Raw genomic sequence first — 56,306 nt, 5'->3', positions numbered from 1 at the left:
GTACGAGGAACTGCTCCCGCTGCTGCCCGCGCGCGGCGTGCCCACCGGCCGCCCGCTCGACCCCACCCGCCCCTTCCTGCGCCCGCACGCCCCCTGGCCCGACCGCGCCGTCACCCCGGCCCCGCAGCCCCCGGGAACCGACCTCCAGGGCGACCGCCCCGACGTGGCACGCGCCGTCGACGAAGTGAAGGTGCTGCTCGGCGAGGGCCGCATCACGCAGGCCGTCGACATCCTCGGCGCGATCCTGCCCGCCGCGGCCGTCCAGCACGGCGAGCACTCACCCGTCGTCCGCACCCTGCGGAAGCAGTACGCGGCCACCCTCATGGACGACGGCCAGTACCGGCGCGCCCTGCCCGAACTGCGCCGACTCGCCGACGAACGCGCCGCGGAGGCGGGCCACGCCGACCCGCAGTCCCTCCAGTTCCGCTACGAGGCGGCCCAGTGCCTGGAAGCCCTCGGTGAACCCGCCGCGGCGCTCGCCGAGTACCGCTCCCTGCTCCCGTACTACGAGAACCAGTACGCGACCACGGACCTCAGGCTCGCCCTCGAAGTGCGGCGCCGCATCGGCCAGTTGCTGCTCTCCGTGGGCGACCGGCGTGCGGCCCACGAGACGCTGACCCGGCTGCTGCACGACGCCGAACGGCTGCACGGCCCCGGCCACCCGTTCCCCGCGGAGGTGCGGCGCACGCTGCAATGGCTGGGACAAGTGCGCGGCTGAGCAGCGGCCTTTACGGTCAAGCCCCGGCCAAGATCCCCCCAAAGCGCCGTTCCAGGGGCGGTGACGGCGAATTGATCGTGCACAATCAGTCAGCTCCCTGTGTGCATCCCCCGGCGCGCCCGGGTCCCGCCCCACCGGACCCCGCGCATCCCGCCCTCGGCGGCGCCCACACGGCGTTCCCCCCACGCATGTCCCCATTTCGTAGTCACCAAGGAACCTCATGCGTACCGCTGTCCGCGCTGCCGCCGTGCTCGCCCTGGCCGCCCTCCCGCTCACCCTGACCGCCTGCTCGTCCGGCGGCTCCCACGACTCCGACGACGCCGGCAAGACCGCCTCCAAGACCTCCCGGGACCCCGACGCCGGGCTCGCGAAGGGGGCCCGACTGAAGTCGGCGCTCGCGCCCGCGTCGTTCTTCGGCGCCGGCTACCGGATCGACCAGGACGCCGCCCGCGACACCGGCGACACCTACCAGGAGCCGAGCAGCGACCCGGCCGCCCTGAGCAAGCCGGACTGCACCAAGCTCGGCGGCACCAGCTGGCTCGCCCTCACCGGCGACGAGGGCGTCTCCTTCGCACAGAACGACTACGCGAACGAGAAGACCACCGCCGACATCGCACAGCAGGCAGACGTCTTCCGCGGCAAGACCGCGGCCACCGTCATGCGGCACCTCCAGAAGGCCGTCGCCTCCTGCCCCACCTACAAGGACGCCGACACCAAGAGCGACGTAAAGGTGGCGGGCACAGCGACGTCCGGGCTCGGCGACGAGGCGTACACCATCACCCTCACCGACCCGGCGTGGGAGAACGGTACGACCCTGATCGCCGTACGCACTGGAAGCGCTGTCGTGACTGTCATGTCGACGGACGGCCACGACAACGGCGCGGCCACGGCGAAGAAGCTGGCCGCGAAGGACACCACCGCCGTCGCCGCCCTCAACTGACGCCGTCCCCCACCCGCCCGCGTACGACGAAGGAAGACGCATGCCCACATCGGTCCGGCACCGGCGCTCCCGCACCCGCCGCCGCCTCGCCATCGGCGCGGTCGGCGCCGCCGTCCTCGCGGGCGGGATCACGGTCCAGCAGTCCCTCGCCTCCACGACCTCCTGGCCCGCGGCGAAGTACTACACCGGCCGCGCCTTCGACGCCTGCACGGCGCCCTCCACCTCAGCCATGAAGGCCTGGCACACCGGCTTCTACGGCGCGGCGGCCGTCTACGTGGGCGGCAAGAACCGCGGCTGCACCCAGGCCAACCTCACCGCTTCCTGGGTCAAGACCGTCAACTCCCAGGGCTGGAAGCTGATTCCGCTCTATGTGGGCGCGCAACCGTCCTGCGCGAGCGGCACCAACCCGGAGAGGATGACCTCCACGACCGCCGCCTCCCTCGGTGCCACCGACGGCGCCGACGCCGTCGCCAAGGCGTCCGCGCTCGGCATGAAGGCGGGCAGTGCGCTCTACCTCGACATGGAGGCGTACGACACCACGAACTCCTCCTGCAACACGGCCGTTCTCACGTACATCCGTAACTGGCAGAAGGCGGTCCACGGGAAGTACTACCGGACCGGCATGTACGGGTTCTCCAGCTCCAGCGCCAAGGCCGTCGCCACGACGACCGACCGCACGAACCTGCCGGGCAACCTCTGGTACGCAAAGTGGGACAAGGTGAACACGACCACCACGGACTGGCCGTTCGCCTCCACCCTGTGGACCGGCCGCCACCGGGGCCACCAGTACATGGTCAACAGCAAGGAGTCGCGCGGCGGTTACGCGATCACCGTCGACCGCGACGCGTGGGACGCGCCGGTGGCCGTGGTCGGCTGAGCGCCGGTCGATACCTCGACCCTCGGCGAATCGTTGTCGAATAGGTGGCCTAGCAAGCGGCCACTGCCTAACATCGATCAACGCCGGACTTTGTGCGCCCGCCCGTCACCCGACCACCACCCCTGGTGGACGCGCTTCGCGCGGCGGGATGCCCACAAACTCTTCGCAGGGAGGCCCACCTTGCACCGCCGCAACAGCCGCCGGACCGCGCTCGTCCTGTCCGCCGCCGCCATCGCCGCAGTACCCGCCCTGACCGCCTGTGGCAGCGAAGCGCACCCCGGTGCCGCGGCCGTCGTCGGCGGCCAGCGGATCACCGTCTCGCAGCTGGAGAGCCGGGTGAACGAGGTGCGGGACGCGCAGCAGACCGCCACCAAGGACTCCGCGCAGTACGAACAGGCCATCGCCAAGACCGGCGGCCTCACCCGCAACACGCTGCACACGATGGTCCTCGACCGCGTCCTGCACCGCGCCGCCACCGACGCGGGCATCTCCGTCACCCGCAAGGAGATGCAGAGCATGCGGTCGGGCCTGGAGCAACAGGCGGGCGGCGCGAAGGCGTTGGAGGTCGCCTGGCTCCAGCAGTACAACATCCCGCCGAACCGGCTCACCGAGAGCCTGCGCACCGAGATCGAGGCGCAGAAGCTGTCGACCGCGCTCGGCGCGGACATGCAGACCCCCCAGGGCAAGGCCGTCTTCTGGAAGGCGCTCTCCAGCGCCTCCAAGGAGCTGAACGTCGACCTCAACCCCCGCTACGGCACATGGGACGTCACCAAGAACAGCCGGGTCGACGCGAAGACGCCGTGGCTGAAGCAGATCACCAAGGAAGCCCCGGCCCAGCAGCAGACGACGTAGGGCCGGGGGAGGCGGGGTTGTCAGTGGCCTGCGTTACGTTCGAGGGGTGAACGAACCCGAGGCGCACGACCACGACACCCCCGCCGACGCAGGCGACATCGCCGGCCGCGTCGTCCTGCTCACCACGAGCCACCGGGTCGCCCCCGGGCTCCTCTCCTGGCAGGCGTGGCAGGCGCTGCGCACCGCCGACGAGGTGCTGTGCGCCGACTCCGCGCACCCGCAGCTGCCGTACGTGAAGGACGCGGGCGTCCAGGTGACGATCGCCTCGCCCACCGCCCGCGAGCTCGTCGACCGCTGCGCCGACGGCGGGCGGGCGCTCGTCGTCCTCGCCACCGCCGAGGGCGACCGGCAGCTCACGGACGGCCTGGCGCGCCTCGCGGGCTCGGGCCGCGAACAGATGCCGAACCTCGAACTGCTCCCCGGCTCCTACGACCTGCCGGGCGCCCGCCTCCTCGACCTCGTGCAGGTCATGGACCGCATCCGCCGCGAATGCCCCTGGTCGAAGCAGCGCACCCACGAGGACCTCGCCAAGTACGCGATCGAGGAGGCGTACGAGCTGGTCGAGGCCATCGAGACGGACGACCGGGAGGAACTGCGCGAGGAGCTCGGCGACGTACTCCTCCAGGTCGTCTTCCACGCGCGCATCGCCGAGGAGGACGCCGACGAGCCGTTCTCGGTGGACGACGTGGCGGGCGGCATCGTCGACAAGCTCATCCACCGCCATCCGCACGTCTTCGGTGACGACACCGCCACGACCCCCGAAGAGGTCAAGGAGCACTGGCTGCGCACCAAGGCGGAGGAGAAGCGCCGCGCCTCGGTCACGGACGGCGTCCCGGTGGGCCAGCCGGGCCTCGCCCTCGCCGCCAAGCTCGGCTCGCGGGTGCGCACGGCGGGCCTGGACGTCCCGGTCCCCACAGGCGAGGGCGTCGGCTACGAACTCCTGGCCCTCGCCCTGCACGCCGAGGCGGAGGGCGTGGACCCGGAGGCGGCGCTCAGAGCCGCCGCCCGCGCCTACCGTGACGCGGTGCGGACCACCGAGGGGCTCACCGACCAGTAGGGGCGGCTACGGTCGGGTGGTGACCGAGAGCCCCACCCCCTCCAGCGCCCCCGAACTCTTCAGCTGGGAGTTCGCCAGCAACCCGTACCCCGCCTACGCCTGGCTGCGCGAGCACGCCCCCGTGCACCGCACCACGCTGCCGAGCGGCGTCGAGGCCTGGCTGGTCACCCGGTACGCGGACGCCCGCCAGGCGCTCGCCGACCAACGGCTCAGCAAGAACGCGGACCACCACGACGAGCGGAGCCCCGCCAAGGGCAAGACGGGCATCCCCGGCGAACGCCAGGCCGAGCTGACGACCCATCTCCTCAACATCGACCCGCCGGACCACACCCGCCTGCGCCGCCTCGTCTCGAAGGCGTTCACCCCACGCCGCGTCGCCGAATTCGCGCCGCGCGTCCAGCAGTTGACGGACGACCTCATCGACGCCTTCGCGGCCAAGGGCGAAGCCGACCTCATCCACGACTTCGCCTTCCCCCTCCCCATCTACGCCATCTGCGACCTGCTCGGCGTCCCCCGCGAGGACCAGGACGACTTCCGCGAGTGGGCAGGCATGATGATCCGCCACGGCGGGGGACCGCGCGGCGGGGTGGGACGCGCGGTGAAGCGGATCCGCGCGTACCTGGTGGAGCTGATCCACCGCAAGCGCGGTGACCTCACCGACGACCTGATCTCCGAGCTGATCCGCGCCTCCGACCACGGCGAACACCTCACGGAGAACGAGGTGGCGGCCATGTGTTTCGTGCTGCTCTTCGCCGGTTTTGAAACTACGGTCAACCTGATCGGCAATGGCACGTACGCCCTGCTCACACACCCCGACCAGCGTGAGCGCCTGCAGAGGTCGATCGCGGCGGGGGAGACGGGGCTGTTGGCGACCGGGATCGAGGAACTGCTGCGCTTCGACGGCCCGGTGGAGATGGCCACGTGGCGCTTTGCCAGGGAGCCGCTGACCATCGGCGGCCAGGAGATCGGCGTGGGCGACCCGGTCCTCGTCGTGCTCGCCGCCGCCGACCGCGACCCGGCGCGCTTCACAGAACCCGACACCCTCGACCTCTCCCGCCGCGACAACCAGCACCTCGGCTACGGACACGGCATCCACTACTGCCTCGGCGCCCCGCTCGCCCGCCTGGAGGGACAGACCGCCCTCGCCACCCTCCTGACCCGCCTCCCGGACCTGCGACTTGCGGTGGAACCTACCGATTTGCTGTGGCGCGGCGGCCTCATCATGCGCGGACTGCGCACGCTCCCGGTGGAGTTCACCCCGCGTCAGATCCCCACCGGAACCGACGGGTCAACTGACGGACCGTCAACACTGTGACTTTCACGTGATCTACGCTGCATCGACTTGTGACAGGCGTTCGAGTGCCGCTACGTTCACGGATCATCGCGACACATGCACAACTCGCACCACTTGCACTACCCGTCGCGCGTAGCAGCATCAGTCTCGCGAAAGGCAAACGCATGCTCTCCGGGAACGGTCGTCACCGTCGCCCCCGTCAGGCCCCTGCTCTCGTCGTCGCCGCCGGGGTCGCCGGCAGCGCCATCGCGATCCCGCTGTTCGCCGCGAGCGGCGCGAGCGCCGCGACCACGCAGGCGTGGGACAAGCTCGCCGAGTGCGAGAGCGGTGGGCAGTGGAGCCTGGACGCCGGTAACGGCTACTACGGCGGACTCCAGTTCACGCAGGAGAGATGGGAGGAGTACGGGGGGCTCGACTACGCCCCGCGTGCCGACCAGGCCAGCCGCTCGCAGCAGATATCCGTCGCCGAGAAGGTTCTTGACGACAAGGGCGTGAGCGCCTGGCCGATGTGCTCGCTCACCGCCGACCTCACCAAGGACGACGACTCGGCGGACGTCGACCCGGGCGTGTCCGCGTCGCCGCAGCCGTCCGAGTCCTCCGCTTCGTCCGACACCGATGCCGACAGTAAGTCGGACGAGGGTGGCGACAAGAGCGCCGACGAGGACGCCGACAAGGCGGGCTCCACGGACGCGACGGATTCGAGTGAATCGAGCGATCCGGGCGACTCGACCGAATCGGCGGATTCGGGAGACAAGGGTCACGACGAGGCGGAGGGCTCCGACGCGTCGGACAAGGCCTCGGCGGACGAGTCGGGCGATACCTCCGGTAACAAGGCCGAGGAGTCCTCGACCTCTTCAAGTGACAAGTCCCACGCGCCTTCTGACGACGCCGCCTCCGAGACGGCCACGCCGTCCGCCTCGCCCTCCGGCGAGACGCAGGGCGACGCCACGTCGGGCCGCCACCGCGGCGATCGCGCCGACGAGGGCGGCTCCGACTCCCGTACGGGAGAGGGGCGTCACGCCTCGCGCGACGACAAGCGCGACGGCGACACGTACAAGGTGCACGCCGGCGACAACCTCTGGGACATCGCGAAGGCCCAGGACGTGCACGGCGGATGGGATGCGCTCTACGAGCGGAACAAGGAGACGGTCGGTACCGACCCAGACCTCATCCTTCCTGGTCAGAGCCTGGATCTTGGGGACGGATCGGACAAAAAGTAGCGGGAGTTCGGTGCGGTTGAAGGGGCTTTGTCCGATATTGATCAAGTGAGACATGGGTCTCAAAGCCCCTGATCGACTTTGAAATCGGACGGATCGACCGCTTACGTTCGTGACCGCTCGCTTCAGCGGGCCCCGATGGACGTCACGCCGAATCCTGCCAACGTCCGTACGGGAACAGTCGACGCGTATGCGCCGTAGGCAGGAGCGGGGGACCCAGGTAAGTGCCCTTCCGGGAGACCGGACGGGCTTGGGGTTAAGCAGCGCACAAGGATGCGTCTGCCGGGCACTCACTGGCCCGAACCCGACAGCTCACCTCGCAGGCGTCGGTGAGGAGAAATCTCCATGCTGTTTTCCGGCAAGAACAAGCACCGCCGCCCGTCCAAGGCCGTCCGCGTCGCCACGCTCGGCGGTGTCGCCGCTGCCGCCGTCGCCGTGCCGCTGATGGGTGCGACGTCCGCCTCCGCCGCGACCACGTCCGAGTGGGACCAGGTCGCGCAGTGCGAGTCCGGTGGCAACTGGTCCACGAACACCGGCAACGGTTTCTACGGCGGCCTCCAGTTCTCGTCCTCCACCTGGTCCGCCTACGGCGGCGACCAGTACGCCTCCTCCGCCGACCAGGCCTCCAAGGCCCAGCAGATAGCCGTCGGCGAGAAGGTCCTCGCCTCCCAGGGCAACGGTGCCTGGCCGAACTGCGGCTCCGGCCTGTCCTCCACCCCGAACGAGGGTGGCGCCGACGACTCGTCCTCGCAGCAGCAGGACACCCAGAAGCAGGACACCCAGAGCACGCAGCAGCAGGACACGCAGCAGCGTGCCGACCGCTCCGAGCAGCGCGAGCAGCCGAAGCAGGAGGCCCCGAAGCAGGAGGCCCCCAAGCAGCAGGCGGCTCCGAAGCAGGACACCGTCACCACCCCGACCGGCAACAAGGTCGAGAAGGGTGACGGCGAGTACAAGGTCAAGTCCGGTGACACCCTCAGCAAGATCGCCGAGGCGCACGACACGACCTGGCAGCAGCTGTTCCAGAAGAACAAGGACATCGTCAAGGACGCCAACCTGATCTACCCGGGTCAGCAGCTGCACCTCAGCTAAGACGTCCGGTCCGCACAGGACCACCGGTCCGCACAGGACCACCGGTCCGCACAGGACCACCCCAGGCCCTCCCAGGCCGTCAGGTACGGGCTCGGCATCGGCGGACGCCGAGCCCCGCCGCACCCCGTCCCCACGGGTCGCTCACTTCGGCGACCTCCGTCCCGGCACAGCCGGGACGGAGGTCGCTGTTTTTGTTCAGTTAAGGAACATTTCGCTATCGGCGTTGTCCACGAGGCGGGCGTTCGGATGGCCGATGCCCGCGAGCCGGTTACGCTCAGGGGTGCGGGACCACGTACCAAGCAGCCGCCCGCATAGCCTGCGTCACATCCAAGAAGGAGATGCTCGTGCCGTCCATCGACGTCGTCGTAGCCCGGGAAATCCTGGACTCCCGAGGCAACCCCACGGTCGAGGTCGAGGTCGGCCTCGACGACGGGAGCACCGGCCGTGCCGCCGTCCCGTCGGGTGCCTCCACCGGTGCCTTCGAGGCCATCGAACTCCGTGACGGTGACCCCAACCGTTACCTCGGCAAGGGTGTCGAGAAGGCCGTCCTGGCCGTCATCGAGCAGATCGGCCCGGAGCTGGTCGGCTACGACGCCACCGAGCAGCGCCTGATCGACCAGGCGATGTTCGACCTGGACGCGACCGACAACAAGGGCTCGCTCGGCGCCAACGCCATCCTCGGCGTCTCCCTCGCCGTCGCGCACGCCGCTTCCGAGGCCTCCGACCTGCCGCTGTTCCGCTACCTCGGTGGTCCGAACGCGCACCTGCTGCCCGTCCCGATGATGAACATCCTGAACGGTGGGTCGCACGCCGACTCCAACGTCGACATCCAGGAGTTCATGATCGCCCCGATCGGCGCGGAGTCCTTCTCCGAGGCCCTTCGCTGGGGTGCCGAGGTCTACCACACGCTGAAGAAGGTCCTGAAGAGCAAGGGCCTGGCCACCGGCCTCGGCGACGAGGGCGGCTTCGCGCCGAACCTCGACTCCAACCGTGCCGCCCTGGACCTCATCCTTGAGGCGATCAAGGAGGCCGGTTATGTTCCCGGCCAGCAGATCGCGCTCGCGCTGGACGTCGCCGCCTCCGAGTTCTACAAGGACGGCAAGTACCAGTTCGAGGGCAAGGAGCGCTCCGCCGCCGAGATGACGGAGTACTACGAGGAGCTCGTCTCCGCGTACCCGCTCGTCTCCATCGAGGACCCGCTGTACGAGGACGACTGGGCCGGCTGGAACGTCATCACCGAGAAGCTGGGCGACAAGGTCCAGCTCGTCGGCGACGACCTCTTCGTCACCAACCCGGAGCGCCTGGCCCGCGGCATCGAGGAGAACTCGGCGAACGCCCTGCTCGTGAAGGTGAACCAGATCGGTTCGCTGACCGAGACCCTGGACGCCGTCGAGCTCGCGCAGCGCAACGGCTTCAAGTGCATGATGTCGCACCGCTCCGGCGAGACCGAGGACGTCACCATCGCCGACCTCGCCGTCGCCACCAACTGCGGCCAGATCAAGACCGGCGCCCCGGCCCGCTCCGAGCGCGTCGCCAAGTACAACCAGCTCCTGCGCATCGAGGAGATCCTGGACGACGCGGCGGTCTACGCCGGCCGTTCGGCCTTCCCGCGCTTCAAGGGCTGAGCCTCACTGAGGTAGCAGTTACGTACGTCCCCGCACTCGGTCCCGTACCGTGTGCGGGGACGTACGTACGTGAGCGGGGAGGCGGGAGCAGGCGATGCCCGGAAAGGTACGGGACAGGGACTCCAGAGATCGCTTCTCGACGGCCACCCGCCTGCGCGTCCTGGGTGAGCAGACCGCCGAGCGCGTCTACCGCTCGCAGAGCAAGCGGCAGGCCCGCCGCTCCCGGCTCACCGGCCGCGCGGCCCTGCTCGCCCTCGTCCTGTGCACCCTCGTGGTCGCGCTCGCGTACCCGATAAGGCAGTACGTGTCGCAGCGCGGCGAGATCGAGGACCTGCAGCGCCAGCAGCAGGAGGCCAAGGAGCGGGTCGACAAGCTGCGCGACCAGAAGGCCCGCTGGCAGGACGACGCGTTCGCCGAGCAGCGCATCCGCGAGCGCCTGCACATGGTGATGCCGGGCGAGACCGGCTACGTGGTGCCGAACGAGCGCACCGCCGCCGCCGAGCGCGCCGAGCAGGGCGCGGAGGACCGCCCCTGGTACTCCAACGTCTGGGACGGCGTCGACAAGGCCGACCAGGCGGACAATTGACGTTCACCGCCGACAACTGACAATCACTGAAGGAACACCCGAGCGATGGAAACGCCCCCGCCGCAGACCGAGCCCACCGCGCCCACGGACGCCGACATCCAGGCGTTCAAGGAGCAGCTGGGGCGCCCGCCGCGCGGCCTGCGCGCCATCGCGCACCGCTGCCCCTGTGGCAACCCGGATGTGGTCGAGACGGCCCCGCGTCTGGAGGACGGGACCCCGTTCCCGACGACGTACTACCTCACGTGTCCGCGTGCGGCGTCGGCGATCGGGACGCTCGAGGCCAACGGGGTGATGAAGGAGATGACGGAGCGGCTCAAGACGGACCCTGAGCTGGCTCGTCAGTACCGTGCGGCGCACGAGGACTACATCGCCCGGCGTGACGCCATCGAGGTCCTGGAGAACTTCCCGAGTGCCGGTGGGATGCCGGACCGTGTGAAGTGTCTGCACGTCCTGGTCGGTCACTCGCTGGCCGCGGGGCCCGGTGTGAACCCGCTCGGCGACGAGGCGATCGCCATGCTCCCGGAGTGGTGGCGCAAGGGCGCCTGCGTCACGTCCGAGTCCACGGACTGACCCCCTTTTCCCCACCCCACCCCTTCCCGAAAGTCTTGCCGGACGGGCCTCCTCAATCGCCGGAGGGGCTGGAAAATCCAGCCCCGCCGGCGTTTGAGGCGCGGGGGTCTGGGGGCGGAGCCCCCAGCGGCTCACCGCAACCACACGACGACCTAAGGAGCCCACCCGCCATGACCAGGGTCGCCGCCATCGACTGCGGCACGAACTCGATCCGACTCCTCGTCGCGGACGCCAACCCGGAAACCGGTGAACTCGTCGACCTGGACCGTCGGATGACGATCGTCCGGCTCGGCCAGGGCGTCGACAAGACGGGCCGCCTCGCCCCGGAGGCCCTGGAGCGCACCTTCGCCGCATGCCGCGAGTACGCCGAGGTCATCAAGGAACACGGCGCCGAGAAGCTCCGCTTCGTGGCCACCTCCGCCTCCCGCGACGCCGAGAACCGCGCGGACTTCGTGAGCGGTGTCCTCGACATCCTGGGCGTCGAGCCCGAGGTCATCACCGGTGACCAGGAGGCGACGTTCTCCTTCACGGGTGCGACGAAGGAACTCACGGGCCGGGCGGACCTGGACAAGCCCTACCTGGTCGTGGACATCGGCGGCGGCTCCACCGAGTTCGTCGTCGGCGACGACACCGTGCGCGCCGCCCGTTCCGTGGACATCGGCTGCGTACGGATGACGGAGCGCCACCTCGTGGCCGAGGACGGCACGGTCTCCGACCCGCCGACCCCGGCGCAGATCGAGGCGATCCGCCAGGACATCGGCGAGGCCCTGGACCTGGTCAACCAGACGGTGCCGCTGACCGCGGCCCGCACTCTGGTCGGCCTGGCCGGCTCGGTCACCACGGTGGCCGCGCTCGCCCTCGGCCTGACCGAGTACGACTCGACGGCGATCCACCACTCCCGGATCTCCTTCGACAAGGTCGCCGAGCTCACCGACTGGCTGCTGACGTCCTCGCACGACCAGCGCGCGCTGAAGCCGGTCATCCACCCCGGCCGGGTCGACGTCATCGCCTCGGGCGCGCTCGTACTGCGCCTGATCATGGAGTGGATCGGGGCACGCGAGGTGGTCGTCAGCGAGCACGACATCCTCGACGGGATCGCCTGGTCCATCGCCTGACACGGGCTCCGGAATCAGGCCTGGGACAGCCCCGGGCCGGCCCCCGAACCGCCCCGAAATCGTCTCTCCTGAGCGCCCCGCACAGCGTCTGAGCGCCCTGCGGGGCGCTTCCGACACCCCGCCGCGACACGCTGTCGGGAAAGTTCGTGAACTTCTTCACAAGGAAATCGGCCCACTTGGTGGCTGTTACGCGGCCGAGGGCCCGTTCGAGGGCGTGAGGCGACCTCGTCGAGGGTCGCGCGTGAGGTTGCCGCAGTGTTGCGAGTCGATTGCGGACCGAAGTGGTCCAGTACCGCCAAATGCTCACTATGGCTGCTCAAGAGGGGTGAGCAACGTCTGGGGCGGTGCGGTGGTTCCCCCTGGATGTCATGACATGGGTCACGTGGGCGGCGCAGTGTAGCAGAGCCCCCCTACAAGCTTGTGAAGGGGCGCACGAGCGACCCCCGCCAGTCGGGTGGATACTCGATGGCATGAGCACCACGGAGCGTCCCAGGATCCTCATTGTCGGGGGTGGGTACGTAGGCCTGTACGCGGCGCGGCGCATTCTCAAGAAGATGCGCTACGGCGAAGCGACCGTCACGGTCGTGGACCCGCGCTCGTACATGACGTACCAGCCCTTCCTCCCCGAGACCGCCGCCGGCAGCATCTCGCCGCGCAACGTCGTCGTCCCCATGCGACGCGCTGTGCCGGGCGCCGAGATTCTCACCGGCCGCGTCACCTCCATCGACCAGGACCGCAAGGTCGCCTCCGTCGCGCCGATCGTCGGCGAGGCGTACGAGGTTCCCTTCGACTACCTGGTGATCGCGCTCGGCGCGGTCTCCCGCACCTTCCCGACGCCGGGCCTCGCCGAGGCCGGTATCGGTATGAAGGGTGTCGAGGAGGCCGTCGGCCTGCGCAACCACGTACTCGAGCAGCTCGACAAGGCCGAGTCGACGACGGACGAGGAGATCCGCCGCAAGGCGCTCACCTTCGTCTTCGTCGGCGGTGGCTTCGCGGGCGCCGAGACCATCGGTGAGGTCGAGGACCTGGCGCGCGACGCGGCCAAGTTCTACAAGAACGTGAAGCGCGAGGACATGCGCTTCGTGCTCGTCGACGCCGCCGACAAGGTGCTGCCCGAGGTGGGCCCGGAGCTCGGCGTCTACGGCCGCAAGCACCTGGAGTCCCGCGGGATCGAGGTCTACCTCTCCACCACGATGCCTTCCTGCGTCGACGGCCACGTCGTCCTCAGCAACGGCCTCGAGGTCGACTCCAACACGATCGTGTGGACCGCCGGCGTCAAGCCGAACCCGGCCCTCTCCCGCTTCGGTCTCCCGCTCGGCCCGCGTGGTCACGTGGACACGCAGGCCACCCTCCAGGTCGCCGGCAGCGACTACATCTGGGCCGCGGGCGACAACGCCCAGGTTCCGGACCTGGTCGGTCGCGCGAACGGCAACCCGAACGCCTGGTGCCCGCCGAACGCCCAGCACGCGATGCGCCAGGCCAAGGTCCTCGGCGACAACGTGGTGTCGGGCATGCGGGGCTTCCCGCAGGGCGACTACAAGCACGCCAACAAGGGTGCGGTGGCCGGTCTCGGCCTCCACAAGGGCGTCGCGATGATCGTCATGGGCAAGATGAAGATCAAGCTCAAGGGTCGTCTCGCCTGGTACATGCACCGTGGCTACCACGGGCTCGCCATGCCGACGTACAACCGCAAGATCCGTGTGATCGCCGAGTGGACGATCAACATGTTCCAGAAGCGCGACATCACCGCGCTCGGCGCCCTGGAGACTCCGCGCGAGGAGTTCTACGAGGCCGCCAAGCCGGCTCCGAAGCCCGCGGCCGAGGCGCCGAAGGCCGAGGAGAAGAAGGACGACAAGGTCGAAGAGAAGGCCAAGGCCTCCTGACCTGCAGATAGTTCATCCCGAAGGGGTCGCTCGCCATCCGTGGTGCGGGCGGCCCCTTCGGCGTTCCCCTCCCGATGTACGTGGTGGGTACAGGTATTTTGCCGTTCCGTGACTCGATATCGGGACTGCGCAGGTGGCCTGTCGGTGTTTACGTGGTGTTGAACCGTTCCGGGATTTCCGAGAATTCGTCTCGTCACGGAGGTGTCCGCCATGCAGAACGCCGCACAGCGGCTGAAGAATGTCGCCGAGCAGTTGTTCGGCGTCGAACTCCCGGTGCGCCTGCGCGCCTGGGACGGCTCGGAGGCAGGTCCTCCGGACGCCCCCGTGCTCATCGTCCGGAACCGTCGCGCGCTGCGCCGACTGCTCTGGAAACCGGGAGAGCTGGGTCTTGCCAGGGCCTGGGTGGCCGGTGAACTGGACGTGGAGGGCGACCTCTACGCGGTCCTCGACCGGATGTCAGGCCTCATCTGGGAGCGGGACCCCGACGAGGGCGACGGGGAGTCCAAGAGCCTCGCACAGGCCCTCAAGGACCCCAAGGTGCGCGCCGCGGCCAAGGAGCTGGTGAAGCTCGCGGGCGCCCCGCTGCCGCCCGCCCCGCCGCCCGAGGAGATGCGCAGGGGTGGCCGTCTCCACCTGCACACCAAGGGCAGCGACAAGCAGGCCATCAGCCACCACTACGACGTGGGCAACGACTTCTACGAGCTGGTCCTCGGCCCGTCGATGGTCTACTCGTGCGCCTACTGGGAGTCGCCCGAGGCCGGTCTCGAATCGGCCCAGCGCGACAAGCTGGAGCTGATCTCCCGCAAGCTCGCGCTGAAGCCCGGCATGCGGCTGCTCGACGTGGGCTGCGGCTGGGGTTCCATGGCGATCCACGCCGCGCGTGAGCACGGTGTGAGCGTCGTCGGTGTGACGCTCTCCCAGGAGCAGGCCGCGTACGCCAGGAAGCGGGTCGCCGACGAGGGTCTGACCGACCGCGTCGAGATCCGCGTCCAGGACTACCGCGACGTGCGTGACGGCCCGTACGACGCGATCTCGTCCATCGGTATGGCCGAGCACGTGGGCTCCGAGCGGTACCTGGAGTACGCGTCCGATCTGTACGCCCTCCTCAAGTCCGGCGGGCGGCTGCTCAACCACCAGATCGCGCGGCGGCCGCAGCGGGACGAGTCGGAGTACGAGGTCGACGAGTTCATCGACGCGTACGTCTTCCCGGACGGCGAGCTCGCGCCGGTGGGCTCCACCACCGGGCAGCTCGAGCGGGCCGGATTCGAGGTGCGGGACGTCGAGGCGATCCGCGAGCACTACGCGCTCACGCTGCGCCAGTGGGTCAGGAACCTGGAGGCGCGCTGGTCCGAGGCCCTGAAGCTGGTCAGCCCCGGCAGGGCCCGGGTCTGGCGGCTCTACATGGCCGCGTCCGCGCTCAGTTTCGAGCGCAACCACATCGGGGTCAACCAGATCCTCGCGGTGAAGACGCCGGAGAGCGGGGCGTCGGGGACGCCGCTGCGGGCCCGCACCTGGAACATCGTCAGCTAGCCGGTCCCGTAAGCGAATTGGGGCGCATCCGCAGTCGCGGATGCGCCCCAGTTTCGTCACTCCTGTACAGCTACTCGGACTTGATGGCGTCGAGCATGTTCAGACGGGCCGCGCGGCGGGCCGGCCACAGGGCCGCCAGGATGCCGACGACCGCGGCGAGCGCGAGGAAGATCCCCATCCGGCCCCAGGGCAGGATCAGTTCGTACGTCGACATGGAGTTGCCGATGAGCTGCCCGGCCGCCCAGCCGAAGAACACACCGAGCCCGATGCCGAGCACGCCGCCGAACAGGGAGATCACCAGGGACTCCAGGCGGACCATCCGCTTGATGCCCTTGCGGTCGATGCCGATCGCGCGGAGCATCCCGATCTCCTGCTGGCGCTCGAAGACCGACATCGCCAGGGTGTTGATGACGCCGAGCACGGCGACGATGACCGCCATGGCGAGCAGGCCGTAGAGCATGTTCAGCATCAGCGTGAAGACCTGGGCGATCTCGTTGGAGACGTCCTGCTTGTCCTGGATCTTGATCGCCGGGTTCTCGCCGAGCGCCTTCGTGAGCTTGTCCTGCGTGGCGTCGGAGGCGCCGCCGGACGTCTTCACCATGACCTGCATGTCACCGGCGTCCTTGGCGAGGTGCGGGGCGAGGGTCGGAGTGTCGACCATGATGCCGCGCATCATCTCGTTGGCCTCGTAGACGCCCGCGACGGTCAGCTTCTGCCGCTTGCCGTCCTCGTAGTGCGTGGTGAAGGTCGATCCGGTGGTCCAGTCGTGGTCCTTCGCGGTCTTGTTGTCGACGACGACCTGGCTGCCGCCGACCGTGAACTTTCCGCTGTCCAGCGGGAGTTCGGCGAGCTGTGTGATCGTCTTTCCGTTGACGCCGGTCAGGAACTCGGTGTCGCCGCCGATGCGGGCGGGCGAGTTGGTCAGGCCGCTGACGGCCGTGACACCGGGCGTCTTGTCGAGGGTCCCTACGACGTCGGGGGAGAGCTGGTTCCCGTTCGCCATGGAGACGGTGTAGTCCGCCTTCAGGGAGTCCGCCGCCATCTTGTTGATCGCCGACTGCACGCTGCCCGCGATCACCGTGAGACCCGTGATCAGGGTCAGGCCGATCATCAGCGCCGACGCGGTGGCGGCGGTGCGGCGCGGGTTGCGCACCGAGTTGAGGCGGGCCAGCTTGCCGGAGATGCCGAAGGCGCGCAGGACCGGGGCCGCGAGCGCGATCAGCGGGCGGGAGAGCAGCGGCGTGAGGATGAAGACGCCGATGACCAGGAGCCCGGCGCCGAGCCCCATCGGGGCCTGGCCGCTGTCGCCGCTGAGGGTCGTCGCGTAGAGCACGGCGGCGACACCGGCCGCGGAGACCAGGGCGCCCAGCGTGTTGCGCAGCACCAGGGACTTGGCGGTGGGCGCGGCGTGCACCGCGTTCATCGCGGCGACCGGCGGGATCTTCGCGGCGCGGCGGCCCGGCACCCAGGCGGCCAGCATCGTGATCAGGATGCCGACGACCAGCGCGGCGACGACGGTGCCGACGGAGACGACGAGCGGCCCGTCCGGGATGATCGCGCCCGTCGTGCCCATGAGCTCCCGCATGCCCGCGGCGATGCCGATGCCGACGCCGAGACCGGTCACGGCGGCGACCGCGCCCACCACGAACGCCTCCAGGAGCACGGAGCGGGTGACCTGACGCCGGGAGGCGCCGACGGCCCGCATCAGCGCGAGCTCCTTGGTGCGCTGGGCGACCAGCATCGTGAAGGTGTTGGCGATGATGAAGATGCCGACGAAGAGCGAGATGCCCGCGAAGACGAGCAGCATCGTCTTCATGGAGCTCATCTGGTTGGAGATGGACTTCGCCTGGTCGTCGGCGAGCTGCTGCGCGGTGGTGGTCTCGGTCTGACCGGTGGGCAGCGCCTTGTCCAGCGCGGACTTCAGCTGCTGCTGGCTCGTCCCGGCCGCGGCCGTCACGTCGATCTCGTCGTACCCGCCCGGCTTGTGGAAGAGCTGCTGCGCGGTCGGGGTGTCGAAGAGGGCGAGCGAGCCGCCCGCCGAGACGTTGCCGTCGTCGGTGCTGAAGATGCCGGTGAGGGTCGGGGTCAGGACGGGGCCGTCGACGGACATCCGCACCTGGTCACCGACCTTGTAGCCGGCGCGCTGCGCGGTCTTCGCGTCGAGGACGACCTGGTCGGCGCCGTGCGGGGCGGTGCCCTTCTTCAGCGGGTACCGGGAGTCGTCCTTGCCCCAGTAGTTGCCGCCCTTGGTGGAGAAGCCGTTGCCGACGAGCTTGCCGTCCTGGTCGGCGACGGCGGCGTAACCGCTGAGGACGCCGTACGCGGAGCCTGCGCCCTGGGTGTCCCGCGCCGCCTTCAGGGTGGCGTCGGTGAGCTTGGCCTCCTTGCCGACGGTGTTGCCCTTGTCCTCGCCGTACTGGGCGGTGACGGCCACGTCGACGTGGCTGTAGCCCTTGGCCGAGGACTTCTCCATGGCGCCGGAGATGGTGTTGGTGAAGACGAGGGTGCCGCTGACGAAGGCGACGCCGAGCATGACGGCGAGCACGGTCATCAGCAGCCGGGCCTTGTGCGCGAAGACGTTGCGCAGGGCGGTTCGGAACATGGGTCTACTCAGTCCTGGGTCGGTGGCTTCCAGCGGGGCGCTTGGGTCGTACGGCCGGTCAGCTCGTCCGGCCCTTGGCGTCGAACCGCTTCATCCGGTCAAGGACCGAGTCCGCCGAGGGGTCCCGGAGCTCGTCGACGATGCGGCCGTCGGCCAGGAAGATCACCCGGTCCGCGTACGCCGCCGCGACGGGGTCGTGCGTGACCATGACCACGGTCTGCCCCAGCTCCCGCACGGAGTTGCGCAGGAAGCCCAGGACCTCGGCCCCGGACCGCGAGTCCAGGTTTCCCGTGGGCTCGTCACCGAAGATGATCTCGGGCTTGGAGGCGAGCGCGCGGGCCACCGCCACCCGCTGCTGCTGCCCGCCGGAGAGCTGCGCGGGCCGGTGCCCGAGGCGCCCGGAGAGCCCCACCATCTGGATCACGTTCTCCAGCCACTGCTTGTCGGCCTTGCGGCCCGCTATGTCCATGGGAAGCGTGATGTTCTCCAGGGCGGTCAGCGTCGGCAGCAGGTTGAACGCCTGGAAGATGAAGCCGATCTTGTCGCGGCGGAGCTTGGTGAGCTGCTTGTCCTTCAGGGACCCCAGCTCGGTCTCGCCGATCCGGACGGACCCGGAGGAGAACGAGTCGAGGCCGGCGACGCAGTGCATCAGCGTCGACTTGCCGGAACCGGACGGGCCCATGATCGCGGTGAACTCGGCCTGCCGGAACTCGACGGAGACCTGGTCGAGCGCGACCACCTTGGTCTCGCCCTGTCCGTAGATCTTCGACAGATCCGTGGCGCGGGCGGCGGCCGTGGTGGTGGGGCGGCCCGCGAGCGGGGTGGTGGTCACGGGAGGGTGCTCCTGTCGGTCGGCGTGCTGCTTACGGGGACGCTTTCCATCCTCCCGGCGGATCGGGCGGGGGAGGTCAGTCGCAGCTCTCGTTCCGGAGGGCGACTTCGGAGGGATCGGGGGAGCCCGAGTCATACCTGGGGATGACCCCGGCCCCTGAGAGGTGCCGGACCCGGGTGCGCGGAACCGAGGCGGTGAAATTCCGTCAATCCCCGGGAAGCCGTCCCCGAAGGCCGCAGGGCTCCCGGCAGGTGTTGAAGGCCCCGGCGTGTGCTGATGCACCCTCAGACGTCAATAAAATAAGACAACGTGGGGATGCACTTCCGCTGATCGGGGGACGCCGCCGGATAGGCTCGGAACGTCGATGCGGAGCCCCACAGTCTGCCCGGATGGTGGAATGCAGACACGGCGAGCTTAAACCTCGCTGCCCTTAGCGGGCGTACCGGTTCAAGTCCGGTTCCGGGCACCTCCGAACTTCCTCTCCGCTGCGCGTCGCGGCCCCCAACCTCCGTTGCTCTCAGGGGTGTTGGTGTGCCCTCTCCCAGCTCCCGCGTGGTCCGGTCGACCCAGGGACCCTCGAAACCATTGACACCCGCCCCGCGCGGGGCGAGGATCCGCTCAGAACTTGATGAACGAAAGTTCACCAGGCGAACACGACGCTACAAAGGCACCACAGGCGAACAACCGCAATGACGCGAGAGGGATCCCGTATGCGCACCACCGTCGGCATCATCGGAGCGGGCCCGGCCGGGCTGCTCCTGGCCAGGCTCCTGCACAACGCCGGCATCGAATCGGTCGTCCTGGAGAGCCGCGATCGCGCCTACGTGGAGCAGCGTCAGCGCGCCGGGATCCTGGAGCAGGGCACCGTCGACGTGCTGCGCGAGGCCGGTGTCGGCGCGCGCATGGACCGCGAGGGCCTGCCGCACGACGGCATCGAGCTGCGCTTCGACCGGCGCCGCCACCGCGTCGACTTCCCCGCCCTGACCGGCGGCAAGCAGGTCATGGTGTACGCGCAGACCGAGGTCTGCAAGGACCTCATCGCGGCCCAACTGGCCGACGGTGGCCCCCTGTTGTTCGAGGCGGAGGCGCTGGCGGTGGAGGGCGCCGACACCGACGGCCCCCGCGTCCGCTTCCGCCACGAGGGCCGCGAGCAGACCCTCGACTGCGACTACGTAGTGGGCTGCGACGGCTTCTGGGGCGTGGCCCGCAAGGCGGTCCCCGAGGAGCTCTCGCGGACGTACGAGCGCACCTACCCGTACGCCTGGCTCGGCATCCTCGCCGATGTGGCGCCCTCCCACGACGAGCTGATCTACAACCGCTCCGACCGCGGCTTCGCCCTCATGTCCATGCGCTCACCGCACGTCACGCGCGCGTACCTCCAGGTTCCGGCGGACACCGACGCCGAGTCCTGGTCCGACGACGACATCTGGGCCGAACTCGACCGCCGCCTGGAGGTCGACGACCCGACCTGGCGCCTCGCCCGCGGCCCCATCACGTCGAAGTCCGTCACCCCCATGCGGTCGTACGTCCACGAGCCGATGCGGCACGGCCGCCTCTTCCTCGCCGGGGACGCGGCCCACATCGTCCCGCCGACCGGCGCCAAGGGCCTCAACCTCGCCGTCGGCGACGTCATCACCTTCGCCCGCGCCCTCACCACGTACGTGGAGAAGGGCGACGCGGAAGCGCTCGACACGTACTCCGAGACCTGCCTGCGCCGTGTCTGGCAGGCGGAGCGGTTCTCGTACGCGATGACGACCATGCTGCACCGCGCCCCCGACGCCACGGCCTTCGACGACAAGATCCAGCTGGCCCAGCTGGACCGGGTGACCACGTCGAGGGCGGCCGAGACGGATCTTGCCGAGGCGTACACCGGTTTCCCCGTCTGACGAGGGCCGGAAGGCGGAACACAGAGGGTGCGCGGGACGTTCCTCGTAACAGGATGGGAAAGATCCTCCCTGAGCACTAGGGTCGGATCTTTGCCAGACCATTACTCTTGATGGCAAGGCCATACAGGGTGGCCATGGAGGAGTGAGATGAGGAGCAGCAACCCGGTCTTCTCGCGACGGGGGTTCAGCCGCGACAACGGCTACGCGCAGTTCAATGCGAACGCGCAGCAGCCGCAGGCCGGGGGCCCCGCTGTCGGCACGGCGCAGGGGAACCCCTACGCCCAGGCCCCCGCCGGCAACCCGTACGCGCAGAACCCCTACGCACAGCAGGACGTCCAGTACGGGGCTCCGCAGGCGCCCGCCACCACCGGCCGCATGACGATCGACGACGTCATCACGCGGACGGCCACGACGCTCGGCCTGCTGATCGTCACCGCGGCGCTCTCCTGGGTGCTGCTGCCGATCGACGAGGCCAACATCGGCAAGTCGTACGGCATCGCGATCGGCGCGGGCCTCGTCGCGATGGTCCTGGGCTTCGTCCAGGCCTTCAAGCGCAAGGCGTCCCCGCCGCTGATCCTGGCGTACGCGGCCCTTGAGGGTGTCTTCCTCGGCGTGCTCTCGAGCATCGTCGACAACTACATCGCGAGCGGTGCGGCCATGCAGGCCGTGCTCGGCACGATGGCCGTCTTCACGGCGGTCCTCGTCGCGTACAAGGCGGGCTGGATCCGCGTCAACCGTCGCTTCTACGGCTTCGTGATGGCGGCGGCCCTCGGCTTCGTGCTGCTGATGGGCATCAACCTGCTGTTCGCCGTCTTCGGCGGCGGTAACGGCCTCGGCTTCCGCAGCGGCTGGCTCGGCATCCTGTTCGGCATCGTCGGCATTCTTCTCGGTGCCTGCTTCCTGGCCCTCGACTTCAAGCAGGTCGAGGACGGCATCGCGTACGGCGCCCCGAAGGAAGAGGCGTGGCTCGCCGCGTTCGGCCTCACCATGACGCTGGTCTGGATCTACATGGAGTTCCTGCGACTCATCGCGATCCTGCAGGGCAGCGACTAGGCGTAACGCCTGACGGTCGAGTGTCAGGGGCCCGCACACCTTGGGTGTGCGGGCCCCTTTGCTGTGAGGTGAGGGTTGTGAAGGGGAGCGGGGCGCTACCGGAATCGCCGAGCGGCGCGCCTCAGGTCGTACTCGTGGATGATCGCTTTCGCGTGGCCGTACGCGAGATCGTGCTCGCCGCGCAGCCAACTGACCTTCTCTTCGAAGCGAAGAAAGCAGGGACCTTCTTCGACGGTGCGCATCCAGTCGCGGAGTTCGCGACCGGTGCAGTGGGGGATGCGAGCCAGCAGATTGCGGTGGGTCTCCTCGGAGAAGACTTGGGACATCGGCGCCTCCGGAACGCTTCGATGTGGCCGGTCCTTCACGCCACCGTGCCTGAGCGCCGGGGCCTTGTAAACAGCTACAGTCGCCGCGTGCTTGATACGACGCCTTTGACCGCAGCAGTGGATCAGTTCGCCGATCGGCTCCGGGCCGCGCCGCAGAGCAGACTGCAGCGGAACGCTGCCGCGGAGGCGCTGGCGCTGGCCAGGGAGCTTTCGGAGCGGGCCCAGAAGTTGGATGCGCCCGACGTGCCCGTGCGGGAGATGCCCGATGCGGGGATGTTCGCCGCGGCCGACCAAGTGACGGTCGCGGGGCGGGACTTGGCGGTTTCCCTCCGGGAGGCGGAGGGCCTCGCGGAGGCGGTGGAATTGGTCGAGGTGGCGATGAAGCGGGCCGGTGTCTGACCCGTTACGGCCTCGGGGCTCCGCCCCGGACCCCGCGCCTCAATCGCCGGCGGGGCTGAAGTTGCTCAGGCCGAAGCTATGACGCGGTCGGCCAGTATGTAGACGTTGGAGCGGGCGCACTCGAAGGTCAGGGCGTACGCGCCGGAGACGCCCGAGCCGCCGAGGAGGACCGGGGTCTCGCCCTCGCGCAGGGCGGACGCCAACTGCTCCGCCGTCTCCCGGTGTCCGGGCGTCATGCAGAGCGTCGTGCCGTCGGTGAACACGTACACGTCGAGCGTGCCGAGCGGACCCGGACGGACGTCGGCGAGGGCGGTACGCGTCTGCGCCAGCTCCTCGAGGCACTGCACCGTGCGCTCGTGGTCGCCCACGACCGGCGACTGGACCGGCACGAAGTCCGGGTGCGAGGGGTGCCGACGGCGCGCGGCGGCCAGCTCGGGCGACTCCTCGACGATCTCGTCGAGCGCGGCCGTGCCGGCGAACTCGTCCTCCGGCTCGAGCGACGGCTCCCCGAAGGGCTCAAGGCCCACGAGGTCCGCCTGACGCGGCAGGAACATGTCGTCGCCGAGCGCGCCGCCGGCCAGGAACGGCGGCAGCTCCGAGCTGTCCCGCGCCTCCTGGGCGGCCCAGAACGCCCGGGCCTCCGCCAGCTCCCGCTCCCGCTCCTCGGCGAGGGCGTCGGCGACGGCGTTGCGTATCGCCTCGGCGTCCGGCGTGGTGCGGGCGGCGGGGATGCCGGGAAGCGCCTGGACGGCGCGATCCCTGCTCAGCTCGTCGCGCAGCTCAGAGACCTGTCGGCGCAGACCCCTGACGTGCTGCAGGGTGGCGACACCGACGGCCGTGGCAGCGGCCGTGGCGAGCACGAGGACACTTATGGCGGCAGGCATGGCGCTCACTGACGTACTCCCGGTTTCAAGTCGACCCCCGACTTCCTACATCAGCTTGAAGCCTGGACGAACCAGCTGTCAGTGCATTACGTCACGAAACGGACAGGTCTTTTGGCGGGTGTTTAGCACCGGTATGGGGTGGGAACGGGGTTGACCTGCGAAAATCAATCTCCCCCGAGATGCACGTCACATCCTGGGGGAGATTGGATCACGAACGGGTAGACCGCCTCGGTCCGGCCCGGGTCAGCTCAGGCGCTCGATGACCATCGCCATGCCCTGGCCGCCGCCGACGCACATGGTCTCCAGGCCGAACTGCTTGTCGTGGAACTGGAGCGAGTTGATCAGCGTGCCGGTGATCCGGGCGCCGGTCATGCCGAAGGGGTGGCCGACGGCGATGGCGCCACCGTTCACGTTCAGCTTGTCCTCGTCGATGCCGAGCTCGCGGGCGGACGGGATGACCTGCGCGGCGAACGCCTCGTTGATCTCGGCCAGGTCGATGTCGTCGATGGTCAGGTTGGCCCGCTTCAGGGCCTGCTTGCTGGCCTCGACCGGGCCGAGGCCCATGATCTCGGGGGACAGGCCCGAGACGCCGGTGGAGACGACGCGGGCGAGCGGGGTCAGGCCCAGCTCGCGCGCCTTGGTGTCCGACATGATCACGAGGGCGGCGGCGCCGTCGTTCAGCGGGCAGCAGTTGGCGGCCGTGACCAGGCCGTCGGGGCGGAAGACGGGCTTGAGGCCCGAGACGCCTTCGAGCGTGACGCCGGCGCGCGGGCCGTCGTCCTTGGAGACGACCGTGCCGTCGGGGGTCGTCACCGGGGTGATCTCGCGCTCCCAGAAGCCGTTCTTGATGGCTTCCTCGGCGCGGTTCTGCGAGCGCACGCCGAAGGCGTCCATCTCGGCGCGGGTGATGCCCTTCACGCGGGCCAGGTTCTCGGCGGTCTGGCCCATCGCGATGTACGCGTCCGGGACCAGGCCGTCCTCGCGCGGGTCGTGCCAGCTGGTGTTCTCCTGCGTGGCGACCTCGGCGGTGCGGGCCTCGGCGTCGGCGAAGAGCGGGTTGCGGGTGTCGGGGAGCGAGTCCGAGTTCCCCTTCGCGAAGCGGGACACCATCTCGACGCCGGCCGAGATGAAGACGTCGCCCTCGCCGGCCTTGATGGCGTGCAGCGCCATGCGGGTCGTCTGGAGCGAGCTGGAGCAGTACCGGGTGACGGTGCAGCCCGGGAGGTGGTCCATGCCCATCTGTACGGAGACGATGCGGCCGAGGTTGTTGCCCTGCTCGCCGCCGGGGAGGCCGCAGCCGAGCATCAGGTCGTCGATCTCGCGGGGGTCGAGCTCGGGGACCTTGGCGAGGGCGGCCTGGATGATCGTGGCGGTCAGGTCGTCCGGGCGGAGGTCCTTGAGCGACCCCTTGAAGGCGCGGCCGATGGGGGAACGGGCGGCTGAGACGATCACTGCTTCGGGCATCACGCGGCTCCAAGAGTTCGATACGGCTGACCGTGAGGGAAGTTACCCGTACGTACCGCTCGGGTCACCGGTACTGGGGTGTGACCCCTGCCGCACTTTACTAAGCGCTTGCTCAGCCCTTCAAGCCCCTGCGGCGGGGCTGAGCAAATTCAGCCCCGCCGGCGTTTGAGGCGCGGGGTCCGGGGCGGAGCCCCGGGAGCGGAGGACGGTCAAGCGCTCGATTGCGATACCGGCTCCTCCGCCGGGACCCGCCTCCTACGGCGCCGCTTCAGCAACGCCCACGGTCCCCGGGGACCGGTCGGCATGGCCGCCGCGACCTCCGTACCGCCCTCCTGGGCGGCCTGCGCCGCCGCGCGGGCGACCGGGAGGAAGCCCTCGGAGCGGGAGGCGTCCGGGCGCTCCTCCTCCGGCCAGAGGCCCAGCGCGGCGCAGAGCGTGGGGAGCACCGCCATCGCCGCGGTCGCGTACCCCTCCATGGAGGGGTGGTAGTTGTCCGGGCCGAACATTTCGCGGGGGTTCGCCGAGAACTCGGGCCCCAGCAGGTCGCCCAGCGACACCGTGCGGCCCCCCTGCTCCACCGCGCCGATGGTCTGCGCCGCCGCGAGCTGGCGCGAGGCGCGGCGGGCCAGCCAGCGCAGCGGCTGCTGGACCGGTTCCACCGACCCCAGGTCGGGGCACGTGCCGACCACCACTTCGGCGCCGGCCGTCCGCAGGCGGCGTACGGCCGCCGACAGATGTCGTACGGACTTCGTCGCCGGGATGCGGTGCGTGACGTCGTTCGCGCCGATCATGATCACGCAGACGTCGGGCTGCCAGTCGGGGTCGGCGAGCCCGAGCGGCACCTGGCGGTCCAGGTCGTCGGAGCGCGCGCCCGGCAGCGCCACATTGCGCAGCTCCACCGTCCGCTCCGCCACCGCCGCGAGCCCGGACGCGAGCAGCGCACCCGGCGTCTGCCCCGCCCGGTGCACACCCTGCCCCGCGGCCGTCGAGTCCCCCAGCATGAGGAAGCGCAACGGTTCGCCGTCGCGAGGGCCGTACATCCGCCGCCCGTACACACCGTCCGCGGCCGGCACGTGCACCGGCTCGGGACCGTGGTTGCCGACCTGACGGCGCGCGATATGTACCTCGGCGAGCACGACTCCGACCGTGGCCGCACCCAGCAGCCCGATCCCGCCGCCGCCGTACGCTGCGCCCGCTGCGATCCGCCGTGCCACCCTCGCCCTGCTCGACATGTTCCGCGGCCACCTGCCTCTGCGACTCTTTTACGGCTACAAGGACTCCTTGCCCCGTTATCCCTGTCGGCCAATCGCAACGCCGGATGAAGCCCCATGGTCCATGGTGTGCGCCTTACCCTGGCGGCACCATTACGGAGGAGAACCCGGAGACCACGGTGCGCATCCACGAATCGATGATCGACCTCGTCGGCAACACCCCGCTGGTGAGGCTCAACAAGGTGACCGAAGGGCTGCGGGCGACCGTCCTGGCCAAGGTCGAGTACTTCAACCCCGGCGGCAGCGTGAAGGACCGCATCGCGCTGCGCATGATCGAGGCGGCGGAGCGGAGCGGGGAGCTGGAGCCAGGGGGCACCATCGTCGAGCCGACCAGCGGAAACACCGGCGTCGGCCTCGCCATGGTGGCCCAGCAGAAGGGCTACAAGTGCATTTTCGTCTGCCCTGACAAGGTCTCCACGGACAAGATCAATGTGCTGCGCGCGTACGGCGCCGAGGTCGTGGTCTGCCCCACGGCGGTGGACCCCGAGCACCCGGATTCGTACTACAACGTCTCGGACAGGCTCGTACGCGAGACGCCCGGCGCCTGGAAGCCGGACCAGTACAGCAACCCGCACAACCCCGAGTCGCACTACCACTCCACCGGGCCCGAGCTGTGGGAGCAGACGGACGGGCGGATCACCCATTTCGTCACGGGCGTCGGCACCGGCGGCACCATTTCCGGGACCGGGCGCTATCTGAAGGACGCGAGCGAGGGGCGGGTCAAGGTCATCGGGGCCGACCCCGAGGGGTCCGTCTACTCCGGTGGCTCCGGGCGCCCGTACCTCGTCGAGGGCGTGGGCGAGGACTTCTGGCCGACCGCCTACGACCGTGAGGTCGCCGACGAGATCGTCGCGGTGTCCGACAAGGACTCGTTCCAGATGACGCGGCGCCTCGCCAAGGAGGAGGGGCTCCTCGTGGGCGGCTCCTGCGGGATGGCCGTGATGGCGGCGCTGCGGGTCGCGGAGGGGCTCGGTCCCGACGACATCGTGGTCGTGCTGTTGCCGGACAGCGGGCGCGGATACCTCTCGAAGATCTTCAACGACGACTGGATGGCGGACTACGGCTTCCTCGAGGACTCCGGGCCCAGCGCCCGCGTCGGCGACGTGCTGAAGGACAAGGAGGGCGGCGCGCTGCCCTCGCTCGTCCATATGCACCCGGAGGAGACGGTCGGTCAGGCCATCGAGGTGCTGCGCGAGTACGGGGTCTCGCAGATGCCGATCGTGAAGCCGGGCGCGGGGCACCCGGACGTGATGGCCGCCGAGGTCATCGGGTCCGTCGTGGAGCGGGAGCTGCTCGACGCGCTGTTCGCCCAGCGGGCGTCCCTGCACGACCCGTTGGAGAAGCACATGTCGGCGCCGCTGCCGCAGGTCGGCTCGGGGGAGCCGGTGGCGGACCTGATGAGTGTGCTCGGTGCGGCCGACGCGGCGATCGTGCTGGTCGAGGGCAGGCCGACGGGTGTGGTGAGCCGTCAGGACCTGTTGTCGTTCCTGGCCAAGGACGCGGCGAAGTAGGCCGATTCGGGCTGCTTCGGGGGCCGTTTCGGGGGCCGTTTCGTACGTCGCTTTCCCGGGTTCGCGAAAACGGTACGAGCGCGACACGTGCGCGCAGCACCGGCTTAACACGGGTCCGGCAGATTGGTGGATGTCGGAAGGGGCGGGAGCGGCTCCCCGCCCCACCCGACACCGAGCGGCGTCAAAGGAACCTCCGGAGCGGCTCCCGGACCTCCACGGACGCCCTGGGCGCGCACCCGGCCTGACCCGGTGCACGCCCTTCGCGGGGACCGCCGTCGTCCCGCCCCCCGTCACACGGGGGTGCGGCGGTCCCCGCGCAACTCACTTCTCCCGTACGGGTGTTGACCGTCCACGGGAATCGACCGTCACTCGACGAAGAGGCCGCGCTCCGCCGCCCGTACGTCGAACTCCTCGAGTCGCGCCTGTGCCTGCGGCAGCTCGTCGCACATCGCCTCAAGCAGCACCCGGCCGAGCAGCATCGGCGAGCACGCCGTGTCGAAGGCGAGGCCCGTGCCGACCGCCGCGGGCAGCAGCAGGTCGGAGTGGCGGGCGACGGGGGCGAAGGCGGAGTCGGCGACCGTGACGACGGTCAGGCCCGCCTCCTTCGCGTACGCGAGGGTGTCGACGACCTCGCGCGGGTGGCGGGGGAGCGCGAAGCAGAGCAGGGTCTTGGCGCCCGCGCGGACGGCCGCGTCGATGCGGTCGGCGAGCATGGTGCCGCCCTCGTCGAGGAGGCGTACGTCGGGGTGGACCTTCGCGGCGAAGTACGCGAAGCCGAACGCCTGGGACGCGGCCGCGCGCAGCCCCAGGACGAGCAGCGTCGGTGAGGCGGCGAGGATCCTGCCTGCCCGTTCGACCGGCTCCGGGTCGGCGAGCAGTTCGGCGAGGTGCCGGAGGTTGGCGATCTCGGCTTCCACGGCCTGCTGGTACTCGTTGGCCTTGGTGGCGGTGGCCGGTCCGGAGGGCGCCGTCTCGCGCAGGTGCTTGCGCAGCGCCGGGTAGCCGTCGAAGCCGAGCGCGACCGCGAACCGGGTCACGGAGGGCTGGCTCACGCCCGCGAGCTCGGCCAGCTCCACGGACGACAGGAACGGCACCTCGGCCGCGCGCCGCACCATGCAGTGCGCGATGCGGCGCTGGGTGGGGGTGAGGCGGTGCCCCTCGAAGAGGCTCTGGAGGCGGGCGGAGGGGCCCTGCGCCCCCGCGTCGTTGTCCGACCCGCTCCGTGTGCTGTCCGTGCGCTCGCTCATGTCTCCCGCCGGTCCATTCAAGGGTGCCGAATTGTGCATGATTCTATTCAAAGTGGAGGGGTGGGGGCTAGGGGTGTGGGCTGATGAAGGGGGGTGGGGCTAGGGGGTCACGAAGCGGCCCAGGAGCTGTGCCGCGCGCGCCACGTCCTCCGTCAGCGGCCGGTCCGCGATCTCCGCCGGCAGGTCCTGCAACGCCAGCTCGAACGCCCGCCCCACCGGAAGCTCCACGTCCGGGTGCAGGTCGCGCAGCCTCAACGCCCGCACCGCCGCGACCAGTTCGCAGCCCACGACCTGCCGGAACGCCGCGCACGCGCGCAGGGCCTGACGGGCCGCCAGCGAGGCGAAGCTGGCCTGCTCCTCGACGCCGCGGGAGAGCACGGCGTGGCCGAGCGAGGCGGGGGCCGAGAAGGCGCGCAGGTCGGCGAGGGCGCCACCGGCCGCGTACTCCAGGATCATCACGCCGGACGACGCCGGTTCGCCGTCCGCGAGGAACGGGCGAAGGCGGGTGAAGTTCGGTTCGTTGAGGGTGGAGAGGCGGGACGTGGAGAGGCGGGCCACCTGGCTGACCGCGAGCCGGAAGTGGTCGAGGGCCAGGGCGAGTTGGGCCATGTAGAAGCCGCCGTGGTGGTAGGCCGCCATCTCCGTGTACGAGATCAGGGGGTTCTCCGCCGCCGCGTTGATCTCGACCGTGAGGACGTCCTCCAGGGCGTCCGCCGCGTCCTGCGCCGGACCGTGGATCTGCGGCACGCAGCGGAAGCCGTACGGGTCCTGGATCCGGCCGAGCGGGGGCGTCGGGTGGTCGTCGGCGCCGAGGATCTCGCGCATCCGGGCCGCCACGTCGAAGCTGCCCCTGTGGCGGCGCGACTCGTGCACGGGCAGGGCGTACGCCTCGTAGGAACCGTCGACCGCGAGCAGGCTCAGGGCCGCCACCAGGTTCGTCGCCGCCAGCAGGTCGCGCATCTCGTGCAGGGCGAGGGCCGCCTGGCCGAGGGTGAGTGCGTTGGAGGAGATCAGGGCCAGGGCGTCGTTGTTGTCGAGGGGCTGCGGCTTGGGCGGGGTGCCCTTGCCGCGCCACGGGTGCTCGCCGGCGAGGGCCAGGCCCATCTGGGACAGGGGCGCGATGTCGCCGGTGCCGACCGAGCCGTGCTCGTTGACCGCCGGGTACGCGCCCGCCTCCAGGGCTTCGCAGAGCGCCGTGACGACCGTGGGGCGCAGGCCCGCGCCGCCGGCCAGGAGCTGGTTCGCGCGGACCGCGAGCATCGCGCGCACCTCGCGCTCGGGCAGCTCGTCGCCGATCGCGCCCGCGTGGCTGCGCAGCAGGCGCAGGCCGTGGTCGGCGGCGGCCTCGGTGGGCACGTCCTCGCTGCGGTTGGCGCCGACGCCGGTGGAGCGGCCGTAGACCCTGCCCCACGCGGCGATCTCCCGCGCCGCGTTCCAGGACCGGTCCACGCGCTTCATGGCGTCCGTGCCGGGGACCGGACGGGCGCTCGCATGGGCGAGGCGGACCACGTCGGCGACCGGGAGGCCGTGGCCGTCGAGCACGACGACCGGCTGTGACACCATGCGCTGTTCCCCCTTGATCAGTGTTCAAATGCCCCGAAACGGGCGTCCGCGTCTCATAGTTCGGTCCCCGGTACGGGGATTTACCTGCGATTTACGCGGGGGCATTGACAAGTTATTCACGTACCGAGAACTCTGCATGACGATATGCAGGACGGGCAAGAGGACTCCAGAGGCGCTCCATGATCCAGTTCGACGCGGTCCACAAGCGGTTCCCGAACGGCACGACAGCGGTGCATGATCTCTCGCTCGACATGCCGGAAGGGGGTGTGACCGTCTTCGTCGGCTCGTCGGGCTGCGGCAAGACGACCAGCCTCCGGATGATCAATCGTATGGTCGAGCCCTCGTCCGGCACCATTCGGGTCGGCGGGCGCGACGTCCTGGAGCAGGACGCCGCTGAGCTGCGGCGATCCATTGGTTACGTCATTCAGCAGGCGGGGCTCTTCCCGCACCGCACCGTGCTCGACAACGTCGCCACGGTGCCGCTGCTGCTCGGCTGGGGGCGGAAGAAGGCGCGGGCCGCGGCCGGTGAGCTTCTTGAGCGAGTGGGGCTCTCCGCCGAGATGGGGAAGCGGTATCCGCATCAGCTGTCCGGTGGGCAGCAGCAGCGGGTGGGTGTCGCGAGGGCGCTGGCCGCGGATCCGCCGGTGCTGCTCATGGACGAGCCGTTCGGAGCCGTCGACCCCGTCGTGCGTACCCAGCTTCAGGATGAACTGCTGCGGCTGCAGACCGAGTTGAGCAAGACGATCGTCTTCGTCACGCATGACATCGACGAGGCGGTGCGGCTCGGGGACCGAATAGCCGTGTTCCGTGAGGGCGGGCACCTCGTGCAGTGTGCGCCGCCGGAGGAGCTGTTGGCGCGGCCGGCGGATGAGTTCGTGGCGGACTTCCTCGGGGCCGAGCGTGGGTTGAAGTTGTTGTCGCTGACCACGCTCGCGGGCGTCGGGCAGGGCGAGTACCCCGCGGACACCGGCTGGGAACTGGTCCTCGACACGGCGCGTAAGCCGTTGCTCTGGCGTGACGAGGGGACGGGCGCGGAGCTGCCCATACGCCCCCTGCGGGACACGGACTCCCTCCTGTCGGCGCTGAACGAGTCGATCGCGGCGCCGGGCGGTTTCGTGGCCCGGGTGGACGCGGACGGTGTGTTTACGGGTGTCAGCTCGCGGGACGACGTCCATGAGCGGTCCGGGCAGGCGCACAGTGCGGCCCAGTCCGGCGGGACGTCTCGGGGCTCTGCCCCGGACCCCGCTGGCTCTCGTACACAAGCGGGGCTTGATTGTGCCGAGCCGGCCGGAGGCGTCGCGTGACCATCGACTGGTCCTGGATCGGGTCGCATCAGTCCGATCTCGCCACCCTCACCCTCTCCCACCTCCAAGCCGCCCTCAGCGCCGTGCTGTTCGGGCTGGTCATTTCGTTGCCGCTGGCCGTCGTCGCGCACCGGGTGCGGCCGTTGCGCGGGTTTCTGCTCGGGATGTCGAACGTGCTGTTCACCATCCCGTCCATCGCGGTCTTCGTGCTGCTGCTGCCCATCTCCGGGCTCACCCGCACCACCACCGTCATCGGCCTGACGATCTACACGCTCGTCGTCCTCCTGCGGAACACCGTCGAGGGGCTCGACTCCGTGCCCGCGAAGACGAAGGAGGCGGCGAAGGCGATGGGGACGCGGCCGATGCGGACGCTGCTCACCGTCGAGCTGCCGCTCGCGCTGCCCGTGATCATGGCGGGCGTGCGGATCGCCACCGTGATGGCCATCTCGCTCGTGTCCGTGGCGACGTACATCGGGGACGGCGGGCTCGGTCAGCTGTTCACCGATGGGTTCCAGCGGAACTTCCCGACCCCCGTGATCGTCGGCGTCGTCCTCACCCTGCTGCTCGCGCTCGTCGCGGACGCGCTGCTCGTCGGCGCCCAGCGGCTGCTCACTCCGTGGGCCCGTACCCGTACTCGGACCCGGAAGGCCTGAACCCGCCATGTTCGAACTCTTCAAGAACCTCGGGGCCTGGCTGGTCGGCGGGGAGCAGTGGGCGGGGAGCGACGGCATCGCGACGCGCGTCGCCGAGCACCTCCAGTACTCGCTGCTCGCCACCCTCGTCGCCGCCGTGATCGCTCTGCCGGTCGGGCTGCTCATCGGGCACACCGGGCGGGGCGCCTTCGTCGCCATCAACCTGTCGTCCTTCGGGCGGGCCCTGCCGACCGTGGGCCTGGTCGTGCTCGTGTTCCTCGCGAGCGGGCTCTCGATGTGGCCCGTCTACATCGCGCTCGTCGCGCTCGCGGTGCCGTCCATCGTCACCAATACGTACGCCGGGATGACCGCCGTCGATCCCGAGGTGCGGGATGCCGCGCGCGGGCAGGGCATGAAGGCCCACCAGGTGCTTTTCCAGGTCGAGTTGCCGCTCGCGATGCCGCTCATCATGACGGGGCTCCGACTCGCGCTCATCCAGGTCGTCGCCACCGCCACCATCGCCGCGTACGTGTCCTTCGGCGGGCTCGGCCGCTACGTCTTCGACGGGCTCGCCCAGCGCGACCTGGTGCAGGTGCTCGGCGGGGCCGTGCTCGTCGCGGTCGTGGCCGTCGTGCTCGACCTGGCCCTCTCCGGGCTCCAGCGCCTCCTCTTCCGCAACCGCCCCGCCACTCTCAAGTCCGCCTAGGAGCAAGCAAGATGCGCAATCTCAACCGACGTGCCCTCCTGGGCGGCCTGGCAGCCGCGGCCTCCGTCCCGGCCCTGTCCGCCTGCTCCAGCGGCATCACCTCGCTCGACCAGCAAGGGGGTTCGCTCTCGGGCGGCGGCTCCAGCAAGAAGGGTGTCACCATCGGCACCGCCAACTTCACCGAGAACCAGGTGCTCGGCTACCTGTACGCGGCCGCGCTCGACGCCGCCGGTGTGAAGACGAGCGTGCGGCCGAACCTCGGTACCCGCGAGATCCTCATCCCCGCCCTCAAGGGCGGCGACATCGACCTGCTGCCCGAGTACCAGGGCGCCCTCCTGCACTACCTCGACAAGAAGGCGAAGGCCACCGAGGAGGGCGAGATGCAGAACGCGCTCGCCATGGTGCTCCCGACCGGCCTGCAGATCCTGCCGTACGGGCTGGCCGAGGACTCGGACGCGTTCGTGGTGACCCGCGAGACCGCGAAGAAGTACAAGCTCAAGTCGCTCGCCGACCTCGCGAACCACAACGGGAAGCTCGTCATCGGCGCCGCCCCGGAGGTCAAGAAGCGGCAGGTGGGGTCCGTCGGGCTCAAGGACGTCTACGGAGTCGAGTTCAAGGAGTTCAAGTCCCTTGATTCCTCGGGCCCGTTGGTGAAGGGCGCGCTGAAGAACGGCGACGTCGATGTCGCCAACCTCTTCACCACCGACACCGACATCGCCGCCAACGACTGGGTCGTCCTCACCGACCCCAAGAACCTGGTCCCCGGTCAGCACGTCGTCCCGCTGATCGCCGACCGCAAGGCCGACTCGACCGTCCGCAAGGCCCTGGCCCGCCTGGGCAACGTGCTGACGACCGAGGACCTCACCGAGCTCAACCGGCTCGTGGACAAGGACAAGAAGGACCCCGAGGACGTCGCGAACGACTACGCGCGCCGGCACGGGATCAGCAAGAAGTAGGGAGGCCATCGGATGGCAGCGGTAGTGGAGAAGCACTCCATCGACGTCGTGCCGGACAGCGAACGGCACGGCAGCGCGTTCAACCAGTTCACCCTCTGGCTCGGCGCCAACCTCCACATCACGGCCGTCGTCACCGGCGGGCTCGCCGTCGTCTTCGGCGGCGACGTGGTCTGGTCGCTGATCGGGCTCGTGCTCGGCAATCTGCTCGGCGGCGCCGTCATGGCGCTGCACTCGGCGCAGGGCCCGAAGCTCGGGCTGCCCCAGATGATCCAGTCCAGGGCCCAGTTCGGGGTGAAGGGCGCCGTCGTCCCGCTGCTCCTCGTCGTCCTGATGTACGTCGGGTTCTTCGCGAGCGGCACCGTGCTCGCCGGGCAGGCCACCGCGCAGCTGACGCACACCAACGACACGACGGGCATCATCGTCTTCGCGCTCGTCACGGGGATCGTGGCGACGGTCGGCTACCGCGTCATCCACGTCCTCGGGCGGGTGGCGAGCGTGGTGTGCGCGCTCGCCTTCGTCTACCTGGGCGTGCGGCTCTTCGACCGGGCCGACGTCGGCGCGCTGCTGTCCGACGCGCACTTCTCGATGCCGATGTTCCTGCTCGCCGTCTCCCTGTCGGCCTCGTGGCAGCTCGCCTTCGGCCCCTACGTCGCCGACTACTCGCGCTATCTGCCGCGTACGACCAGCGGCAAGGCCACGTTCTGGTGGACGCTCGCGGGCTCCGCGCTGGGCTCGCAGTGGTCCATGGCATTCGGGGTGCTGGTCGCGGCGAGCGCGGGCGAGAAGTTCATCGACAACCAGGTCGGATACGTCGTGTCGCTCGGCGGGGCGGGGCTCGCCGCCTCGTTCTTCTACTTCGTGATCGCGCTCGGCAAGCTCACCGTCAACGTGCTCAACACGTACGGCGGCTTCATGTCGATGGTCACCGGCATCAGCGGATTCCGCGGCCAGCGGGTGCTTTCGCAGCGCGGCCGGGCGGTCTACATCGGGATCATCATGGTCGCGGGCACGGTGGTCGCCCTCGCGGGCAAGGACAGCTTCCTGACCTCGTTCAAGGACTTCCTGCTGTTCCTGCTGACGTTCTTCACGCCGTGGTCCGCGATCAACCTGGTCGACTACTACCTGATCTCGCGCGAGCGCTACGACCTCCCGGCCCTCTCCGACCCCAACGGCCGCTACGGCGCCTGGCGTTGGGACGCGCTCGTGGTCTACGGGATCGGGCTGCTCGCCCAGCTGCCGTTCCTGGCCACCGCCTTCTACACGGGCCCGCTCGTCGGGCCGCTGGGCGGGGCGGACGTGTCGTGGATCGTGGGGCTCGTCGTCCCGGCCGTCCTGTACTGGCTGCTCGCCCGGCGCAATGCGGGGGAGTGGCCCACTGAGAAGACGGGGGATAGCCCTACTGCGGTGGGGGCCACCGCTCCGTAACGTCGAGCGGTATGGAAGCCCGCGAACGCGCAAGCGACGCCGAACTCAAGAAGGAACTCGACGCCACCCTGCACGCACGCAGGGAGCTGGGCGACGACTACGAGCCGGCGCTCGTCGACTCCTTCCTCGAAAAAGTCGAGCAGCGGCTCGACTCCGTCGTCGACCGCAGGGTGCGACGACAGCTGGCCGAGCACCGGGTCAGCGTGGCCCGCGGGGCCCGCGACACCGGCGCGGAGAACTGGGGCGAGCGCTTCGGCTTCGCCGTGGTCTCGCTCGTCCTCGCCATCCCGCTGTCCGCGATCGCCGTGGTCAACGCCGGACTGGCCGGGCTCTTCGTGGCCTGGGGCGGGATCGTCGGTGTGAACGCGCTGCACGCGGTGCGGTGGGGGCCCGTCCGGCGCCGCGAGCGCCGGGATCGCGAGGAGTCCGACTGGGAGGGGTAGCCGGGTGGGCCCGTGGAGGCCTGCGCGGACTTTGAGGTGACGTGAGGGGCGCCGCGCCGGTGGATCCGGCGCGGCGCCCCTCACGTGCTGCGCTCAGACCTCCAGCTCGCCCTCGATCTTCTTCAGCTGATGGCGGGCCATCGCGAGGTTCGCGCGGGACTTGTCGAGCACCAGGTACAGGAACAGACCGTTGCCACCACGCCCCTTGATCAGGCGGATCAGGTGGTACTGGCTGCCGAGGGTGATGAGGATGTCCTCGATGCCCTCCTTGAGTCCCAACTGCTCCATGGTGCGCAGCTTGGAGCGGACCACGTCGGTGTTGCCGGCGGCCGCGACCTCCAGGTCGAAGCTCTTGGAGCCGCCGATGGTGCCGAGGGCCATGCCGCTGGTGTAGTCGACGAGGGCCGCGGCGGTGGCGCCTTCGATGGAGGCGAGGGCGTCCTTGAGGGCGGTCTCGGTGTTGGCCATGATGCTGGGTCCTTTCATGCGTTCTTTGCGGGCGTGCCGGTGGTCAACGCATGGGCTGGGTCGGCACGTTGGTGGGCGGCCGGACAGGGAGTCCGGTCTCGGTCGTCGTGGTGGTGGATGCCGTGCGGGCACGGGCCCTGCCGCGGACGCGGGGGGTCGGCTCGGGCGGCGCTTCCTCCTCCGGGGGAGCGGTGAGTTCACCGATGCGGGTGCTGGAGCGACGTCCCTCGAGATGCAGCCGGCCGACGTTGACCCGGTCCTCCGCGAGGAGCGTGAGGACGGCGGTGTCCCCGGCCGCGTACGTGGCGACGTAACCGGCGGCGCCGCGCACCAGGAGTTCGCGGAAGGCGCCCTGCTCGGTGGCGTCGGAGAGACGCTGGGTGACACCGAGCGCGGTGGCGGTGAGCGCGGCGACGCCCTCCGGTTCGACGCCCGGGGCGTCATGGGCGAGCACCAGGCCGTCGACGCTGGCGACGAGGGCCCCCGTGACCTGGGGTACGCGGACTCTCAACCGCTGCAGTTCGGCGAGGAGCTCGCCCTGGTCGGCCATCGGAAGTCTCCTTTCTGGGGTTCGGGAGGAACGCAGCAGGCGTTTCACAGGGCCTCCAGACCGGCGCGCAGCCGCCGCAACAGGGCAACGTCGGGGTCCTCGACGACGGCCTGCTCGGGCAACGTGGGCGGAGCCGGCGCGAAGACCGGGGTCACCAGTCCGCACGCGGCGAGGCGCCGCAGGTCGACAAGGGTGTGGAAGGCGGGCCTGCCCAGGGTGAGCGCGATCTGGGAGGCCGTGCGCGCGCCGTCGACGAGGTCGAGGACGTTGCGTCTGCGCGGCGGTACGCACACCTCGCCGTGCCGGATGATCCGGTTGAGCGGCGCCGTGTCCGTGTCCGGCTCGGGCCAGATCCGCTGGAGCAGGTCGCGGCGGCGCAGCGTCTCGCGCTGGACCGCCGAAACCAGCACCGGGCGCACGGTCCCGAACCAGTGCGAGACGCCGTACCGGAACCGGGTCGGCCCGCTGCTCGGGGCGAGTGTGAAGTACGCGGCGTCGAACAGGGCGCCCAGATGGCACAGTTCGAGCGCCCCGTCGGAGAGCCGGCCCTGCTCGACGAGGTAGCGGCCGACCCGCTGCCGCGCGCCCGCCCGGTCCACGGCCTCCGACCAGCCCTCGGCCTGCACCGCGCCGCCCCTGGTGAGCAGCACGTCCATGCCGGGGGTCGAGGGCGATTCGGCGTGCACGACCCGGCCGTCCTCCAGGTAGAGCGTGCCGTGCTCGCGGATCAGGGCGCCGGTGGCCTGCTCGTCGGCGAGCCGGCTGAGCATCGGCGAGACGCCCGTACGGACGTCGACGCTCATCCCAGGACCATCCGGTCGGCTATGTCGGTGAGCCGGAGCCGGGCGAGCGCGAGGTTGCCCTCGTCCCGGTTCAGCCAGAGGTGGATGAAGACGCTGCTGTCGAAGGTGGTGCGCACGAAGCGCAGCACGTGATAGCTGTCTCGGTTGGTGACGATGACGTCCTCGACGGGGGGCGCCTTGTCACTTGCGGAGCCCTGCGTCCAGTCGCTGCCGTCGGCGGGGGCGAAGGCGCGGTGCTCGGCGGCGATCCGGGCCAGTTCGGCGGACTCGGCGGCGTCCGCCTCGTGGTCCCCGTTGCGTGTGTCGCCGACCGTGCCGAGGGCGAGTCCGCTGGTCCAGTCGACGACGGAGGCGCCACGTGCTCCTGGAAGCCGCATGACCTCCAGGAGGCATTCGTCGATTCCGGGCACCCCTGAACCTCCCCACCGGATCGCCACTTTGTGCACAACTCGTACACGTGTGACGACGAAGCTACGCACGGTACGGAGACCAGGTGAGGCTTCTGGCATTTCCCGGTGGAACATGCGTGGGGCGGCTAGAATCCGCCAACTGACCCTGGGGGTTGGCGGATTCAGGCGCCTCGGGTGCGCTTCTGAGCCCCTACTCCTCCCCGTGCGTCTTCATCACCACCCTGTTGACGGCCCACAGTGCGATCCCGATGGCGATGAGCACGCCCGCCCGGATGTAGACCTCGGCGGGCCGGTCGGCGAGCGGACTGGCGAGGATCAGCGAGGTGACCGCGCCGAGCACCGGAAGGACCGTCGGCGTACGGAAGTGCCGGTGGTCGACCGGGTCCTTGCGCAGCACGAGCACGGCCACGTTGACCACGGCGAACACGCACAGCAGCAGGAACGACGTTGTGTCGCCGAGCCCCTCGATCTCCCCGGTCGACACGAGCCCGACCGCGAGCAGCGACACGAAGACGATGCCCACGACGGGCGTGCGCCGCTTGGGCAGCACGCGGCCCATCGCGCTCGGCAGGATGCGCTCGTTGGCCATCCCGTAGCAGAGCCGCGAGGCCATCATGATGTTGATGAGCGCCGAGTTGGTGACGGCGAACAGGGCGATCAGCGCGAAGAGCTTGTGCGGGAAGTCGACGCCGCCGGCCTTCACCACTTCCAGCAGCGGCCCGCTCGACGCTTCCAGCACCTTGTGGTCGACGAGCAGCGAGGACACGAGCGCGACGAGCACATAGATGGTGCCGGTCACGGTGACGCCGATGAAGAGGGCGCGCGGGAAGGTGCGGGCCGGGTCCTTGGTCTCCTCGGCCATGTTCACCGAGTCCTCGAACCCGACGAACGCGAAGAAGCCCAGCGCGGTCGCCCCCAACACCCCTGTCATCAGGGCGAATCCGGTGCCGCCCGTGTCGATGTCGGCCAGCCGGGAGGGCTCCCCCTCACCGGTCAGGACGGCGTACGCGCCGATGGCGAGGATGATGGCGAGCCCGGTCACCTCGACCAGGGTCAGCACGACGTTCGCCTTCACCGACTCAGCTACGCCCCGCAGGTTCAGCGCGGCGAGCGCGAGCACGAACAGGATGGCGACCAGGGTGGGCGGCAGCGCGTTGCTCGTCAGCTCGCCGAGGTAGTCACCGCTGAACGCGCGGGCGGCGGCGCTCGCGGACGAGAGCCCCGAGCACATCACCATGAACGCGATGATGAAGGTCAGGAACGGGACCTTGAACGCCTTCTGCGCGTAGAGCGCCGCGCCCGCCGCCTTCGGGTACTTGCCGACGAGTTCGGCGTACGAGGCGGCGGTGAGCAGCGCCACGACGAACCCGATGACGAACGGCAGCCACAGCGCGCCGCCGACCTTCCCCGCGACCTTGCCCGTGGTCGCGTAGATCCCGGTGCCGAGGATGTCCCCGACCACGAACAGGATCAGCAGTTTCGGCCCGATCGCCCGGTGCAGTGGGGTGTCGGCTGTCGCAGATGTCACTGGACCTCCCGCGAGGTGCGTAGGTGGTTGTCCGCGTAGGAGGTAGGGATTCCCCCGAGCACCTCTTGACTAGACCTATTCATGTCGCCAGGATGTGAATAGAAGGCTGAACAGCTGATTGACACGCACTCCAGGAGGCCGCCGATGTCAGGACCCCGCCCCGTACGAGCCCCGCGCGGCACCGAGCTCAACACCCTGGGGTGGCAGCAGGAGGGTGCGCTGCGGATGCTCATGAACAACCTCGACGGCGAGGTTGCCGAGCACCCCGACAAGCTCGTCGTCTACGGCGGCACCGGAAAGGCGGCCCGGTCCTGGGAGGCGTACGACGCGATCGTGCGCACGCTGAAGACGCTGAAGTCGGACGAGACCCTCCTCGTCCAGTCCGGCAAGCCGGTCGGCGTGCTGCGCACCAGCGAGTGGGCGCCGCGGGTGCTGCTCGCGAACTCCAACCTCGTGGGCGACTGGGCCAATTGGGAGGAGTTCCGCAAGCTGGAGGCCGAAGGCCTCATGATGTACGGCCAGATGACGGCCGGCTCGTGGATCTACATCGGCTCGCAGGGCATCGTCCAGGGCACCTACGAGACCTTCGGCGCGGTCGCCCGCAAGAAGTTCGACGGCACGCTCGCCGGGACCATCACGCTCACCGCCGGTGTCGGCGGCATGGGCGGCGCCCAGCCCCTCGCCATCACGATGAACGAGGGCGTCGCGATCTGCGTCGACGTCGACGAGACGCGCATCGACCGCCGCATCGGCACCCGCTACCTGGACGTCAAGGCCGACAACCTCGACCACGCCCTCGAACTGGCCGTGCAGGCCCGCGACGAGCGCCGCGGCGTGTCCATCGGCGTCGTCGGCAACGCCGCCGAGGTCTTCCCTGAGCTGCTGCGCCGCGGCGCCCCGATCGACATCGTGACGGACCAGACGTCCGCCCACGACCCGCTCGCCTACCTGCCCGTCGGCATCTCCGTCGAGGACTGGGACAAGGAGCGCGAGGCGGACCCGGCCGGCTTCACCGACAAGGCCCGCCAGTCGATGCGCCTGCACGTCGAGGCCATGGTCGGCTTCCTGGACGCGGGCGCCGAGGTCTTCGACTACGGCAACTCGATCCGCGACGAGGCCCGCAAGGCCGGCTACGACCGCGCCTTCGCCTTCCCCGGCTTCGTGCCCGCGCACATCCGTCCCCTCTTCGAGGAGGGCCTCGGCCCGTTCCGCTGGGCCGCGCTGTCCGGCGACCCGAAGGACATCGAGGCCACCGACAAGGCCATCAAGGAGCTGTTCCCCGAGAACAAGCACCTGCACCGCTGGCTCGACATGGCCGCCGAGCGCATCGCCTTCGAGGGCCTCCCGGCGCGCATCTGCTGGCTCGGCTACGGCGAACGCCACCTGGCGGGCCTCAAGTTCAACGAGATGGTCGCGTCCGGCGAACTCTCGGCCCCGGTCGCCATCGGCCGCGACCACCTCGACTCGGGCTCGGTCGCCTCTCCCTACCGCGAGACGGAGGCCATGAAGGACGGCTCCGACGCGATCGCCGACTGGCCGCTCCTGAACGCCCTGGTCAACACCTCCTCCGGCGCCACCTGGGTCTCCCTCCACCACGGCGGCGGTGTCGGCATGGGCCGCTCCATCCACGCGGGCCAGGTCTGCGTCGCGGACGGCACGGACCTCGCTGCCCAGAAGGTCGAACGCGTCCTCACGAACGACCCGGCGATGGGCGTCATCCGCCACGTCGACGCGGGTTACGACCACGCGGCGGAGGTCGCGGCGGAGCGCGGCGTTCGGGTACCGATGCGGGAGGGCGAGGGCGAGTGACTTCCGCACCTGGGGGCTCCGCCCCCAGTTCGTCCTCAAACGCCGGACGGGCTGGTATTTCAGCCCCTCCGGCGTTTGAGGAGGCCCGTCCGGCAGGACTTTCGGGAAGGGGCGGGGTGGGGAATTCTCCTTCCTTCCTGGAGATGTGGCGCGACTTGCAGCCGATCGGTCGCAACGCCGACTCCGGCGGCTACCGCCGATTCGCCTGGACGGCCGCCGACACCGACTGCCGCGCATGGTTCAAGGCCCAGGCCGAATCCCGCGGCCTGACCTACGAACTGGACCGCAACGGCAACCAGTGGGCCTGGCTCGGCGACCCGGAGGCCGGCGACGCCGTCGTCACAGGCTCACACCTGGACTCCGTCCCGGACGGCGGCGCCTTCGACGGCCCCCTCGGCGTCGTCTCCTCCTTCGCCGCCCTGGACGAACTCCGCCGCAGGGGAGCGGAGTTCACCAGACCCCTCGCCATCACCAACTTCGGCGACGAGGAAGGCGCCCGCTTCGGCCTCGCCTGCGTCGGCTCCCGCCTCACCGCAGGCGTCCTCACCCCCGAGGCGGCCCACAAGCTCACGGACGCCGACGGAATCACCCTCCCGCAGGCCATGGAGCGGGCGGGCCACGACCCGGACGCGATCGGCGCGGACCGCGAACGCCTGGACCGTATCGGCGCGTTCATCGAACTCCACGTGGAACAGGGCCGCGCCCTGGACCTGTCCGGCGACGCCATCGGCATCGCAAGCTCCATCTGGCCGCACGGCCGCTGGCGCTTCGACTTCCGCGGCGAGGCCAACCACGCGGGCACGACCCGCCTGGTCGACCGCCGGGACCCGATGCTGTCCTACGCGGAGACGGTCCTGGCGGCCCGCCGCGAGGCCCAACTGGCAGGCTCAGTAGCGACCTTCGGCAAGATCTCGGTCGAGCCGAACGGCGTCAACGCCATCCCCTCCCTCGTACGCGGCTGGCTCGACTCCCGCGCCGCCGACCAGGAGTCCCTGGACGCGACGGTCACCGGGGTCGAGAAGGCGGCCCGCGAGTACGCGGAGGCGCACGGCATCGACGTATCGCTGACCCGCGAGTCGTTCACGCCGGTCGTCGAGTTCGACGACGCGCTCCGCGACGAGCTGGCCCGCATCCTGGGCACGAAGGACTCGGCAGCGGATCTGAGAATCCCCGTCCTCGGAACGGGAGCGGGACACGACGCGGGAATCCTCGCCCAGTCGATCCCCACCGCCATGCTGTTCGTGCGCAACCCGACGGGCGTCTCGCACTCCCCGGCCGAGTCCGCGGCCGAGGACGACTGCCTGGAAGGGGTACGCGCACTGGCCGACGTACTGGAAGGACTGGCCTGCACGTGACGCAGACGACGACGTACTGGTTGGAACACGCCTGGCTCGGCACGCATGTCGAGCCGGGCGTGGCGGTGGACGTGTCGGACGAGGGCCGCTTCACGGCGGTCCGCACGGGGGTCGGCGCGCCCCCGCCCGGCGCGACGGCCCTGCGCGGCCTGACCCTCCCCGGCCTCGCCAACGCCCACAGCCACGCCTTCCACCGGGCGCTCCGCTCGACGGTCCAGGTCGGGTCCGGGACGTTCTGGACGTGGCGCGAGGTCATGTACTCGGTGGCGGACCGCCTGACGCCGGACACGTACCACGCACTCGCGCGGGCGGTCTACGCGGAGATGGCACTGGCCGGCATCACGGCGGTCGGTGAATTCCACTACCTCCACCACGCCCCCGGCGGCACCCCGTACGCGGACCCGAACGCGATGGGCGAGGCGCTGATCGCGGCGGCGGACGAGGCGGGCATCCGCATCACCCTCCTCGACACGGCGTACGTCTCCTCAGGCTTCGGCAAGGCCCCGGACCACCACCAGCAGCGCTTCAGTGACGGCACGGCGGAGGCGTGGGCGGAACGGGCGTCACTGCTGAAGGAGCGGCCGGGGGTGCGGATCGGCGCGGCGATCCACTCGGTACGGGCGGTCCCGGCAGCCCAACTGCCAACGGTCGCGAACTGGGCGTCGGCCCGCAGCGCCCCACTCCATGTCCACCTCTCCGAACAGACAGCGGAGAACGACGCATGCCAGGCAGCACACGGCTGCACACCAACCCAACTCCTGTCGGATCACGGGGTATTGGGCGCACGGACCGTCGGCGTCCACAACACCCACCTCACGGACACGGACATCGCCCTGCTCGGCGGCTCGTCCACGGGCACGTGCATGTGCCCGACGACGGAACGGGACCTGGCGGACGGCATCGGCCCGGCGGTACAGCTCCAGCAGGCGGGTTCACCCTTGTCGCTGGGCTCCGACAGCCACGCGGTGATCGACCTCTTCGAGGAGGCGCGCGCGATGGAGCTGAACGAGCGCCTGCGCTCCCGGACCCGCGGCCACTGGACGGCGGCGGCGCTGCTCCGCGCGGCCTCCGCCGACGGCCACGCGTCCCTCGGCTGGGACGACGCGGGCGCCATCGAACCGGGCGCGCGGGCCGACCTGGTCACGGTGACACTGAACTCCGTCCGCACGGCGGGCCCCGAACCCCGCTTCGGCACGGAAACGGCAGTCTTCGCAGCGACAGCCGCCGACGTGACGGACGTGGTGTCGTCCGGCCGCGTGGTGGTCCGCGACGGCGAACACGTTCTGGTCGGCAACGTGGCAGAAGCCCTGACGACATCCATCGCGGCCCTACACAACTAACGCCCCGGGGCTCCGCCCAATCGCCGGCGGGGCTTGATCTATCAAGCCCCGCCGGCGATTGAGGCGGCCCGTCCGGCAGGACTTTCGGGAAGGGGCGGGGTGGGGGAAAGACACCCCACCACCCACGGAGAGGAACCATGACGACCACCACCACGACCATCACCAACATCGGCACCCTGGTCACAAACAACCCCGACCTGGGCGAAGGCCCCCTCGGCCAAATCCACAACGCCGCCCTCGTCATCGAGAACGACAAGATCGCCTGGGCGGGCCCGACGGCCAAGGCCCCGGCCACGGACGAGGCCCACGACGCCGCCGGCCGCGCCGTCATCCCCGGCTTCGTCGACTCCCACTCCCACCTCGTCTTCGCAGGCGACCGCACCGCCGAATTCAACGCCCGCATGTCGGGCCAGAGCTACTCCGCAGGCGGCATCCGCACGACAGTCGCGGCAACGCGCGCCGCAACGGACGAAGCCCTGGAGACGAACCTCAAGCACCACCTCACCGAGGCCCTCCGCCAGGGCACGACAACATTCGAAACAAAGTCCGGCTACGGCCTGACGACAGCCGACGAGGAACGCGCCCTCCGCATCGCAGCAGCCCACACGGACGAAGTCACCTACCTGGGCGCCCACATCGTCTCCCCGGACTACGCGGACGACCCCGCCGCATACGTGGAATTGGTGACGGGCGAAATGCTCAACGCCTGCGCCCCCCACGCCCGCTGGGTCGACGTCTTCTGCGAAAAGGGCGCCTTCGACGGCGACCAGGCAAGGGCAATCCTGACGGCGGGCAAGGCCAAGGGCCTGCTCCCCCGCATCCACGCGAACCAGCTCAGCTACGGCCCCGGCGTCCAACTCGCGGTGGAACTGGACGCGGCATCGGCCGACCACTGCACACACCTCACGGACGCCGACGTGGACGCCCTGGCAAACGGCAACACGGTGGCGACACTCCTCCCGGGCGCCGAGTTCTCGACCCGCGCCGAGTGGCCGAACGCCCGCCGCCTCCTGGACGCGGGCGCAACGGTCGCGCTCTCCACGGACTGCAACCCGGGCTCGTCCTTCACGTCCTCGGTCCCCTTCTGCATCGCCCTCGCCGTACGCGACATGGGCATGACCCCCGACGAGGCCCTCTGGTCGGCCACGGCAGGCGGCGCCAAGGCCCTCCGCCGCACAGACGTAGGCCACCTCTCCCAGGGCGCCCGCGCCGACCTCACATTCCTGAACGCCCCGAGCCACGTCCACTTCGCGTACCGGCCGGGTGTGCCGCTGGTCTCGGAGGTGTGGCGGGCGGGGAATCGCGTCTAGGGGTTCCCGACCAACTGCGGACTGGGGGAACCGATGGATCCCGAAATCGAAGCCGGTGACGGCGTGGAAGAACCGGCCGAGCCTCCGGTGGAGGACGCCCTGCACCGCTGGGCCCGTGAAAACGGCATCGTCCTCCACGACCGAGGCCGCGTCCCCCGGAACATCCGCGAGGCCTACGACGAGTCGCAGTGAGTACCGAACGCGTCGAACGGGTCGACGACAACAACCGCTACCTCGCCGCGCAACGGTCCGGCGGTCGCCAGGCCCGTCTCGCACCCTTGCCGCCGAGGTAGTTCACCGCTCCTCTTCCCCGCGCATCTGACGAAGCACCTCGGAGAGCTCGGCCGGAGCCTCCGGCCGAGCCGGCAGCGGCTGCCAGTCCCCGAGGCCGTACGCGGTCGCGGCATTGTCGGGATCCACCGTTCCCGTGCGCACCGCGTCTTCGATGACGCGCTGCTCGCACCATTTCCCCGCAAGGCGTGCCCACACCAGCTTCCCGTCCCGTGTCGGCATGGTGCCCCACAGGTCGGCCGCCGCCGCGATCAGGAACATCCCCCGTCCCGACTCGGCTCCCCAGTCGGGCTCGGTGCACAGCACCGGGAGCACAGGCGAGCGGTCGGCCACCGACACCTGCACCGCGCCGCCCTCCGCCTCCGGCAGCACTCGCAGCCGCACCTCGCACTCGGGGACCGCCACGTGCCGGTGCACGTTCGCCAGTATTTCCGTCACGCAGAGCTGCGCCGCGTCGACGAGGGCGAGGTGCCCCCAGGCCCCTAGGTACGTGGCGACCGTTCGCCGTACGTCCGAGAACTGCTCGGGATCTGCCCGGAGTTGGATGACGACTTCGGGTGGAGATTGCGTCTTCATACGCTCACAGTGCGTGACCGCTGGCTAGCCTGACCAGGACCAGGAGCTGCACACAACGAGGTGTGCAGGCGAGGGGGTTCCTTGTGCAGGACTGTGTCGACGGGTCGTCGAGCATGCGGATGTTCGGCGCGGTGGTACGGGCCCTGCGGGAGGCGCGGGGCGGTTCGCGGGACGACTTCGGGGCGTACGTCGGGTATTCGGCGTCGCAGGTGGCGATGGTCGAGCGCGGCGAGCGGATGCCGAGCGCGCGGTTCGTGGCGCGGGCGGGGGAGTTCCTGGGGGCGCAGGAAGCGGTGGAGGCGGCGGCCGCGCATCTTGAGCGGCGGCGGTATCCGGCGTGGTTCGGGGAGTACGTGGAACGGGAGGCCGAAGCGGTCGGCCTCTGCGTGTACGACACGCATCTGGTGAATGGGCTGGTGCAGACGGAGGGGTACGCGCGCGCGGTGCTCAATGCCCGATTCCCGGTGTTGGAGGAGGAGGCGATCGAGCGCCGCTTGGAGGCGCGTTTGTCACGGCAGGTGTTGCTGAACCGCGTGCCGTCGATCTCGCTGTCGTTCGTGGTCGAGGAATGGGTGCTGCGGCGGCCGATGGGCGGATCCGCCGTCCTGAAGGGGCAGTTGAAACGGCTGCTCGAAGTCGGCCGGAGGCGAAACGTCTCCATCCAGGTCATGCCGACGTCCTACGAGGGCCACGCGGGCGTGGACGGCCCGATGACCCTGCTGGAGACCCCTGAAAGGCAGTTGCTCGCTTACCTTGAGACGCAAGGGAACGGCCGCATCATCGACGATCGCGACGAGGTCAGTGTGCTGCACACGCGCTATGGCATGATCCGCACGCAGGCCCTGACCCCAGGTGACTCCGCGGAGCTGATCGAGCAGATGGCAGGGGAGCTATGACCGCCAACCTCGCATGGTTCAAGTCCAGTTACAGCGGCGCGGAGGGCGGGCAGTGCCTCGAAGTCGCTTACGCCGCCACGGTCCACATTCGCGACTCGAAGAATGCCGAGTCCAACTCCAGCCCCACACTGGCCATTTCGGCCGACAGCTGGACCACTTTCGTAAACTTCGCCGCGAAGTCCGCGCTACAGTAATCGCGTTATCACGCTCCGTGCGCAAACACGGAGCGGCCCTCAGCGGTGCGCAAACACCAATCTGAGGGCCTTCACCGACGAATGGATCAGAGGTCCATCGCGATGCTCAAGCATGCTATCCCGCCTGCCCGTTTCTTCTCTCAGGTTCCGAACGAGATCATCCGGAACCCGCGCCTGAACGGCACAGCCGTACGGCTCCTCCTCTGGGCCCTGTCCCTCCCCGAGGGCTCCCGGGAAACCGTCCAGTCCCTCGGCGAGAAGATGCCGGAAGGCCGTCTGGCCGTACGAAAGGCCAGGCGGCAGCTGGAAGAGGAGGGGTACCTCCATACGCGCCGCTCGCAGGATCCGGAGACGGGGCGCTGGACGACTCAAGTCCTCGTCTCCAACGTGCCGTTGACGTCACCCGAAGAGGTCACCGCCGCCTTCGGCCCGACCGACCAGGACCCGCCCGTCGGTGGCGCGACCGAGCGGGCCGTCGGCGCATACCCCTTGGGCGAAACCCCGAAGGACAACACCCCCAACCGTGGGACGGCGTTCCTGGAACGCCTCGCCGACCGCGAACCGGCGCTGCGCCTGGGCGCCCGCGACGTCGAAAGCCTCGCGCCGCTCATCGACGGCGCACTGGCGACCGGCGCCACCGAAACCGACCTCCGTCGCTGCCTGACCACGGACCTGCCACGCGCACTCCGTTCCGCTGCCGCCCTCGTCAGGTATCGACTGGAGAACCGGCCGCCTGCCGCTGCCCCGCCAACTCCCGTCGTGGGCAAGCGCGTAGCTCCCCTCGGCGAATGCGCGGAGTGCCGCGACCCGCTGCCGCGAGGAGTCGGGAAGGGGATCTGCCGTGCCTGTGCCGGGATCGCGGCGAAGCCGGCGTCGGCACCGGCACCTACCCCTGGCCAGGGCCTGCGTGACGTGATCGCCCTCGCGAGGGCCGCCCTCCGCCCCGTCGACTAGCGGCTACAGACTCTTTCCCGCCCGCCACCGCTGCTCGTCCCCACCCTGGAACTTGCGCTGGCCCAGCCGGAACGAGCCGTCGTCGAGTGGGGTGACGGCGGTTTTCCAGTCGGCGGCGGGGCGGATCGAGCCGTCGCCGTGCACGGAGAAGGTGAGGTCGGCTCCGTGGTCGTCGTCGGCGGCCGTGCAGTGACCGAGGCCGATCGGGCGGTCGGTGTCGCCGCGGTTGTCCAGGCAGAAGTCGGGGTTGGCGGCGGACTGGATGACGCCGCGGGCCGGTTCCACGCGCCACTGCTGGCTGCCCGTGCGGTCGCACTTCGCGGCCACGACGTCGTCGCCGTCCGCCATGGGCGTGCGGGAGACGTCGAGGCACAGCCCGGAGGCGACGTCGATCACCTCCGCGTACTCCTCGCCGGGCGGGCGGAAGCGCGGCGGCTTCGGCTTGCCGGACGGGGACAGGGTCGAACTCGGCTTCCCCTGTGGGGGGTTGGTGGTGGGCTTCGGTGACGGGGGCACCGTGATCGTCTCCGTGCTCCGCGCGGTCGTCGTCGCGGTGGCGGTCGTCGTGGTCGTCGTGGTGGCCGTCGTCGTCGCCGTGACCGTCACCCGGACCGGAGGCGGTGTCGAGGGTGTGGCGCCCATGCCCTGGCCCACCGCCGACAGGTCGGGGCGGCCCTCCGTCAGCGTCAGGATCAGCAGCGGTACGAGCGCCACGCCGACCGCGGCCGAGGCGAGCGCGAACCCCATCGGCGTCGCGCGGACGACCGCGGGGCGCCGGGAGGCCTTCCGGCGGGCGCGGCCGGCCGGGCGGCGACGGTCGGCCCTCGTCGTGGATGTCGCGCGGTGGCTGCGGGGGGTGGCCTGCTGGGGCACGGGAGCCGCAGGAGTGGGAGGAGCCGGAGCCGTGGCGGGCGCCTCGGTCAGCAGGTAGTCCGTGCCGCCCCACGGCAACAGGCCCTCCGCGAGCGCGCGGCGCGGATCGTCCCGCAGGGCCGTCAGCTCCAGGTACGCGGCGGTGCAGCTCGGGCAGCGGGCGAAGTGCGCGTCCAGGTCGGCGGTGTTGCGTGGCCGACCGGGTCTGGTCGCTTCCTCGATCAGGCGCTGATAGCCCCGGCAGTGCGTGTCCTGCGCGCGGGCCGCCCGGGCCGCGAGGCAGGCGCCGCGCAGCGCGTCGAGCGCGGCGCCCCGCGCCTGCGCCACGTCCCGCGCGGACGTTCCGGTGGCGATGCCGGTGGCGGCGTCGGAATCCCCGTCCACCACGGAGTGCCAGAGCAGCGTCTGGGTGCGCGCCGGCAGCGTATGGAAGGCGGAGAGCAGCGCAGCGGGTGCCCGGGGGGCGTCCGGTGGGCCGAGGGTGCCCAGCAGGCCGGGGGAGAGACGCCCGCGGCGCTCGTCGGTGGCCCACTCGGCCGCGGTGCGGTGGACGAGCAGCAGCGCGTGATGGCGCCAGGAGCCGCGCGGTTCGAGGCCGCGCGCGACCTCGCGTGCGGCGCGTGCGAAGGCCTGCGCGCCCAACTGCCGTGCGGCGTCCGTGTCGTTGGCGCACACCTGGGCGTACGCCAGGAGCGCGTGCCGGTGCCTGTCGCGCAGCTCGCCGAGCGCCGGATACGCGGTCGGGGTGTCGGCCCGCAGCAGGGCGACGAGCCGGTGGTCGGGCGCCGTGGCATGGGCGCCACCGTTCGCAAACACCGTGTCCTCCTGTCACCGGGTGCCAGATGGGTGCTCATAGTGGTGCAGGAGAGGTGCTACGGGTAGGCGTTTCTCGCGGTAACAGGACGCCGGGCGGCGGGAGTTGGCATAAAAAACATCGAGGGGGCCGACCGTCTTACGGTCGGCCCCCACGACGTGACAGGGTGTTACGGGTGGTGCCGGTGTTACGGGTCCGCGCGATTACTCCTCGAGCGTCAGACCCTTGCGCAGGCGCACCAGCGTTCGCGACAGCAGTCGCGACACGTGCATCTGCGAGATGCCCAGTTCCTCACCGATCTCGGACTGGGTCATGTTGGCGACGAACCGCAGCGAGAGGATCTTGCGGTCGCGCGGCGGGAGGTCGGCGATCAGCGGCTTCAGGGACTCGACGTACTCGATGCCCTCGAGGCCGTGGTCCTCGTAGCCGATGCGATCCGCGAGCGCACCCTCGGAGTCGTCCTCCTCGGGCTGGGCGTCGAGCGAGCTGGCGGTGTAGGCGTTGGACGCCGCCATGCCCTCGACGACCTCTTCCTTCGACAGGCCCAGGCGTTCGGCGAGCTCGCCCACCGTGGGGGCGCGATCGAGCTGCTGGGCGAGTTCGTCGCCCGCCTTGGCGAGGTCGAGACGGAGTTCCTGGAGGCGGCGCGGTACGCGCACGGACCAGGAGGTGTCGCGGAAGAAGCGCTTGATCTCACCGACGATGGTTGGCATCGCGAAGGTCGGGAACTCGACCCCGCGGCTCAGTTCGAACCGGTCGATCGCCTTGATCAGGCCGATGGTGCCGACCTGGATGATGTCCTCCATCGGTTCGCTGCGGGAGCGGAACCGAGAGGCCGCGAACTTGACCAGAGCCAGGTTCAGCTCGACCAGCGTGTTGCGGACATACGAAAATTCGTGCGTGCCTTCTTCGAGGGACTCGAGCCGCTCGAAGAGGGTCTTGGAGAGGGCTCGGGCGTCGAGCGGCCCCACCTCGTCGTAGGGGGGGATCTCCGGAAGGCCTTCGAGGCCCTCAAGGCTTTCCGCCTCGACGTCGACAGTTTCCGGGGGGAGTGTCGACGTCGCTTGGTCAGTACGCGATTCGTCGAGCCGGGCTGACATGATGTCCTCCATGCGTTCTCGGCATATGGCTGCCGATGCCGATGCGTGCACTGCTTTTAAGTGCGGCGCCTCCAAAGCCGGCCGTGGTCGAATGTTGTCCTTACTAGGCCTACCCGTTTTCCACACCGGGCCGCAAGTGCGTTCTGAGTCGAAATGTCCGAATTCTAGAGGTTGTTCGGGTGCCGATGCACAGCCTGAGGGCGTAGTGTTCGAGGGCGTCAATCGGCACGTCGAAGGCAGCGAGAGAGAGACGTCATGGACCGCGGGACAGTCGGCAGTGCGCATCGGGGCCGGCTTCTGGTCGAGGTGCGACAAGAGGGCACCAGTGCCGTCGTGACCCCGGCCGGTGAGTTGGATCACCATACGGCCGATCTGCTGCGCGAACCCCTGGATGAATGCCTCAGCAATGGACATTCCAGGCTGGTTATCGACTGCTCGCGCCTCGAATTCTGCGATTCGACGGGGTTGAACGTGCTGCTCGGGGCCCGCTTGAAGGCCGAGGCGGCCGGTGGTGGAGTGCACCTCGCGGGCATGCTTCCGGTGGTTGCCAGGGTGTTCGAGATCACCGGCGCGGAGGCCGTCTTCACGGTGCATGCGTCGCTCGGCGAGGCCCTCGAGCCGGACCCCTCGGGCGACTGACCGGAACCGGGCGACTGCGTACTGTGGTCGACTGCAGAAGTTACGCTCCAGTTGTCGCTGTGTGATCTAGGCGTTACCAGCGTCACAGGAGCTGTTCTGAACAAGTGGGTGTTTCCGGCGTTCCCTCGGGCAGGAGACCCCCCGAACGCGACTCCGACCCTGCGACCCCGATGACCCTCCGACCCCGATCCGCGACCCGGACTTCATGGCCGGGCAGTGGGCACTCGGACCCTGAACCCTGAATCCTGAAGCTGAATTGGTGAATCGGTGAGGTGAAGTGCTGATGAGCACCACCCGGCCTTACTCGCCGGGCGACCACGGCCCCGAGTCCGGTGAAGTACCGGTCGTCGCGGGTGCGCGGGTCCGCAGGCTGAGCCTCAGCGGCGCGAGCGGAATCGTGCCGCTCGCCCGCGACTTCACCCGCGAAGCGCTGCACGCCTGGGGATGGCTGCCGGCGGCGACCGCGGACCGTCGGGCCGCGGCGGAGGACGTGCTGCTCGTCGTCTCGGAACTCGTCACGAACGCGTGCCTGCACGCCGAGGGGCCCGACGAGATCATCCTGTACTTCGGCGACTCCCCGGCCAACAAGGTGCTGCGCATCGAGGTCACGGACCGCGGGGCGGGCCAGCCGGCGCCGCGCACCCCGCACCGGGCGGGACGGCCCGGCGGGCACGGCATGTTCATCGTCCAACGCCTCTGCCTGGACTGGGGAGTTGTCCGCACCCCGGGTGTCACGGGCAAGGTCGTGTGGGCGGAGGTCGGCGCCCCCGCGTAGCCCCATTTCGTGCGTCCTCAGGAGCACGTCGGATCGACTTCGATCCGGCGTGCTCTTTGTCTTCCCTCGGCAAGGTCCCCGGCGTACCTTGAGCCACCCAGATCTGATGAACCGTCAGTAACCTTCGGTTTGAAGGGACTTCGAGGTGACGTACCGGACGTACCAGAAACGAACCGCCGCGTTCGCGCTGAGCGCGGCCCTGGCGGGCTCGGCGGTGCTGATGGCCGCCCCCACCGCCTCGGCCACGGTGCAGAACGTGAACTACCAGTGCAAGACGCCGATCGGGAACAAGGGAGCCGTCTCCCCGATCGACATCAAGAGCGCCAAGAGCGGCAGCGGCTACAAGGTCACGATGTCCTTCCAGAAGGGCGTCTCGTCCAGCCCCGTCGAGCTCGGCAAGGGCGCCATGCACCCGAGCGCGGTGATCAAGGTGGGCGGCGCGGACAGCGGCCAGTTCACGGCGACCGGGCCGCCGAACGACAAGGCGATCCCCGCCAACACCCCGATCAAGATCAGTGACTTGACGGGTACGTACACGCCGAAGAAGAGCGGCAAGGTGAACTTCACCGCCGGCGTCCTCACCATCAAGGCGCTCGGCACGAACACCACGTGTACGCCGTCCAACAGTCCGAAGCCGTCGCTTGAGATGGACGTGAAGGCGGCTGCGGGTGGCGGCGGGGCCGCGGATTCGGGGTCGTCGGCGTCGGCGCCGTCCGGCGGCGGGGAGCTGCCGCAGACCGGGCCGGAGGATTCGGCGATCGCGCTCGGCACGCTTGGCGGGACGGTACTCCTGGCCGGAGCGGCGGGGGTGCTGTGGTTGACGCGGCGTCATCAGGCGGCGTCCCGTTAAGGGGGCGTGAGTAGCTGCGATGACGTTGCGCTCGTCGATGCGAGGTGGGGCCCCGCGGTGTTACGGCCGCGGGGCTCTGCCCCGGACCCCGCTGCTCAATCGCCGCAGGGGCTTGAGAGATCTGCTCAATCGCCGCAGGGGCTTGATTGTTGTTGCTGCGGCTCTCCTCCTGGGTGGCCTCTCGGGCCAGGTCGCCGCGGCTGGACCCAGCTGGACCGTCGCGCCATCCTCTGCCGGTGGTACCCGGCCCGCCGATGATGACGGGCGGGCGTACATCTACGCCGAGGGGACTCCGGGGTCTGTGCTGGAGGACAAGGTGGCGGTCGCGAATCCGGGGGACAAGCCGTTGAAGGTCTCCCTGCGGGGGGCCGACGCCGACAATAAGGGCGACGGTGCGCTGGATGTCCGTAAGAAGGCCACGGACACCGGGGCCTGGATCCGGTTCGCCGAGAAGACCGTGAAGATCCCGGCGCGCACCCGCGCCGAGGTCCCCTTCACGGTCTCCGTGCCCGCGGGCGCGACCCCCGGCGACCACCCGGGCGCCGTCGTGGCACGGGCGGGCGGGCGTGACGCCGGGGTCAGTGTCCATCTGCGGGTCAGCGGCCCCACGCTGTCCGCGCTCACGGTCGAGAACGTACGGGTGCACAAGGGCGCCATCGCCTACGACGTGGTGAACCGCGGCAACACGACGCTCTCGCCGCGCCTCGCGGTGAAGGCCGACGGGGTGCTCGGCGCCGCCCTCGACAGGAGCCGGGCCCTGCCGGTGCAGCTGCTGCCGGGCCGCAGGGTCAGCCTCACCGAACCGTGGAAGAACGCCCCGGCGCTCGACGCCGTCGACGTGAAGGTGACGGTCACCGCGGGAGGCGGCGCGGTGGACTCGGCCACGGCGAGCGCCCGGTTCGTGCCGTGGGCGGCGGTCGGCGGGATCCTCGCCGTGCTGGCGGGGGCGGGGTGCGCCGCCTACTGGTACCTGCGCCGCCGACGGCCCTCCTGGCCCGTACCGCCGCACCTGCTCCGACTGCTCCGCCGACAAGGGAACGTAAGGAGTGCGCCATGAACCGCCGCAGCTCGCGGCTGCTGACCGTCCTCGCCCTCGTGGCGGCCCTGCTCGCGGGCACCGCGCCCTGGGCGGCCGCCGCCTCCGCAGCCGCCGACAAGCCGTCCGTGACCCTCTCCAAGTCCCAGGCGGGGACCGGGGGTTCGATCACCGTGAAGGGTGCGGGCTGGCGGCCCGACACGCTGCTGATGATGCTGATCTGCGGGCAGTCCAGCCCGTCGCGCGGCGTCATCGGCGGCACCAACTCCTGCGCCAACTCCGAGGGCCGCGCGGTCACCACCGACACGAAGGGGGCGTTCAGCAAGTCGCTCCCGGTCGCCGAGCCGCCGAATCCGTGCCCGTGCGTCGTCCATGTCGCCACGGTGACCGGGCAGAAGGCGCAGGCGGACGCCGTGTTCCAGGTGGCCGGGCATCCGGTGAAGGCGCTGCCGAAGACGTCCGGCAGCGGACAGCTGTCCATGGTGGCCGACACCCGGCTCGACGGGTCCAGCGGCCTGCTGACCTGGTTCGGTGCCCCGCCGTCGCGGTCCTTCACGTTCACCGTGGGCAATGTCGGCTCGACCCCGGTCAAGAATCCCATCTTCCAAGTCGGCACCTCCCACGGTGTGTTCGCGCCGCAATGGGAGGACCAGCAGTGGCGCGGCACGATCAAGCCGGGGCAGAAGGCACAGGTCGAGCTGCCCGTCGAACTGTCGGCGGGCGCGCACGGCGACTATCTCGTCTCGCTCAAGTACGGCGGGAAGGTGCTGGCCGAACAGCCCTGGGGCGTGGGCCGCCCCTGGGGCGTCACCCTCTTCTGGATCCTGCTCTGCATCGTCGTGCCGGCCGCCGTCTTCCGGATCGGCATGGCCGTCGTGGACCGCGTACGACCGCGCGATCGCCGGTCGAGGTCCAGGGGGCCGCGGGCGTCCAACGGGGCGGGCGGGCGCACCGTACGGCTTCCGAAGGTGCGGCTCCCGCAGCAGAAGCCGAAGCGGCCCGCCTCCGGCGAGGCACCCGCGCCCACGACGAGCACGACACAGACCACGACCCTGCCCTGGTTCACCCCGGACACCGGTCCCACCGGTCCGGAGCGGCCCGAGGCCGGTCAGCTCTCCGCACCGCACGAGAACAGTCCGACGACGAAAGGAAATACGTGAGCACCCATCGGAGAGTGAGCGCGGCCGGTGTCGCCCTGATGCTCGGCGGGGCGGGCCTGCTGTTCGTGGCAGCTCCCGCGCAGGCCGCCGAGAGCTCGTACAAGACGGAGTGCATACCGCCCTCGATCTCCGGGCTCGACCCGGTGCAGGGCACCACCATCACGCAGATCACGGCGCCCGCCGAGGCGAAGGTCGGCGACACCATCGATGTGACCTGGAAGTTCATCCAGGGCGCGTCGAAGAACCCGGACGTCCTCGACCTCAGCGAGAACACCGTCCAGCCCACCGGCACGCTCAAGGCGGCCGGCGCGCAGACCGGTGACATCGCGATGGAGGGGCCGCGCGAGAACCCCGCGATCCCCAAGAACAGCCCGATGAAGCTGTCCACGATGAAGGGCAAGCTGAAGCTGGAGAAGCCGGGTGAGCTGAAGCTGACCCCGGACAAGTACAACATCAACGTCAGCAAGCCGATGTCGACGGACACCAAGTGCTCTCCGAAGGAGGCCGTGGATCCCGGCGCGGTCATCAAGGTCCTTGAGGGCGCCGGGAGTTCGGGCGGTTCGAGCGGCTCGGGTGGCGCCATCGGCGGTCTGCCGGGTGGCTCGACCGGCGGCTCGTCGGGCACCTCGACGGGTGGCTCGTCGAGTTCCGGTGGCGGCGACGCGGGCGGGTCCGGTGACTCGGGCGGCTCCTCCACAGGCGGCGGCGACAGCGGCAA

At 70.0% G+C, this 56,306-nt stretch carries 54 protein-coding genes, 1 tRNA gene and 1 riboswitch (2 of these 56 running past the window's edge); of the genes, 39 read left to right on the top strand and 16 right to left on the bottom strand.

All coding sequences use genetic code 11. The features are described 5' to 3' along the window. The 14 genes from OG746_RS01920 to OG746_RS01855 all read left to right on the top strand — a co-directional run. On the top strand, window positions 1-718 hold the final stretch of the coding sequence (locus tag OG746_RS01920) for a serine/threonine-protein kinase (RefSeq protein WP_323179535.1). Its footprint begins 818 nt before the window's first position; only the last 718 of its 1,536 coding nucleotides appear in the window; its start codon lies off the left edge, out of view; it ends in the stop codon at window positions 716-718. Between the two features lie 220 nt (window positions 719-938). Continuing rightward, window positions 939-1,658 carry a hypothetical protein gene (locus OG746_RS01915; RefSeq protein WP_266711024.1) on the top strand — a complete coding sequence of 240 codons (720 nt, stop codon included), beginning with the start codon at window positions 939-941 and terminating at the stop codon, window positions 1,656-1,658. 40 nt (window positions 1,659-1,698) lie between these two features. After that, entirely contained in the window at window positions 1,699-2,535 is an 837-nt protein-coding gene (locus OG746_RS01910) for a glycoside hydrolase domain-containing protein (protein ID WP_266711023.1), read from the top strand. 180 nt (window positions 2,536-2,715) lie between these two features. Then, window positions 2,716-3,387: a SurA N-terminal domain-containing protein gene (locus OG746_RS01905; RefSeq protein WP_266711022.1), complete on the top strand. Its 672-nt coding sequence runs from the start codon at window positions 2,716-2,718 to the stop codon at window positions 3,385-3,387. A 46-nt stretch (window positions 3,388-3,433) separates the two neighbouring features. Beyond that, the gene (locus tag OG746_RS01900; RefSeq protein ID WP_266711021.1) at window positions 3,434-4,444 is read left to right on the top strand and encodes a nucleoside triphosphate pyrophosphohydrolase; all 1,011 of its coding nucleotides are present in this window, start codon (window positions 3,434-3,436) and stop codon (window positions 4,442-4,444) included. 19 nt (window positions 4,445-4,463) lie between these two features. After that, window positions 4,464-5,759 (top strand): cytochrome P450 family protein, encoded by a 1,296-nt coding sequence (locus tag OG746_RS01895; RefSeq protein WP_266711020.1) that lies wholly within the window; start codon window positions 4,464-4,466, stop codon window positions 5,757-5,759. Between the two features lie 143 nt (window positions 5,760-5,902). Next, the gene (locus OG746_RS01890) at window positions 5,903-6,958 is read left to right on the top strand and encodes a transglycosylase family protein (protein ID WP_266711019.1); all 1,056 of its coding nucleotides are present in this window, start codon (window positions 5,903-5,905) and stop codon (window positions 6,956-6,958) included. 180 nt (window positions 6,959-7,138) lie between these two features. Further along, a riboswitch (cyclic di-AMP (ydaO/yuaA leader) is annotated at window positions 7,139-7,296 on the top strand. Between the two features lie 4 nt (window positions 7,297-7,300). Beyond that, window positions 7,301-8,044 carry a LysM peptidoglycan-binding domain-containing protein gene (locus OG746_RS01885; protein WP_266711018.1) on the top strand — a complete coding sequence of 248 codons (744 nt, stop codon included), beginning with the start codon at window positions 7,301-7,303 and terminating at the stop codon, window positions 8,042-8,044. A gap of 344 nt (window positions 8,045-8,388) precedes the next feature. Next, window positions 8,389-9,669: a phosphopyruvate hydratase gene (eno, locus tag OG746_RS01880; protein WP_266711017.1), complete on the top strand. Its 1,281-nt coding sequence runs from the start codon at window positions 8,389-8,391 to the stop codon at window positions 9,667-9,669. Window positions 9,670-9,763: 94 nt separating this feature from the next. After that, complete coding sequence (locus OG746_RS01875; RefSeq protein WP_266711016.1) at window positions 9,764-10,255, top strand: FtsB family cell division protein; 492 nt, start codon at window positions 9,764-9,766, stop codon at window positions 10,253-10,255. Between the two features lie 45 nt (window positions 10,256-10,300). Next, on the top strand, window positions 10,301-10,825 hold the full coding sequence (locus tag OG746_RS01870; protein WP_266711015.1) for a DUF501 domain-containing protein: 525 nt from the start codon (window positions 10,301-10,303) through the stop codon (window positions 10,823-10,825). A gap of 170 nt (window positions 10,826-10,995) precedes the next feature. Next, window positions 10,996-11,940, top strand: a complete 945-nt coding sequence (locus OG746_RS01865; protein WP_266711014.1) for a Ppx/GppA phosphatase family protein — start codon at window positions 10,996-10,998, stop codon at window positions 11,938-11,940. A gap of 470 nt (window positions 11,941-12,410) precedes the next feature. Beyond that, window positions 12,411-13,823 carry an NAD(P)/FAD-dependent oxidoreductase gene (locus tag OG746_RS01860; protein ID WP_266711013.1) on the top strand — a complete coding sequence of 471 codons (1,413 nt, stop codon included), beginning with the start codon at window positions 12,411-12,413 and terminating at the stop codon, window positions 13,821-13,823. A 210-nt stretch (window positions 13,824-14,033) separates the two neighbouring features. Then, on the top strand, window positions 14,034-15,353 hold the full coding sequence (locus tag OG746_RS01855) for a class I SAM-dependent methyltransferase (RefSeq protein WP_266711012.1): 1,320 nt from the start codon (window positions 14,034-14,036) through the stop codon (window positions 15,351-15,353). A 70-nt stretch (window positions 15,354-15,423) separates the two neighbouring features. Here OG746_RS01855 and OG746_RS01850 read toward each other — a convergent pair whose 3' ends face one another. Together OG746_RS01850 and OG746_RS01845 are read right to left on the bottom strand one after the other, a co-directional pair. Further along, window positions 15,424-17,955 (bottom strand): ABC transporter permease, encoded by a 2,532-nt coding sequence (locus tag OG746_RS01850; protein WP_266711011.1) that lies wholly within the window; start codon window positions 17,953-17,955, stop codon window positions 15,424-15,426. A gap of 58 nt (window positions 17,956-18,013) precedes the next feature. Then, on the bottom strand, window positions 18,014-18,787 hold the full coding sequence (locus tag OG746_RS01845) for an ABC transporter ATP-binding protein (RefSeq protein ID WP_266711010.1): 774 nt from the start codon (window positions 18,785-18,787) through the stop codon (window positions 18,014-18,016). Between the two features lie 383 nt (window positions 18,788-19,170). On the opposite strand from OG746_RS01845, the gene OG746_RS01840 reads away from it, so the two are divergent. From OG746_RS01840 to OG746_RS01830, 3 genes are all read left to right on the top strand, one after another. Continuing rightward, window positions 19,171-19,253, top strand: a tRNA-Leu gene (locus OG746_RS01840). Between the two features lie 244 nt (window positions 19,254-19,497). Beyond that, on the top strand, window positions 19,498-20,673 hold the full coding sequence (locus OG746_RS01835) for a 4-hydroxybenzoate 3-monooxygenase (RefSeq protein WP_266711009.1): 1,176 nt from the start codon (window positions 19,498-19,500) through the stop codon (window positions 20,671-20,673). A 147-nt stretch (window positions 20,674-20,820) separates the two neighbouring features. Beyond that, window positions 20,821-21,726 carry a Bax inhibitor-1/YccA family protein gene (locus tag OG746_RS01830; protein ID WP_266711008.1) on the top strand — a complete coding sequence of 302 codons (906 nt, stop codon included), beginning with the start codon at window positions 20,821-20,823 and terminating at the stop codon, window positions 21,724-21,726. A gap of 95 nt (window positions 21,727-21,821) precedes the next feature. Here OG746_RS01830 and OG746_RS01825 read toward each other — a convergent pair whose 3' ends face one another. Further along, a complete protein-coding gene (locus tag OG746_RS01825) occupies window positions 21,822-22,052 on the bottom strand; it encodes a DUF4287 domain-containing protein (protein WP_266711007.1) in 231 nt (76 codons plus the stop codon). Between the two features lie 87 nt (window positions 22,053-22,139). On the opposite strand from OG746_RS01825, the gene OG746_RS01820 reads away from it, so the two are divergent. Beyond that, window positions 22,140-22,451 carry a hypothetical protein gene (locus OG746_RS01820; RefSeq protein WP_266711006.1) on the top strand — a complete coding sequence of 104 codons (312 nt, stop codon included), beginning with the start codon at window positions 22,140-22,142 and terminating at the stop codon, window positions 22,449-22,451. Window positions 22,452-22,516: 65 nt separating this feature from the next. On the opposite strand, the gene OG746_RS01815 is transcribed toward OG746_RS01820, so the two are convergent. From OG746_RS01815 to OG746_RS01805, 3 genes are all read right to left on the bottom strand, one after another. Then, the gene (locus OG746_RS01815; protein ID WP_266718654.1) at window positions 22,517-23,335 is read right to left on the bottom strand and encodes a hypothetical protein; all 819 of its coding nucleotides are present in this window, start codon (window positions 23,333-23,335) and stop codon (window positions 22,517-22,519) included. 243 nt (window positions 23,336-23,578) lie between these two features. Further along, window positions 23,579-24,799 (bottom strand): acetyl-CoA C-acetyltransferase, encoded by a 1,221-nt coding sequence (locus OG746_RS01810; RefSeq protein WP_266711005.1) that lies wholly within the window; start codon window positions 24,797-24,799, stop codon window positions 23,579-23,581. Between the two features lie 209 nt (window positions 24,800-25,008). Beyond that, entirely contained in the window at window positions 25,009-26,031 is a 1,023-nt protein-coding gene (locus OG746_RS01805; protein WP_266711004.1) for an SGNH/GDSL hydrolase family protein, read from the bottom strand. 158 nt (window positions 26,032-26,189) lie between these two features. On the opposite strand from OG746_RS01805, the gene OG746_RS01800 reads away from it, so the two are divergent. Next, window positions 26,190-27,581, top strand: a complete 1,392-nt coding sequence (locus tag OG746_RS01800) for a cystathionine beta-synthase (protein ID WP_266711003.1) — start codon at window positions 26,190-26,192, stop codon at window positions 27,579-27,581. A 365-nt stretch (window positions 27,582-27,946) separates the two neighbouring features. Here OG746_RS01800 and OG746_RS01795 read toward each other — a convergent pair whose 3' ends face one another. Then, window positions 27,947-28,828, bottom strand: coding sequence for a MurR/RpiR family transcriptional regulator (locus OG746_RS01795; RefSeq protein ID WP_266711002.1), 882 nt, complete (start codon window positions 28,826-28,828; stop codon window positions 27,947-27,949). Between the two features lie 99 nt (window positions 28,829-28,927). After that, on the bottom strand, window positions 28,928-30,391 hold the full coding sequence (locus OG746_RS01790; RefSeq protein WP_266711001.1) for an aromatic amino acid ammonia-lyase: 1,464 nt from the start codon (window positions 30,389-30,391) through the stop codon (window positions 28,928-28,930). Window positions 30,392-30,570: 179 nt separating this feature from the next. Here OG746_RS01790 and OG746_RS01785 point away from each other — a divergent pair, with 179 nt between their 5' ends. The 6 genes from OG746_RS01785 to OG746_RS01760 are packed head-to-tail and all read left to right on the top strand — an operon-like array spanning window position 30,571 to window position 35,857. Beyond that, on the top strand, window positions 30,571-31,695 hold the full coding sequence (locus OG746_RS01785) for an ABC transporter ATP-binding protein (RefSeq protein WP_266711000.1): 1,125 nt from the start codon (window positions 30,571-30,573) through the stop codon (window positions 31,693-31,695). Beyond that, window positions 31,692-32,348, top strand: a complete 657-nt coding sequence (locus OG746_RS01780) for an ABC transporter permease (protein ID WP_266710999.1) — start codon at window positions 31,692-31,694, stop codon at window positions 32,346-32,348. Before OG746_RS01785 ends, OG746_RS01780 begins: the two co-directional genes overlap by 4 nt. Window positions 32,349-32,355: 7 nt before the next feature. Further along, window positions 32,356-33,033: an ABC transporter permease gene (locus tag OG746_RS01775; RefSeq protein ID WP_266710997.1), complete on the top strand. Its 678-nt coding sequence runs from the start codon at window positions 32,356-32,358 to the stop codon at window positions 33,031-33,033. Window positions 33,034-33,044: 11 nt separating this feature from the next. Then, complete coding sequence (locus OG746_RS01770) at window positions 33,045-33,989, top strand: ABC transporter substrate-binding protein (protein WP_266710995.1); 945 nt, start codon at window positions 33,045-33,047, stop codon at window positions 33,987-33,989. 12 nt (window positions 33,990-34,001) lie between these two features. Then, complete coding sequence (locus OG746_RS01765) at window positions 34,002-35,414, top strand: purine-cytosine permease family protein (RefSeq protein ID WP_266710994.1); 1,413 nt, start codon at window positions 34,002-34,004, stop codon at window positions 35,412-35,414. Window positions 35,415-35,425: 11 nt separating this feature from the next. Next, window positions 35,426-35,857 carry a hypothetical protein gene (locus OG746_RS01760; RefSeq protein ID WP_266710993.1) on the top strand — a complete coding sequence of 144 codons (432 nt, stop codon included), beginning with the start codon at window positions 35,426-35,428 and terminating at the stop codon, window positions 35,855-35,857. Window positions 35,858-35,950: 93 nt separating this feature from the next. On the opposite strand, the gene OG746_RS01755 is transcribed toward OG746_RS01760, so the two are convergent. The 5 genes from OG746_RS01755 to OG746_RS01735 form a co-directional block, all read right to left on the bottom strand. Next, window positions 35,951-36,325 carry a roadblock/LC7 domain-containing protein gene (locus OG746_RS01755; protein WP_266710992.1) on the bottom strand — a complete coding sequence of 125 codons (375 nt, stop codon included), beginning with the start codon at window positions 36,323-36,325 and terminating at the stop codon, window positions 35,951-35,953. Window positions 36,326-36,368: 43 nt separating this feature from the next. Continuing rightward, complete coding sequence (locus tag OG746_RS01750) at window positions 36,369-36,875, bottom strand: roadblock/LC7 domain-containing protein (protein ID WP_266710991.1); 507 nt, start codon at window positions 36,873-36,875, stop codon at window positions 36,369-36,371. Window positions 36,876-36,919: 44 nt separating this feature from the next. Then, window positions 36,920-37,678, bottom strand: coding sequence for a DUF4388 domain-containing protein (locus OG746_RS01745; RefSeq protein ID WP_266710990.1), 759 nt, complete (start codon window positions 37,676-37,678; stop codon window positions 36,920-36,922). Next, window positions 37,675-38,088: a hypothetical protein gene (locus tag OG746_RS01740; RefSeq protein ID WP_266710989.1), complete on the bottom strand. Its 414-nt coding sequence runs from the start codon at window positions 38,086-38,088 to the stop codon at window positions 37,675-37,677. Before OG746_RS01740 ends, OG746_RS01745 begins: the two co-directional genes overlap by 4 nt. 190 nt (window positions 38,089-38,278) lie before the next feature. Then, window positions 38,279-39,616, bottom strand: a complete 1,338-nt coding sequence (locus OG746_RS01735; RefSeq protein WP_266710988.1) for an APC family permease — start codon at window positions 39,614-39,616, stop codon at window positions 38,279-38,281. Between the two features lie 144 nt (window positions 39,617-39,760). Between OG746_RS01735 and hutU the strand changes: the two genes are divergently transcribed. The 5 genes from hutU to OG746_RS01710 all read left to right on the top strand — a co-directional run bounded on the left by hutU (window position 39,761) and on the right by OG746_RS01710 (window position 45,622). Further along, complete coding sequence (hutU, locus tag OG746_RS01730; RefSeq protein WP_266710987.1) at window positions 39,761-41,425, top strand: urocanate hydratase; 1,665 nt, start codon at window positions 39,761-39,763, stop codon at window positions 41,423-41,425. A 143-nt stretch (window positions 41,426-41,568) separates the two neighbouring features. Then, window positions 41,569-42,780, top strand: a complete 1,212-nt coding sequence (locus OG746_RS01725) for an allantoate amidohydrolase (protein WP_266718652.1) — start codon at window positions 41,569-41,571, stop codon at window positions 42,778-42,780. Beyond that, window positions 42,777-44,120, top strand: coding sequence for a formimidoylglutamate deiminase (locus OG746_RS01720; RefSeq protein WP_266710986.1), 1,344 nt, complete (start codon window positions 42,777-42,779; stop codon window positions 44,118-44,120). Before OG746_RS01725 ends, OG746_RS01720 begins: the two co-directional genes overlap by 4 nt. A gap of 137 nt (window positions 44,121-44,257) precedes the next feature. Continuing rightward, window positions 44,258-45,430, top strand: coding sequence for an imidazolonepropionase (gene hutI / locus OG746_RS01715; protein WP_266710985.1), 1,173 nt, complete (start codon window positions 44,258-44,260; stop codon window positions 45,428-45,430). A 33-nt stretch (window positions 45,431-45,463) separates the two neighbouring features. After that, on the top strand, window positions 45,464-45,622 hold the full coding sequence (locus tag OG746_RS01710) for an Lsr2 family DNA-binding protein (protein WP_266710984.1): 159 nt from the start codon (window positions 45,464-45,466) through the stop codon (window positions 45,620-45,622). A gap of 102 nt (window positions 45,623-45,724) precedes the next feature. On the opposite strand, the gene OG746_RS01705 is transcribed toward OG746_RS01710, so the two are convergent. Then, entirely contained in the window at window positions 45,725-46,297 is a 573-nt protein-coding gene (locus tag OG746_RS01705; RefSeq protein WP_266710983.1) for an ATP-binding protein, read from the bottom strand. A 113-nt stretch (window positions 46,298-46,410) separates the two neighbouring features. Between OG746_RS01705 and OG746_RS01700 the strand changes: the two genes are divergently transcribed. The 3 genes from OG746_RS01700 (at window position 46,411) to OG746_RS01690 (ending at window position 48,341) form a co-directional block, all read left to right on the top strand. Beyond that, window positions 46,411-47,193: a helix-turn-helix domain-containing protein gene (locus OG746_RS01700; protein WP_266710982.1), complete on the top strand. Its 783-nt coding sequence runs from the start codon at window positions 46,411-46,413 to the stop codon at window positions 47,191-47,193. Continuing rightward, window positions 47,190-47,387, top strand: a complete 198-nt coding sequence (locus OG746_RS01695; RefSeq protein ID WP_266710981.1) for a DUF397 domain-containing protein — start codon at window positions 47,190-47,192, stop codon at window positions 47,385-47,387. The genes OG746_RS01700 and OG746_RS01695 overlap by 4 nt, the downstream gene beginning before the upstream one ends. Before the next feature lie 102 nt (window positions 47,388-47,489). Continuing rightward, window positions 47,490-48,341 carry a helix-turn-helix domain-containing protein gene (locus tag OG746_RS01690; protein ID WP_266710980.1) on the top strand — a complete coding sequence of 284 codons (852 nt, stop codon included), beginning with the start codon at window positions 47,490-47,492 and terminating at the stop codon, window positions 48,339-48,341. A gap of 3 nt (window positions 48,342-48,344) precedes the next feature. Here OG746_RS01690 and OG746_RS01685 read toward each other — a convergent pair whose 3' ends face one another. Further along, window positions 48,345-50,030 (bottom strand): ricin-type beta-trefoil lectin domain protein, encoded by a 1,686-nt coding sequence (locus OG746_RS01685; protein WP_266710979.1) that lies wholly within the window; start codon window positions 50,028-50,030, stop codon window positions 48,345-48,347. Window positions 50,031-50,231: 201 nt separating this feature from the next. Beyond that, a complete protein-coding gene (locus OG746_RS01680) occupies window positions 50,232-51,140 on the bottom strand; it encodes an RNA polymerase sigma factor SigF (protein ID WP_266710978.1) in 909 nt (302 codons plus the stop codon). 243 nt (window positions 51,141-51,383) lie between these two features. Here OG746_RS01680 and OG746_RS01675 point away from each other — a divergent pair, with 243 nt between their 5' ends. From OG746_RS01675 to OG746_RS01650, 6 genes are all read left to right on the top strand, one after another. Beyond that, window positions 51,384-51,767 carry an STAS domain-containing protein gene (locus OG746_RS01675; protein ID WP_266710977.1) on the top strand — a complete coding sequence of 128 codons (384 nt, stop codon included), beginning with the start codon at window positions 51,384-51,386 and terminating at the stop codon, window positions 51,765-51,767. A gap of 283 nt (window positions 51,768-52,050) precedes the next feature. Next, window positions 52,051-52,542: an ATP-binding protein gene (locus OG746_RS01670; protein WP_266710976.1), complete on the top strand. Its 492-nt coding sequence runs from the start codon at window positions 52,051-52,053 to the stop codon at window positions 52,540-52,542. Between the two features lie 145 nt (window positions 52,543-52,687). Next, complete coding sequence (locus tag OG746_RS01665) at window positions 52,688-53,392, top strand: LPXTG cell wall anchor domain-containing protein (RefSeq protein ID WP_266710975.1); 705 nt, start codon at window positions 52,688-52,690, stop codon at window positions 53,390-53,392. A 301-nt stretch (window positions 53,393-53,693) separates the two neighbouring features. After that, complete coding sequence (locus OG746_RS01660) at window positions 53,694-54,449, top strand: hypothetical protein (protein ID WP_266710974.1); 756 nt, start codon at window positions 53,694-53,696, stop codon at window positions 54,447-54,449. Further along, window positions 54,446-55,588 carry a hypothetical protein gene (locus tag OG746_RS01655; RefSeq protein ID WP_266710973.1) on the top strand — a complete coding sequence of 381 codons (1,143 nt, stop codon included), beginning with the start codon at window positions 54,446-54,448 and terminating at the stop codon, window positions 55,586-55,588. Before OG746_RS01660 ends, OG746_RS01655 begins: the two co-directional genes overlap by 4 nt. Window positions 55,589-55,626: 38 nt before the next feature. Beyond that, a protein-coding gene (locus tag OG746_RS01650; protein WP_266718650.1) for a hypothetical protein crosses the window boundary here: on the top strand, window positions 55,627-56,306 show its 5' portion. 646 nt of this gene lie beyond the right edge of the window; 680 of the gene's 1,326 nt are visible here — the first part of the coding sequence; it begins with the start codon at window positions 55,627-55,629; the stop codon falls past the right edge of the window.

Source organism: Streptomyces sp. NBC_01016, assembly GCF_026341035.1.
Taxonomy (GTDB): Bacteria; Actinomycetota; Actinomycetes; order Streptomycetales; family Streptomycetaceae; genus Streptomyces.
The sequence above is the reverse complement of the archived record's forward strand: the minus strand, read 5'-3'. Positions and strand labels throughout refer to the sequence as shown.

Excerpts from the sequence above, each read along its gene's own strand:
- OG746_RS01915 (WP_266711024.1), top strand. The coding sequence starts at position 939 with ATGCGTACCGCTGTCCGCGCTGCCGCCGTGCTCGCCCTGGCCGCCCTC.
- OG746_RS01910 (WP_266711023.1), top strand. The coding sequence starts at position 1,699 with ATGCCCACATCGGTCCGGCACCGGCGCTCCCGCACCCGCCGCCGCCTC.
- OG746_RS01890 (WP_266711019.1), top strand. The coding sequence starts at position 5,903 with ATGCTCTCCGGGAACGGTCGTCACCGTCGCCCCCGTCAGGCCCCTGCT.
- OG746_RS01885 (WP_266711018.1), top strand. The coding sequence starts at position 7,301 with ATGCTGTTTTCCGGCAAGAACAAGCACCGCCGCCCGTCCAAGGCCGTC.
- OG746_RS01875 (WP_266711016.1), top strand. The coding sequence starts at position 9,764 with ATGCCCGGAAAGGTACGGGACAGGGACTCCAGAGATCGCTTCTCGACG.
- OG746_RS01870 (WP_266711015.1), top strand. The coding sequence starts at position 10,301 with ATGGAAACGCCCCCGCCGCAGACCGAGCCCACCGCGCCCACGGACGCC.
- OG746_RS01865 (WP_266711014.1), top strand. The coding sequence starts at position 10,996 with ATGACCAGGGTCGCCGCCATCGACTGCGGCACGAACTCGATCCGACTC.
- OG746_RS01860 (WP_266711013.1), top strand. The coding sequence starts at position 12,411 with ATGAGCACCACGGAGCGTCCCAGGATCCTCATTGTCGGGGGTGGGTAC.
- OG746_RS01855 (WP_266711012.1), top strand. The coding sequence starts at position 14,034 with ATGCAGAACGCCGCACAGCGGCTGAAGAATGTCGCCGAGCAGTTGTTC.
- OG746_RS01850 (WP_266711011.1), bottom strand. The coding sequence starts at position 17,955 with ATGTTCCGAACCGCCCTGCGCAACGTCTTCGCGCACAAGGCCCGGCTG.
- OG746_RS01835 (WP_266711009.1), top strand. The coding sequence starts at position 19,498 with ATGCGCACCACCGTCGGCATCATCGGAGCGGGCCCGGCCGGGCTGCTC.
- OG746_RS01830 (WP_266711008.1), top strand. The coding sequence starts at position 20,821 with ATGAGGAGCAGCAACCCGGTCTTCTCGCGACGGGGGTTCAGCCGCGAC.
- OG746_RS01825 (WP_266711007.1), bottom strand. The coding sequence starts at position 22,052 with ATGTCCCAAGTCTTCTCCGAGGAGACCCACCGCAATCTGCTGGCTCGC.
- OG746_RS01815 (WP_266718654.1), bottom strand. The coding sequence starts at position 23,335 with ATGCCTGCCGCCATAAGTGTCCTCGTGCTCGCCACGGCCGCTGCCACG.
- OG746_RS01810 (WP_266711005.1), bottom strand. The coding sequence starts at position 24,799 with ATGCCCGAAGCAGTGATCGTCTCAGCCGCCCGTTCCCCCATCGGCCGC.
- OG746_RS01805 (WP_266711004.1), bottom strand. The coding sequence starts at position 26,031 with ATGTCGAGCAGGGCGAGGGTGGCACGGCGGATCGCAGCGGGCGCAGCG.
- OG746_RS01795 (WP_266711002.1), bottom strand. The coding sequence starts at position 28,828 with ATGAGCGAGCGCACGGACAGCACACGGAGCGGGTCGGACAACGACGCG.
- OG746_RS01790 (WP_266711001.1), bottom strand. The coding sequence starts at position 30,391 with ATGGTGTCACAGCCGGTCGTCGTGCTCGACGGCCACGGCCTCCCGGTC.
- OG746_RS01785 (WP_266711000.1), top strand. The coding sequence starts at position 30,571 with ATGATCCAGTTCGACGCGGTCCACAAGCGGTTCCCGAACGGCACGACA.
- OG746_RS01775 (WP_266710997.1), top strand. The coding sequence starts at position 32,356 with ATGTTCGAACTCTTCAAGAACCTCGGGGCCTGGCTGGTCGGCGGGGAG.
- OG746_RS01770 (WP_266710995.1), top strand. The coding sequence starts at position 33,045 with ATGCGCAATCTCAACCGACGTGCCCTCCTGGGCGGCCTGGCAGCCGCG.
- OG746_RS01765 (WP_266710994.1), top strand. The coding sequence starts at position 34,002 with ATGGCAGCGGTAGTGGAGAAGCACTCCATCGACGTCGTGCCGGACAGC.
- OG746_RS01760 (WP_266710993.1), top strand. The coding sequence starts at position 35,426 with ATGGAAGCCCGCGAACGCGCAAGCGACGCCGAACTCAAGAAGGAACTC.
- OG746_RS01755 (WP_266710992.1), bottom strand. The coding sequence starts at position 36,325 with ATGGCCAACACCGAGACCGCCCTCAAGGACGCCCTCGCCTCCATCGAA.
- OG746_RS01750 (WP_266710991.1), bottom strand. The coding sequence starts at position 36,875 with ATGGCCGACCAGGGCGAGCTCCTCGCCGAACTGCAGCGGTTGAGAGTC.
- OG746_RS01745 (WP_266710990.1), bottom strand. The coding sequence starts at position 37,678 with ATGAGCGTCGACGTCCGTACGGGCGTCTCGCCGATGCTCAGCCGGCTC.
- hutU (WP_266710987.1), top strand. The coding sequence starts at position 39,761 with ATGTCAGGACCCCGCCCCGTACGAGCCCCGCGCGGCACCGAGCTCAAC.
- OG746_RS01725 (WP_266718652.1), top strand. The coding sequence starts at position 41,569 with ATGTGGCGCGACTTGCAGCCGATCGGTCGCAACGCCGACTCCGGCGGC.
- hutI (WP_266710985.1), top strand. The coding sequence starts at position 44,258 with ATGACGACCACCACCACGACCATCACCAACATCGGCACCCTGGTCACA.
- OG746_RS01710 (WP_266710984.1), top strand. The coding sequence starts at position 45,464 with ATGGATCCCGAAATCGAAGCCGGTGACGGCGTGGAAGAACCGGCCGAG.
- OG746_RS01705 (WP_266710983.1), bottom strand. The coding sequence starts at position 46,297 with ATGAAGACGCAATCTCCACCCGAAGTCGTCATCCAACTCCGGGCAGAT.
- OG746_RS01700 (WP_266710982.1), top strand. The coding sequence starts at position 46,411 with ATGCGGATGTTCGGCGCGGTGGTACGGGCCCTGCGGGAGGCGCGGGGC.
- OG746_RS01695 (WP_266710981.1), top strand. The coding sequence starts at position 47,190 with ATGACCGCCAACCTCGCATGGTTCAAGTCCAGTTACAGCGGCGCGGAG.
- OG746_RS01690 (WP_266710980.1), top strand. The coding sequence starts at position 47,490 with ATGCTCAAGCATGCTATCCCGCCTGCCCGTTTCTTCTCTCAGGTTCCG.
- OG746_RS01680 (WP_266710978.1), bottom strand. The coding sequence starts at position 51,140 with ATGGAGGACATCATGTCAGCCCGGCTCGACGAATCGCGTACTGACCAA.
- OG746_RS01675 (WP_266710977.1), top strand. The coding sequence starts at position 51,384 with ATGGACCGCGGGACAGTCGGCAGTGCGCATCGGGGCCGGCTTCTGGTC.
- OG746_RS01670 (WP_266710976.1), top strand. The coding sequence starts at position 52,051 with ATGAGCACCACCCGGCCTTACTCGCCGGGCGACCACGGCCCCGAGTCC.
- OG746_RS01655 (WP_266710973.1), top strand. The coding sequence starts at position 54,446 with ATGAACCGCCGCAGCTCGCGGCTGCTGACCGTCCTCGCCCTCGTGGCG.